Raw genomic sequence first — 57,241 nt, forward strand, 5'->3', positions numbered from 1 at the left:
TTCCGTCTAGTGCCGTCGGCGCCCCACACCGAAGAGACAGAGTCTTTATTTTGGCCTACACCGACAGCCTCGGAGACAACGGCAAGGGAGAACTTGAAATTGACGGATACAGGAAGAAGGGTATGCAAGAACGGAAGCAGTCACAGTGTAGATCTGGCAACAACAGTGAAAATGTGGGCAACGCCGCAAGCGAGGGACTTCAGGAGTGGAGACAATCCGAATGGGAAGAGATCCAAAAGGAAACGGGAACAAGGTTGGAGTCAGAATTTGAACGATCAAGTAAAGATAAAGATGTGGCCTACCCCTCAAGCATCAGACAACAGGGACAGAGGGAATCTTTCCAATCCATCCATACAACGAAGAGTGGAGAAAGGGAAACAAGTAAACCTATCAATGTGCGTATCAGAAACAAGTGGTCAACTCAATCCGAATTGGACAGAGTCCTTGATGGGCTTTCCGCAAAATTGGACGAACATAGATGGCCTGCAGGATTAGGCGCAGAACAATATGATTGGGAACCACCAAGAGTAGCAACGGGAGTTAAGGATCGGGTAGGAAGACTTAAGGCGCTAGGTAACGCTGTGAATCCACATCAAATCTATCCGATCATGGCTGCTATAAAAGTAATAGATGATCAGATTACTTAATGCGCCGTTCGAAGAAACTGCGAAGGAGTGAAAGGGATGGATAAAAATGATGCGCTACATCTCATTAAACAAGAGTTTGAGAAAAACCTTAAGGATGGGTTGTTGAACCTACAGGTTAAATGGCTAATTGATCAGGCTGAAACACTTCAAATAATAGCTAATCGTTGGATTGAAATCGAATCAAACGGAACAAAAGAAGAAGCTGATGATTTCTATACCTTTGTTCAAGATACGCTATCAAGTAACAGTTAAGTAACTTCGCAGTTTGAAGACACTGTAAAAGGAGGTTTGCACTATATGAGTGTCTTATCCCCAATCCATCCACGGGCGGTGCAAATGATAAACATTGCTCTCAGTGAGATAGTACGTAAAGGAGGTAAGGTTGAGCGCATGCAGATGCATGTATGCCCTCAGTCAGAACTAGCTCAGCATCAGGTCATTCAGACAGCTTTCGGTTACTTGCGGATTCATTTAAATGATTTTGTTCCTAAAGGATATTCTTATGTACTGGAAGATCCAGGCAGCGATATGAGGGGATTTGCTTGGGTATCAATACCTAAAGACGCGAAAATAATGGAGAATCGGCAAAAGGAGGCGTAGAAGTGATCATCAAAACAGTCAAAAATATTAATTCGCCAGCAGGAAGTATTGTTTCAGGAGTGTCATTCCGTGCACAGCGTGAAAAGAATGGGTACAGCATAACATTCGGAGAATTCAAAGGTCAGTATATCCCAGCATCATCAGCAATCATAATCAGCGATATTGTTCTAGACGAAGACGGGAAAATGCCGCGTGGATCTAGATATGCATAATGGACAAAGAAAAGACCCCTAAACCTTGGCCGGGCGGGGTCGATAAACGGTAAATAATACCTCAAACCCATTATAACACAAAGGGGAATGAGGGGAATGGCAATGGTATGGGGACAAGGGGAATTGTTTCCTAGTGCAAGTGCGGTAGATGTTGAAATAACAAAAGTATTGCTTCGCAAATATCAAAAAATGGAAATAACCATCAACGGATTGAAGTTAAGGGATTCGCTTACCGCTAAAGAAAAATCCACACTTAAAAAGTGGGACCCGATAATTAATAATATTGAGTTGGCGATTCATGCCATTTTGGATTTAGAAATTAAAGAGATTATGGAATACCGGTTCATTGATCGAAACCCAAGAAAAGCCGCCTTAGTAAAGTGGTCGATTTTTACCGAACGATCATTTGATAGGAAAATCCAAGAAGGGACAGAATCGGTAGCTGGCACCCTTAAGATGCTCGGTATTATCTAAAACTTGTCTGTAATCTGTCTGTAAAACGTCTGTTTCGGGTCAGGTTTACGACGGGCAAAAAATGCTTGTGAAATTCTATAGTAGGGACATAGGGAAGAAGTTATTCCCGGGTGTCCCTGCTGCCCCTTATCGCCGCAGGACTCGTCAGAGCTGAGCGGTGATGATGCCTGTTGCAATAGCAACGATATTAGTGGCGGAACTGATAGCACAAGTAGCAAGTAGATGGTGCGGCGGTCTGTTACGGGGGATGAGAGTTATAGTACCACTCTCAACGCGCTCCACCCGGGCGCGGTATATTGGCATAGGGGATGTTAGTCGGTAATACCGTCCGTCACCATGCAAATACGGGATATTGCAATGCTGATTATGTAAATCTAAGGGGCGCTGAAAAGTGTCCCTTTTTATATTGTACGAAACTAATTTTTGCCTAAAGGAGGTACGGGATGAAAGAACAGATTGAACTTTTCAAGAAACTAAGGGATGTATGCAATGAAATTGTAAAGGCAATGGAAGCCGGGGATGACGAAGGACTCGAATCAGCCGTTGGCCGTTATCTTTTTCTAGCAATGCAAATGGGCGCCTTGAAGTAAAGATAAACCGTTCAATTAATATGGTTATATTGGGGGAAAAGCAATGAACGCGGTAAGGAGGCTAAGAGAACCGCCAGAACCGAAACAGCCCGTTAAATGCAAAGGTTGTGTTTGGGGTAAGTGGGAAGAAGCAGCTCAGTTCTGCTCTAAACCGATCCATTGTGTGAAACTAGACGGTGGTGAGCGTAAATGAATTTTGTCCAACCGATTCGCGACCCGGAAACGATTCAAGATATAAAGGATTATCTCAAAGATAAGAATCCAAGAGATTACATTATGTTCCTGATTGGCATTTACACCGGGCTACGGATCAGCGATATTCTGCGGTTGAGAGTCAAGGACGTTTCAGGTTCTCACATCTCTATCCGCGAGAAGAAGACCAATAAGCAGAAACGCATTTACATGGCACCGGAATTGAAAAAGGCTCTGATTGTTTACATCGAAGGTAAACCAGCAAATGAATTCCTTATTAAAAGCAGGGAAGGTATGAACCGACCTATTACCCGTGAAATGGCTTATAAGATCATGCGGGACATTGGGGATGAGTTCGGGCTTTCGGATATGGGTTGCCATACACTGCGGAAAACATTCGGCTATATCTTCTATAACGAAACAACTGACAAGGACATTGGCATGCTGATGGACTTCTTTAATCATGCTTCACCTAAGATTACGCTGCGCTATATAGGCATGGCGCAAGACAGCATGGACATGGCTCTCAAGCGCCACAAAGTGTAGTCAGTTACACATATTAAGGATAGGAGAAACTCATTTCTAGGACAGGCTGAGAAGCCATATAGGGCAAGGAGTTGTGACAAGTGAATGAGTTTAACACAATGTAAGATATGTGTAATTAGATCGCACAGGATTTACCAGTTATTTAATAGCAGCAGAGGGGTTAATTATGGGGCAATCACCACTTAAACCATGTAGTCGTGTGGGCTGTAGTAACCTCTCTAGAGGGCGTTACTGTGCCGACCATACACAAGAGAAACACCGCTATGATAGATACCGTGGGACAGCCGCACAGCGCGGTTATGACGGTCAGTGGCGCAAGGCTCGGCTCGGGTTCCTACGGAAGCATCCACTGTGTGTATATTGCTTGGAGGTCGATAAGATTGAGGCTGCTACAGTGGTTGACCATATCGAACCGCATAAAGGTGACAAGGAATTGTTCTGGAGGCGCAGCAACTGGCAGTCACTTTGTAAGGTGTGTCATGATGCCAAGACAGCAAAAGAGGATGGAGGGTTTGGAAATGATGTGAGATAATGATAGCAAGGAGTGTGACTGCAAATGATAGTTAGATATACAAACCCTAGTCGAATAAGGGATCAGCTCTTGCATTGTCTAGATGTATTGGGTGAGGAATACAACGAATTAGATTATGTGGTCGATGTCTACAAGAATGAGGATAGATTGAGAAAAGAAATGGTTGAATGTCCTGATATGTCACCTGAGGAATATCAACAGATACTTCATGGGGCGACACGGCCTCCTGCTATTGCAATGATGGAGTCTCGTACAATCAAGATTTTTTATTTTAACTTATCCACGGAGAAACATAAACAAGATTTAGATTTAGCTTTTTTTCTCTTTCATGAAATGCGTCATGCATGGCAGAATCATCACGGATTATATCTTGATGAGGAAGGGGTGGCAAACCTTGATGAAAATATGGAAGAGTACAAGAATAGTGCCGCCGAGAAAGACGCCAATGAATTTGCAATGGTAACGATAATGGAGAACAAAGATAAGATCAGAAAAATTTTCAAAATGCCTGATTTCGAATTGAATTTGAAATGGTAAAGTCGCCATTACGGGATTTTTTTTAATTTCTTAGGCCCCCCACCATCTTAAAAAAAATTTTTGTTCGTAATAGACCGCATCGGACTCTTGTGTGAAAAAAAGTCCCCAGTGAAAGTTTCTAAAGGAGGTGCGGAAAATATGCCAGATATTGTAAAATTTAATCACATGCGGGTGGGACAGAAAGGCGGTGGCAAGCATTGGACGGAGGCTGAGGTAAATGCTCGGGAAGCTGCTTCGAAAAAGTTTGAGCGCAAGAAAAAGCCGACGATGAAAATACCCGGCTGGCTAAACGATGAAGCCCGGAAGGTTTGGCGCAAGACAGTTAAGGATATGGCCGAGTTTGAAGTCCTGGATAAAGTGGATGAAGATGTGCTGGGCGCTTATTGCGATGCAGTAGCGAAGTACCAGGACGCGAACCGTCTGATTGACATTGAAGGGTATACGGAAATAAATGCTCAAGGGAATATGGTTGTCAGTGCCTATGTGAAAATGGCACAGAGCTATTCGCGGATTATTCTTTCTTACTCCAACAAGCTTGGACTAAATGCGGAAGCGCGTGCGCGACTTGCTAAGAAGACGGCGGACCAGGAGGAAGACGAAAATGCTGGACTATTCGATTGATTGGGAGGATGTTCACCCAACTAATCGCTATGCCGCCGAAGTGGTTATGGGATTACGGCAGGCTTGCAAACGAGAACAGCAGGCTTGTCAGCGACATCTATCAGATTTAGAGCGGCAAGCAACGGCTAAATTTCCCTATGTTTTTGATGAATCCAGGGCAGACCGCATTTTCGAATGGTTTGAGCGCTGCTGCCGGCATGTTCGCGGTCCGTTCTCCGGGCAACTTATTGAGCTGCTACCCTTTCAAAAATTTGATTTGGGCTGCGTCTACGGCTGGGTGCATATGGACAGCGGGAAAAGACGATTCACCAAAGCACTGCACCTTCGGGCGCGTGGGAATGTTAAGTCAACTGAAATGTCCGGTCTGTCCCTTTATGGCATGTGCGGGGATTGCGTGTATCCGCCTGGAAAGCCACATCTGAAGCGCTACGAAGAAAGCCCGGAGGTTGAATGTGCGGCAGTCGATAAGCAGCAGGCAAAGCGGGTCTGGCTGGATGCGAAAGCTATGGGAGAAAACAGCCCTGACATTTCCAAGCGCCTGCGGATCAAGCGCACATACATCGAACACGCTCGACGCGGTGGCTGGCTGCGGCCATTGTCCAAGGATACGAAAAATAAGGACTCCGGTGCGCCGTGTCTTGTCATTATTGACGAATACCACGCACACCCGACCAGCGAAATCCTGGACGTATCTTATTCCGGCTTCGGTAAACGGCTGCAATCGTTAATGCAAATCATTTCAACCGCTGGTAAAGATGCCGAAAATAGTCCTTGTAAGAAGGAATATGATTCCCTATGTAAGATGTTGGACGGCGATACCCCGATGATTGATACATATTATGTGATGATTCGGGAGCTGGAAAAGGCAGACGATCCACATAATGAAGAGAATTGGATAAAAGCGAACCCTATTTTGCAGGAGGATAACGAATATGCCCAAGAACTGCGAAAACAAATTCGCATTGAGCATGATGAGGCGTACAATTCGGGAGATTCGCATAAAATCCGAGAATGGTTGACCAAGCGAGTAAATCTTTGGCAGGCAGATAGCGAAAATAAATATATGTCCGGCATTATGGACAAATGGAAAGCACTCGCAGTGTCACGGAGTGCTTTTTTGGATTTGGTTCATGGTTATGCAACGCGTAACGGGCTTGACTTGTCCAAAACAACGGACTTGACTGGCTCCGGTTTTGTGTTCCGCCTGGAAGATGGTCGTTATGCAGTTACTGCCCATGGATTTATGCCAGAAGAAACGGCAAGTAAGCATGAACACAGTGACCGTGTGCCCTATCGACAATGGGCTGAAGAGGGATGGTGTACTCTTACACCTGGATCAGTAGTGGATTACAGCTTTATTAAATCCCACATGCAAGGGTTGGAGCAGGAACAATCGTGGTTTATTGAAGAGGTTTGTTACGATCCATACAATGCCACCCACTTCACCCAGGAACTTGAGGCGGAAGGGTACAACCGGGTAGAGATCCGGCAGGGCGTTCAAACCCTTTCGGAACCAACAAAGTTCTTCCGTGAGCTGATTCTGCGCGGCCTAATTGTTCATGATGGCAGTCCATTACTAACCTGGTGCTTGTCTAATGCCATTGAAGTTTCGGATAACAACGGAAATATCAAACTTTCTAAAAAGCATAAGGATGACAGTCAGCGGATCGACTTACTGGCAGCCATTATAAACGCCATGGTTCGTGCAATGGTCGGTGACTCCACAATAAACCTGAACGACCACATCATGAGCGAGGACTTTTCCTTTTAGTAAGGAGGTGAAATGTGAAACGAAGAAACTTTGTACAGCGCTGGTGGGACCGGAGATCTTCAGAGGAAAGTTTGCTTCATCCTCCGCAGTGGCTGCTTGATCTATTTGGTGTATCCAACACAGCAAGCGGGGAAAGTGTTACTACGGATTCCGCACTGCTAAACAGTAATGTCTATACCTGTGCTTCTGTCCTGGGTGGTGACATCGGCAAGCTGCCAATTCAGGTTTTTAAAAAGCGTGGAGCCGGGATCGAGCGCGATAGCAGCCACCCTGTTTCCAAGCTGCTTGGATCGCGTCCAAATCCTTACATGAGTGCTTATACTTTCAAAGAGCTGATGCAGGTTCATGTGACGGTATGGGGCAATGGATACGCAAATATTGAATGGGAGACAAGCGGACCTAATAATGGTCTTCCAAAGGGGCTATGGCCCCTTGATCCATCCAAGACAGACGTTCAAGTTGATAAAGACACTGGACAGGTTTGGTATGTGACCACACTTCCGAACGGCGAAATGCGGAAACTGAGACACTTTGATGTGCTGCATTTTAAGTCTATCAGTAAAAGCGGTCTGAAGGGGATCACTCCTATTTCCGTGATTCGTGAGGAACTTGGAGTGCAAAAGTCGCAGCGGAAATTCCTTGGAGCCTTTTACGCCAATGGGACGGCTACACGCGGGATACTCAAAATACCGAATGGCACTTTGGATAAACCAGCCAAAGACAAAGCGCGTGACGAATGGCAGAAAGCAAATTCGGGCCTTAATAATGCACACCGGATTGCCATTCTGGATGCGGGGATGGAATATCAGAACCTTGGCATGCCCTTGAATGACGCTCAATTCATTGAAACCAGCAAATTCGGGATTTTGGAGACTGCCAAGATATACAAGGTTCCAGGATACAAGCTGGGATTAACGGATGTAAAGTTCAGTAATATGGAAAACCAATCGTTGGAGTATGTGAAAAGTACGTTACAGCCGATCACCACGAATTGGGAGCAGGAATGTGATTACAAGCTGTTCACAGAGCTGGAGCGGAAAAAATATTACACCAAATTCAACATGTCCAGTGAGTTGAGGGGAGACAGCACCAGTCGTGCAGCCTATTACAAGGAAATGATTGCGATGGGTGTTTATAACATAAATGAAGTGCGCGAGTTGGAGGAACGAGACAACATCGGTGACAAAGGAGATGTTCACTTTGTCAGCCTGAACTATGTCAACCTTGAGAAGATGGACCAGTACCAAATGTTGAAAGCGGGTCTCGGTAAAGAAGCTCCGAATGAAGGGGGGTGACAAAAACTGTGAGTGAAAAGGTTATTCGCTACTTGTCAGTTGATAAAATTGAAGTCCGTAGTGTTCAAGGCGAAGGAGAAAATCAGACCCGTACTGTCGGCGGCTATGTCGTTAAATTTAACCAGCGCAGCCAATTAATTTGGGGTGAGTTTTACGAGCGTGTAGCGAAGGGGGCGTTTACTCGTAGCCTTCAGGAGAACGTAATTAAAGCTTTTTGGAACCATCGAAGCGACTTTGTTCTCGGATCAACAAAATCGGGAACGTTGCGGCTGCTGGAAGATGATGTTGGTCTGTTTTTTGATATTGATCTGCCAAACAACACGTGGGGCAATGATGCTTATGAATCCATACAACGCGGGGATGTAGACGGCGTAAGCTTTGGTTTCTACGTGCGTAATGATGCTTGGCAATATTTTAAGGAAGAGGACGTTTACGAACGAACCTTGCTGGACGTAAATTTGTTTGAAGTATCACCGACACCTTTCCCAGCTTACCAGGACAGTGAAGTGAGCCAGCGCAGCATCGAGCAGCTGGGGATAACATCTAAAGAGCAACGCAAACTTGGAAAAGAAAAGCTTTTACTCGAAATCGACCTATTGGCACTTGCCTAATACGTCGTTTTTTTGTTTTGCCAAAATATCAAATGGAGGTACATTATGGACCCGAAAGAACGCGAATTACGCCAGAAACTGGCGGCAAAGTTGGAAGAAGCTCGGTCACTTATGGAAGGAGGCAAGATGGAAGAAGCTCGGAACGCAAAGGATGCAGCTGCGGAATTGCGTGCACAAATTGATTTGATGGTGGAAATGCGGGGTCTGGATACGCCGGGTGATGTTGCACAGGTTGCAGAGCCAGAACATCGGGATAACAAGCCAAACAAGGAAGAGCAGTACCGTAACGCTTTCCTAAAGGAGCTGCGCAAGCGCAATCTGACAACGGAAGAACGCACTTTGTTGGATGCTTCAGCAGAAGAAACTCGTGCAGGCATGAGCGGCGAAACCGGAGAAGACGGCGGGCTTATTGTTCCACAGGATATTCAAACGATGATCCTGGAAAGAAAGCGTCAGTTTGTGTCACTAGAATCCTATATCACCGTAGAACCTGTATCGACCCGTTCCGGTTCGAGGGTTATCGAGAAAAATGCTGATATTACGGAATTTACTGAGATTACGGAATTGACTGACCTTGACGATATGGACAATCCCAAGTTTACACCAATCTCTTACACCATCAAGGACCGGGGTGGCATCCTTCCTATTTCCAATAGCTTGATCCAGGACACAGATCAAAACCTGATGTCCTATATTGCCAAGTGGATTGCAAAGAAATCCGTAATCACACGTAATAAGCTTGTCTTGAATTTGCTGGAAACGCTGACCAAAGTAGCTGTCTCAGGGCTGGATGCGATTAAAACGATTTTGAATGTAACCCTTGATCCGTCTATCAGTCTGGGAGCAACCATTATTACGAACCAGGATGGATTTAATTTCCTTGATTTGTTAAAAGATTCTGACGGAAAGGCCCTGTTGCAACCCAATCCGACACAACCCACACAGAAATTACTGTATGGTAAGCCGGTTGTGGTCATTGCTAATCGCTGGTTGCCTACTACTGGAACCACCACGAAGAAAGCGCCGATTATCATCGGCGATCTGAAAGAAGCGATTGTACTCTTTGACCGCCAGCAGTATTCCTTGGCTTCGACAAATGTCGGTGGGAAATCCTTTGGACGTAATTCGACCGATGTTCGTGCCATTCAGCGGGAAGATGTTAAATTTTTCGATAACGAAGCGGTTGTCTACGGTCAGTTGACCATTTCCGGTTCTGGTGCCTAATGCTGACTACAATTGATCGTCTACAGAAAGCAATGGGCGTTCAAGGTGATTCCTACGAAGATGAAATGCTGCAAATCCAAATTGCAGCATCTTCCCAGGTCATTGAAAACTACTGCAAACGTTCATTTAAGCTGCAAAGTTATATTGAACGCCATAGTGGGAATTCCCGTTCCTCATATATTAACCTGCGGAATTATCCAGTGGAGAGCATCCAAGAAGTAGTTATTCCCGGAAAGCCAGTAGGAGATTATGAGCTGCTAGAAGAAGGGCGGATCTTCTGCCCTTCCGGCTGGCCTGTGGGTGAACACAATATCAAGGTAACGTACACCGCCGGTTATGTGCTGCCTGGTGATGCGACTACGGAAAAACCGCGCACACTGCCGGAAGTGTTGGAGCTGGCATGTATATTTCATGCCCAATTAATGCTCCGTACACCTGGTGTGACTGCGGAGCGGGTAGGAGATATCTCGGTCAACTACAGCGCAGACGGTGACGGTTTACCACAAACTTTGGTATCTCTTATTTCTCCGTATGTTGGAAGGTGGGTGTAGACATGGCAAGCCAAAGAGCAAGAGCACGGCGGGTCGGTGTGCAAGTCACCGGCGAAGATAACCTGCGGTTGCTAGCCGAGCGACTTCGCCCATTGACCAAGAATAAGATTCGTATTGGTATGCAGGGTGATGCCGAACTGGCTATGATTGCCGGAGTCCATGAATACGGCTCGGTGAAAATGAAGATTCCAGCTCGTTCGTTTATCGGGACCGGAAAAAAGAAAGGACAGGCTCCTATAGGCAAGTTGGTCCGGGTTGGGGTGACAGAGATTGCCCACGGGCGTAAGCGGGTAGACGAATTGTTTTCGGAGATTGGTGAGACGGGACTTGATCGAATGAAGAAGAATTTTGAACGAATTAAGCAGCCGCCCTTATCCGCCCGATATGCCTCAAGAAAGACTGGCTCCCGAAAGTTGCTGCACCGGGAAGACGAGCTGCGCGACTCCCTGATTTATGACATTGTACCGAAGGGAAGATAATCATGCGGCAATTTAGATTTGCTGGCGTCATTCGAAAATATTTCAGACCTTATACCCTGATCCGAGACAGTGGAGGTGCATGGGTCAAGGGAAAATGGGTTCCAAGTCAACCGGAACGACTAACACGGAGCGGCAGCATCCAGCCTGTGAGTGCTCGATTGAAAGCGACAGAGGGCGGTAACTATACCGAGACAGATCGTATGTTATATACGACTTCGACGCACAGTACGGGTGAACGTATTGACTACATGGGCGTACAATACACCGTTAATGAATCACCAGATCGAGAGTATTCCGATATCAATCAATATCTGCTGCGGAAGGTGGTCGCCAATGCTCCCGTTTGAGGATATTAGAGTTGCCATTGTTGAGGGGATGGAATCGGCTTCCGGTGGTCTGGTCATTGAAATGAACGGCGGAGGGGATACTCCTTCCGGTGATTTCATGACTTATAGTTTCGTTGGCGGCTTCGCTTCCACCGGAGGACAACCGATCATTACCCAGCAGTTAGGAAAGCAGTACAGGATGGAGACGGTGACATTTACCGTCTCTTTTAATTGTTATGCGGATGACTCAGACGTAGCTCTAGTTAACGCCATGAGGGCGAGAGATTGGTTTAAGTCAGATGGACATGATCTGTTAAAGGACAAACTTGACGTGATCGTGATTGAGATTGGAGAGATCCAGAACCGGGACATTAACATTGGAGAAGAGTGGGAACGGCGTCAGGGCTTTGATGTTGAGTTTCGGGCCACAGATGTTGTGATAACGGATATGTCAGGCTGGATTGATACTGCACCAATACAAAGGAGTGATAAGTTTTGAGTATTAGCGACGTTACTGTAAACATAGCTGTACTGAAGCCAACACCTATTTTGGGTGGGTTTGGCAAACCCTTAATTCTAGGGTCCAGTACAGCGGGTAAAGAATTTAAAGATTACTTAGATATAGATGCCGTGAAGACTGATTATGCTGCCAGTACCGAGGAATATAAAGCGGCGGCTGCGCTTTTTGCACAGAAGAACCCGCCAGCAGAAATTGCGATTGTATCTAGGAGAACGGGCGCAACACCTGAGACATTGACAGATATTTTACCAAAACTGTTTTTGAAAGATTGGCATTTTCTCGTTACGACGAGCACGGCTGCTTTGGACATTACCACTATAGGTGATGCTATCGAGGCAGATAAATCCAGACAATTTTTCTTCCGTACAAGCGATAAAGCCGATTTGGCTACAATCTTGGCTAAGAAATATACTCGAACATATGGTTTTTATCATATTGCAGCAGAAGTTGCTAAATATCCAGAAGCATGCTGGATCGGTGCAGCTGGAAGTCTTCCACCTGGCTCGATTACTTGGATGGGATGGACACTAACTGGTATTGCACCACTGGATGTTACAGCGACAGAGTTAGCAGCTATCCATGCACTTGGTGCCAACACATACGTGACCAAATCGGGAACTAATGTCACCAGTGAATGCAAGTCTGGTAGCGGTGATTATATCGACTTCATTCACTCCCAGGACTACATTGTTTTTAGCATTCAATACGCCGTACAAGATTTATTCAATCAGGCACAGCACGCATTACAAAAGATCAGTTACAACAATACGGGTATCGCTCAAATTGAGAGTGCCGTTCGGACGGTTCTGCATCGGTCATTTCTAAATGGCATGATTGCTACTGACGATGATAACGTTCCATTGTATAACACGACGTTTCCACCACGTAGTCAAGTTGATCCGGCACAGGTGGCAGCACGCAATTATCCAGATGGAAAGTTTGAATTTGTTCAGGCGGGAGCCATACACAAAACGGCCATTCGTGGCACTATTAAATTTGCATAGGAGGGGTTAGGGTGTCAGAAGCAAAAACATATGATGCAATGGACGTCTCTGTAATTGTTGGAGGCGTCTTTTTAACGGGATTCGGAGAAGACCTAGTAACTGTGGCGAAGGACGAAGAAAACTTTTCAACTAAAGTAGGGGCGCAAGGAGATGTGGTCCGAACGAAGGTTAATAACCCACTTGGCACAATTACTGTTACCCTTCAAAGCACCAGCCCACAAGCCGCATATTTGGATGGACTGGCTAACAGCCAGAAGATTGTACCTGTATCAGTTATGTACTCGGGTACGCCAAAGGAAACGAATACTGCAACACAAGCTTATCTGAAAAAACCAGCTGACCGGGAATATGGCGGAGAAGCTGGCGATCGTTCCTATGAGTTTCAATGTCTTGATTTAAGCATGAACTAAAATCTAAAATTGAGAGGGGCCTATATCAATGGCTAATTTTAAACAGAAAGAGTACAAATCTAAATCAGGAAAAAGTTATACCTTCCAGCATCCAGGCGTACGCGCAATATCTAAAATCAATGATGGCTCAAAAAATAAATTTGGAGTGATTCTGGAAGAACGCTTATCTGAAGAAGTACTCAAACATGTTATCGTGGATCCTAAAATGAAAATTGATGATTTCAACGATTACACGGAATATAGTGAAGTTGTTAATGCAGCATACGCCTTTGTGACAGGAAATGATGAAAATGAGGGCGCCGACGATGGCGATCAGCAAGAAGGAAGCTAAGAAACGAGCACGATCTAATTGGAGTCAATGGCGGCTGCTACTCTCCGATATGGGCATTACGTATAATGATCTAAATAGTATGGATGATGATGACATTGCCGAAGCGAACGCAGCTTTAGACCTTCATATTGAACAGACAAACAAAGCAAATAAGAAGAAATAGGAGACGTCCTTTAGGGCGTCTTCTTTTGTTCGGAAAGGAGGAACTATGGCAGGCGGTATAATCGGTTCACTAATGTATGCAGTTGGGTTCAAGTTCAACTCTAAGGGAATAAACGATGCAGATAAAAAGGTTGGTAAGCTCACAAAAACTGTGGTCGGACTTGGGGCTGCTGGTGTAGCTGCAATGACTGGAATCGGAATTGCTGGGGTACATGCTGCTTCTAAATTTGAAACGGCTATGAAGCAAGTTCAGGGGGCAACTGGAGCAACCGTGAAACAGATGGAAGCAACTAGAGAGGTTGCTAAAAATCTGTACTCTAACAATTTTGGTGAGGATTGGAACGACTTAGGAACAGCGATTTCAAATGTTCAGCAAGTTACTGGCCAAACAGGAGAAGAACTTGAGAACACCACTCGAAACGCAATTCTGCTTCGGGATCAATTCGGCTTTGAAATTCCGGAATCCATCAAATCCGCTGATACTATGATGCGACAGTTTGGGATCACCTCCGAAGAGTCATATAACTTACTGGCGCAAGGCGCACAGCGGGGACTTGATAAATCCGGCGAACTGGTGGATTCAGCCAATGAATATGCTAACCAGTTCAAGAGCTTGGGCTTTACGGCTGACGAGATGTTTGACGTTTTTGCCGCTGGCTCTGCCGAAGGTGTCTTTCAAGTTGATAAAGTTGGAGACGCCGTGAAGGAATTTAATATAAGGTCTAAGGATGCCAGTAAGACATCAATGGATGCCTTTACCGCGCTGGGCCTTAATGCTGATGCAATGATGCAGACCTTTGCCAAAGGCGGACCAGACGCGAAACAGGCATTTAGCGATATCGTCTCTATGATATCGGATATCGAGGACCCCGTTGCCCGTAACAATATTGGTGTTGCTTTGATGGGTTCTCAGTTCGAAGACCTTGAGGTTAATGTCATATCGGCAATGGGGGCTGCAACGAGATCCTTTGATAAAACAAAAAAGACGATGGACGAGCTTAATAAAATCAAATTTGAAAAGCCTGGCGAGGCATTTAAAATGTTCGGAAGGCAGGTCGAGGTTGGAATATTAATTCCAATTGGTCAAAAGCTGCTGCCTTACTTGAATGCCTTTGGGCAATGGCTATCTGACCATAAGCCGCAGATCGAAGCGGTGGGCAATGCAATCGGTGACGGGCTTGGTGCAGCAATCAATATGGTAAGCGGTTGGATTCAGGCGGCAATGCCATATCTACAACAATTTGGAACACAAGCATTGCAGGTGTTTGGGTACCTGATTGATAAGGGGAAAGAATTGTGGACTTCTATCCAGCCAGTGGCCGTCATGATCGGTGAGACATTGTTAAATGCCGCAGTTCAATTATGGCCACATATCCAGCAAATTGGCTCTTCAATTGCTGATGCAGCTAAAGCATTCTACGATTGGGGAGGATTTGCACCGGTGGTGAGCGGAATTGTCGCGGCACTGGTCACATATAAAACAGTCGTAGGCACGATAACAGTCGCAACCAAGATTGCAGCAGCAGCGACCAAAGCATGGACTGCAATTCAGAAAGCTTTCAGTATAGTCATGGCTGCCAATCCTATTGGCATAATTATCGCCGCCCTAGTGGGTTTAGGCGTGGGTCTGGTAGTCGCTTATAAAAAATCAGATAAGTTCCGGGCGTTTATTGACGGGATGTGGTCTGGGATCAAGACGGCTACCATGGCAGTACTGAATTTTTTCAAAATTACAGTTCCCCAGACCTTCATGACAGCCTTTAACGCAGTGACTGGATTTTTGAAGACTTGGGGAGTAACGATCCTGGTTGTAATTGGTGGTCCAATTGCATGGATCGTTGCTTTGGTCGTTAAATATTGGGATGAAATTAAGGCAGTGACATTTGCAGTGTTCAGTGCAATTGGTAGCTGGTTGTCATCCATATGGAGCAGCATCAGTAGCAATATTTCTGGGGCTGTCAGCGCTGTGTGGAATGCAATTACCGGGGCATGGAACAATGTATTTTCGATAACTAACTCTCTGATGACCAAAGTTTGGAACAAGATCACTGCTATATGGGCGCAGATTGTTGGAAGCATCAAGACAGCCGGAGTCAATGTCTGGACTGCCGTTTCGGATATGTGGGGAAAGGTGACAAGTTTTTTCAATGGGATCAACCTCTTTGATACAGGGAAAAAAATTATTAGTGGTCTGATAGATGGAATTTCGAATATGGCATCGACCTTGATGGAGAAGGTCAAAAGCATAGCGGATGGCATTAAAGATTTTTTTGGTTTTAAAACATCTGCAAGCGTGTCTGTTTCTACTGAAACTACTGGCATAAAAGCAGTAGACGGAAGTCACGCGAATGGGCTGCCTTACGTTCCGTGGGACGGTTATATCGGTGAATTGCACAAAGGCGAACGCGTTTTAACGGCTAAAGAAAACCAGGCGTATTCCCAGCCGGAAGCAACATTTCCTAAGTTTGACTTCCCAATTTATCAAATGCCGGCTTTTGAATTGCCTGATTTTCAAATAGCTCAGATAAACATTCCTTTCGCGAAGCAGGAACCCGTAGCAGCAAAGCCTGATTACGAGCCACACACACCTGAATCATCCCCAGCACGAATGACAACAAATAATCATCGTGCAGATTTTAAACCAATCTTTAATATTAAGGTTTCAGGTAATGCCGATGATAAGACCATTTCAAATCTGCGGGAGACTATTCGGCAAGAAATGCAAGATGTATTTGAATCGTATATGCGCAGCGTAGGATTGGAAGGTGCGTAAATGGCACTTATTGATGGCAAATACATTACTGTAGAGAATGAATCACCGTCCTTTCCCGTAACTGTGACAGAGCAACCGGTTGAAAAAGGGATCAACTTAATTGATCATGTGCAGGCACAGGCCCGGACGCTATCATTAACGGGAGTTATTGTTGGTACGGATGCAGCGAAGACACGCGCCTATATCATAGCTGCGAAAGACAAAGGCACAATCATTAATTACGTCGGCAGAAATCAATTCAAAGGTCTCATTACTGATTTTTCGACAGGACATGATTACACCACTGCGGATGGATTTACTTTTACGATGGAGCTGCGAGAGATAAAGATTGCAACGTCTTCTTATGTGGAGACGTTGCCACCTCCAATCAAGGCTCAGGTTACTAAGATCGTAAATTCTGGAACTAAGCAAACCCAGGAGAAAAAAACTGCAAAAACGACTACTAAGAAGAAAAGTAATAATACAAGTAAGAAAAAAGTAAAGGAAAAGGAAAAAGAAAAAGTTCAGAAAGTAAAATTTAAAACCGGAAGTAAATGGGCAACATGAGGCGGTGAATTATGGAATTTATTGAGATAGAGAAGGACAACATCCCTTATCGTTTTGACATATCTATCGCTGGTGAAATGTTTGGGTTTGAAGTCCATTACAATGCTGACTATGATTTTTTTACGGTGGATCTTGAAAAGAATGGAGAAGTGCTGGTATATGGGGAAAAGTTAGTTTATGGGCAAACGCTCTTTTATGACGTCCAAGATAACCGATTTCCTAGATTACCTATTGTTCCTTGGGATGAATCGGAAAAAAGCACAGCAGTAACATGGGAGACGCTTGGTATAAGCGTCTTTTTGTTTGTTATTGATGAGGATGAGGAAGATGACGAGTAAAAATTTTGGCCGTGTCGTGGAGATTATGACTGCTAATATGAAATTCACTCTTGATAAATACACGATGGAAGGGACGGTTCCATTTGACAACGACACTTTACCTAATGAGTCGGAACTGAGGATATGGAACCTGTCACAAACAACGATAAATAACATCAAGCGTAACGCTGTCCTAATGGTGAATGCTGGTTACACCGGAGATGTTGGGCTTATCCTCCATGGTCGAATTTCATCGGTTCGAACCAAATGGGAGGGCGTAGATAAAATAACGACTGTTTATGTCTTGGATAGTGAGGATCTCTCTAAGCGAGAAGTTACAGAGATTGCTTTTGCAAAGGGGACACTAGCCAGTGCGATCATTAAGCAGATGGCGGGGTATATCGGTTTACCTGTAGCGCAAATGGCACTTAACCAGGACTACAGATATCAAGATGGTTACACAGCAAAGGGAAAAGTCACCGACATCATATCGGAGGTTTGTAAGGACTGTGGAACATCTTGTTATATCAATCAAAGCAAACTCTATATTCGTAATATTCGTAATGGTGCTGATTCTGTTTTTGCCTTGTCTCCAGAAACGGGTTTGATAGGATCTCCAGAATATTTCAAGGATAATGGCATTCAGGGATACAATATTTCCGCACAGCTGCAACAACGAATCACAACGGCTTCTGTTATTAATTTGACTTGCAGGGAATGGTCAGGAAAGCTTCATATTCGTAGTGGAACCCATAAGTTTTCCAATACAGGAGACTTTATCACAGAAACGGAGGCGATTATGTGAGTAGAGCAAATCCAGCAGGAGCACTTTCCCGTTTGCTTGGCGCGTATGCGGGTACACAAGGCGACGATATCAGTGTTGCGATGCCTTGCAAGGTTATTTCCTTCGATGATGCTAAGTTGAATGCTGTTGTGCAGCCATTACTTAAACTGACGAGTGGACAACCCGCACAGATAATGTCTGTCCCGGTCATAGGGCAAAAGGTCGAATTTGAAATTAATCTTGGTGTTGGGATGCAGAAATTCGAAACAATTATGCGTCCGCTATTAAAGGCCGGAGACGTTGTTTATGTTGTTTGTGCTGATGCTGAACTTAAAAATACATTATCCGGTCAAGTGGCAGCCCCGGACACCGAAAGGCGACACAGTCGAATGGATGCTGTAATCGTAGGGGTGTTACCATGCAGTCTATAAAACTAGATATTTCCGGAGATTTGGTGTTTTTAGACGGTGAATTGCAACTGATCTCCGGTCCTGAAGAAATTGCTCAATGTTGCACTTTGGCAGCAGGAACCAATAAAGGCGAGTGGATACTTGATCCAGAGATGGGCATTGATTTTAAGCGGATCACTGGAAAAGGGGTTACTGAAGAAGAAATTCGCGACGAGTTGACCAGTGGGGTTTTACAAGAACCGCGTATTCAGAGCGTAGATACGGTGACTGTAACCTTTGACAGAATGAAACGAACAGCTACAGCAGATTTTACGGCTACAGCTGTCAACGGCGATGTAATTACGGTTGAGGGGGTCGAGACCGTTGTTGGATAGCACAGGTTTTAAACGACTACGATTTGATGATCTATTTTCGCAAATGGAGGATAAAGCCAAGGAATCATTTGGAGACACGGTTAACACATCGGTTCGCTCACCGCTTGGAATTATACTTCGTATTTTTGCTTGGTTTTTAGCTATTATTTGGAGCACCGCAGAGGACGTATACAACAGCGGATATATTCCAACGGCCACCGGCAACAACTTGGATAGGCTGGGTCCGCAAGTTGGTATATCCCGAACGCTTGCCCAATGGGCAGCGGGATCATTGGAAATCACGGGAACTATAGGCTTTACTGTTCCGGCGGGTACCCGTGCGGCGACGAAATCCGGTGTAGTGTTTGAGACAATGGCTGATGTTACACTGACCACTGGTACCGCCACCGTTGCAATTGAGGCGTTGGAACCGGGAGTATCAGGCAATGTCGCGGCGGGGGCAATATCTGTGGTAGTTAACCCGGTACCGGACATTACTGGTGTGACCAACGTTGTAGCCGTGACGGGGGGCAGGGAAAAGGAGACAGACGCCGAATTTCGCAGTCGCTTTGATTTGTCCGTGGCGGGTGGCGGTGCGGCTTCAGTGGATGCACTTCGGGGAGCGCTGCTAAGAATGCCCACCGTCCGAGCAGCAGCGATCATCGAGAACACAGGTATGACAAAGGATGCTGCCGGACGGCCACCCAAGTCTTTCGAGGCTTATGTGCTGGGCGGGGATGAGCTGGAAATCTCTACGGCAATCTTTGCAACCAAGTCCGGCGGCGTAGAAGCTCACGGGAGCATCAGTAAGCAAGTTGCCGATTTGGGTGGACAGCTGCACACGGTTAAGTTTTCCCGTGCAAACGAGGTGGGGATCAAAGTATCTGTATCTGTGACCAAAAACGCTCAATACCCGATCGATGGTGATGACCAAATTCGATCAGCCATTATTACGTATATCGGCGGCGAAGATGCCGCAGGGTCCTATTACAACGGCTTAAGCATGGGAGCAACCGTAGTGTATACCCGATTAATCAGTGTTGTATCCAATGTTGAGGGGGTCGAAGATATGATCTTGACAGTGGGCAAGACGAGCGGAGGCCTTGGCAGTTCTAATGTGCCTATTCAGGTTTATGAAGTAGCTCGGGCACGAGCGGCGGATATTATGGTGAACAGTCATGTTTAGTGTTAAGGACATGCTACGACGCTTTGCGGACACTTATAATAAAAATCCGGAAAGCAACTTGGGTAAGATGATAAGCATTTTGCATGGGGAATTGGCAAGAGTCGGTGAGACGCTGGAACGTGTCCGTGAGTGGAAAGACATTGATGCTGCCCAAGGCACGACGCTGGACCGAATAGGCTCCAATGTGGTCCAGCCACGAGGGGCAGCGACTGACGAGGTATACCGAGTACTGCTAAAGTCCAAGATTGCCCGAAATCTATCTAAAACGGACGTTAACACCATTATTCAGGTGCTAGCCCTTGCTTTGGACTGTGATTACTCAGATATCAAAATCCAAGAGAAATTTGCTGATCCACTGGAGCCAGAGCCAGCGGCAATCAACTTGATTCGTGTTCCAGTCCGGCGCTTGAATGAGGTTGGCATGTCCCCATTACAGTTTGCTCGAATCATACAAAAGACGGTTGCAGCAGGCGTCCGAGTGGCTCAAATTGAGCTTGCTGGGACGTTTGCTTTGTCCTCTCAGTATGATGTGCTTGAAACAAGCTCATTAGGACTTTCGGACACGGATATGACTACGGGTGGGGAGTTAGGAACGGTATACGCACCAGGCGATGATTATCCATTACCTATATAGTATTTAGGAGGGAATAAAGTGGCATTTAATGAAAAGCTTCCTGAATGGCAGGAACCAGGTATAGAGCCGCCAGAGAGTAAGCGAAAGACAGGTTGGCAGATCAACGACAAACCTCCAGCCGCATGGCTAAATTGGTATTTTAACAGAGTTTATAAAGTTTTCCAGGAGATCCGCAGCAAGTTTGATACGCATACAGAAGATAACAATATACATGTCACAGTAGCTAAACAAACCGCATGGAATGTCAAAGAAACTCCTGAAGGAGCGCAGACAAAGGCGGACGCAGCTCGTGAAGCAGCAAAGGCAGCTTCGATTCCATTGGCGCAGAAAGGTGCTGCTAGTGGTGTGGCTCTCTTGGAAGCAAACAAACTAATGGTTGCTGATGGAACAGTACTATCTAGTAGAATAACTGAACGTGTTCTTGGATTTTCATTCTCGAACAGCGTAGCTAATCAAAGAATTGACTTATTTACAACTGGTGCTTTGTCAGGCTACATTGAGGTGACTGTGACGGCTAGTTGGAATGCAGTGAACGCAGCTGGTAAAATGACGAAGCGTTTTAATGTGGTTGCTGCTGCTGCTACTACCCTAAATTATCAGAGCACGCAATACCCAGAAGTAACGGGTCTTATCAATCAGCACATATCTATATCTGATATTAGTTGGGACGCCACTAACTCTCGTTGGAAAATAAGTATAGAAGCACGACATGCGCCAGGGGCTGCTATTGCCTTTGCTGTATCTGTAAAGCATGCGAGCCCTACTGCGCCACCGACGTGGAATCTGAGTGCTGTTTACAGCGGAGTAGCACCTACTGCATTACCTGTAGCAGTGCAGACAATCCCCGATGACACTGTTCTCCAATCGGGGCAAGAGTTTCAGAAGTACAAGCTCACTGATAACAGCGGAAAGGTCATCCGTCTCGCCCCTAGTACGGACCTAAACACGGTTAACCGCAACGGGCAGTATGATGGTTACCCTCTTATAAACGCACCAGGTAACAACACAGGTGCTTGGTTCTTTATCGAAGTGTTTGCACACTCACAAAACCCTGACACTATCTTTTTCCAACGAGCAACCACGTTCTCCACTGTCCCACGCACTTACATTCGAGAGTGCTATAACAGCGTTTGGGGTGAGTGGATAGAAGATGAAAACGCTAGCCGCAGGAACGTGGCGAGCGGGTATGCTGGGCTGGATGCTACTGCCAAGGTACCTCGTGCCAACACCTACAGCTCTTTAGGTGGTGCAGGTGGAATCTCCGATCTAAACACAGCATATACGGCAGGTGTATACAGCATACTTTCTGGTGCTACAGGTAGCCCAGCACCTTCAGAGTACGGTCAGCTTATGGTGCATGTCAGTCAAGGAGACCTGCATAACAACAGTACCAATTGGATATGGCAAATATTCTACAGCACATTAGGCGGTGTGTGGGCTCGTCGGAAAGTAAATGAGGGTGCTTGGGCGGCTTGGGTACCTATGTGGAACGGCTATAACGACTCCCCTATAGTTATGACTAGAGCCGCAATAGCAAACAATACCGATTTTAACAACCTAACAACTAACGGAATTTGGTCACTGTATCAAGCAGGGGGGACGATAACTTATATCAATTCTCCAAACATATCTTTTGGTATCTTATTTGTGTACAAAGCGGACACTAGCACTAACTACATTAAGCAAGAAGTTATTGATGTTACTAACGGAAACATATATACCCGAACAAAGAGCACTATATGGTCTGCTTGGAGGATATCAGAAACAACCGACAAAAAGAACGTAGCTAACGGGTATGCGGGACTAGACAATAACGGATTTGTAAGTGCGAATAATTTGCCTTACGGGGGAGTTATAAATTTACTTGGGGACTCAGGTAGATTTATGGGTATTGATGGTGACCCTAGATCTTTACAAATCACCACCTCATTCGCCAATAACTCTTTTTTATCTCCTTGGAATGGGACTACTGTATTTAGTGGGGGCAAGTTCATCCATGACAACACAACTAACGGAGGTACTGCAGGAGCGCTCACGGAAGACGTAACTAGCTTATTAACCGCGATGAGTCTTGGTGGATCAAGGTACGGCACAGAATTTTATATAGCGTCCTATACGATGGGTTCAGGTACAGCGAATTCGGGAAATGTTGCCGGGACATATCTAATGACGGTAAATAGTAACTTCCCTGCAACTGGAGTTGGCAAGGCGTATACTGTATCTTTCTGGGTTAGGGTTAAGACGGGAACAACCATTTCAATACCTAGAGATGGCAGACTATCTAAAAACGGTGTATCAACATCTGCCAACTATATTTCTTTGACTCCTGCTGATGGATGGGTGCATATCGAAAAAACAGTCCACGCAAGCAATGGATACTATAACGCAGCTCCAGGTATAGCTGCGACGGCGGGGTCTGTAGTTCAAATTGCTATGCCTGTAGTCGTAGCGGGTGCAATAGGAGTAGGCGTCCACACCTCGCCTGTTATGGGTTCTTCGTTAGGTTTCGTCCCTTTGCCAGCGACTTCATACACTGCTGCTGATATTTTATTTAAGTTGCTTACAGTAGATGGAGTAGGTAGTGGGCTGGATGCGGATTTACATGCTGGAAAAAACATGGGGGAAATCGCAAACGGTACCTTGACCTATGCTGGGTTAACAAAAGGTACAGCTCCAGCGTTAACAGCAAGTATCGCGGGTGGTGTCATAACATCTCTTATAGCAGGAGATAGAATATCTTTTAAAGCACATGCAGCTACAACAGGTCCGGTTACACTCAATGTAAATGGTCTAGGCGCTAAATCTATCAAAAAGCCAAATGGCAATAACCCGCCTTTGGCTCTTGGTGGTGTCTATACGGTTGTATACGATGGAACGGCTTTTATCTTACAGGGTGAAGGGGGTGAATATGGAACAGCTACAGCAGCGGAAGTCTTGGCGGGAAAAACGATAGGCACAGAAAACGGACTGGTGAACGGGACGATGCCAGACAATCGTTCCGTCGCTAAGGATGCGTCGGGCGCAACATTAAGCGGGTATGATTTGTACCTAAATACACCGGAGGGGTACTACAATACCACTTCTTCTATTCGTGTGAGAGAAGATAACTTAGCGGACCCTAGCAATTGGAGAAGTGACAGGACGATGTTCGGGAAACAGGGGACCATGCCCGTTATCACATCTGGCGAAGATCCAGCTCTTAGTGTAGGGAAATGGGGTGATGGTAGCTTAGCGGTGTACCCAAGAGAGGGCTACCGCAAAGGTGGCTCTGGGGCGGGTGAAATAAAAGTAACAACAGCACAACTACGATCTGTAGAGGGAGACTTAGCCCCTGCTAACATTCGTAGCGGCGTTGAAGTATTTGGAGTTACAGGAACACTGGTGGAGCGAATGTACGCAGAAGGCTATGCAGGTTCGGTAGGTGGAGGAGATGGTATATTCCGAGTTAGTGGGTTAGCATTTAGCCCTCGTATTGTGCGATTCACTTATTTTAGAGCATCTACACAAAGTACATTCGTATTCTTTGCTTCTGACATCACTATGTGGTCTTATACCGAGTTTTCGGGGACTAACCCTTATGGGAATGTAGTTTCGTCAGGTGCGATGCTAAGTCCTAACTTATGGGGTAGTAATGCCTTTTGTTCATCCCTTCCGTACAATCCGGATTTAGTTAACATTAGTTGGTCAGCTTGGAGATAAAAAAGGAGGTTTTATGATGGAAATCGGAATGAAAATATACTTTGATAAAGCAACAGGAAACGTGGTAGTAAATACAGGTGAACAGGTAGGTAGGTTGGTAGTGGAGACAACCGAGGATCAGGACTTTGCAACATATAAGGCACTGGCTGAACGGGTCCGCGATACCATTGGTGTAGTAAAGCTCAAATACGGTCAGTTTCGTCGAGAATTTGCGGAGTGTAATGGCTACCGTGTTAATCCAGATACCGAAGATTTAGAGTTTACCTATCCGGGCGAGGTTCCAGCAGAGGTGCTAATTAAACGTATCGAAATGGTAGAGGGAGAAAGTGCTAAGACTGCACAGGAGCTAGAGCAGACCAACATGAAACTCAAGCGGACAGAAACACAACTTGCTGAGTCGTTGGAGAGACTGGGGCAAACTGAAACCCAATTGCAAGAAGCGCAGCTTGCTCTTACAGAAAATTATGAAGAGTTACAGACTGCCAAACAAGAGGCGGTAGAGGCACAATTGGCACTAACTGAGTTGTATGAGCTGGTGCTTGCAGGACAAACCGGAGGTAAACCGGAAACGCCAGAGGATTCGGCAGTACCTTCAGAAACCGTAGAGGGAGGTGAAGAAGATAATGGCTAAAGTATATGCAAGTTTGATACGCAAGGATTTGAAGACACTGGAGCAGGTGCCCGAAACAAAACGTGAGGAAGTAGCAGCACTGCTAAAAGAATAGATAGAAAAAGCTGGCGCCTATAGAGGCGTTTTTATTTTGCCCTCGGATCACCGGGGGCTTTCATTTTGGGGAGATAGATGGGGGGAGGGGCAATCGTGACAGAAATGGATGTACTTAAATATTTTTTAACGCAAGGTCCATTCGCGGTGTTATTCGTTTGGCTGCTGATCTACGTAATGCGCGCGAATAAAGAGAGGGAAGGACGATTGCAGGATCTACTAGGTAAGTTTTCTGAAAAATACGATGTAATCATTGTGGAGCTGCGTGAAATGAAAGAACGATTTCCACACAGAAATTAATAATATTGAGAGGATGAATTTATATGGAATGGAATGCAGTTATGGAGTTTATTAATCCCGAATTAATGGTTGTTGTTGTAGCTTGTTGGATCATCGGTTATATCCTAAAGAAAACGCCGAAAGTACCAGACTGGAGTATCGTGTACATCGTTACGTTGGTCGCCATCGTATTTGCTGTATGGATGTTAGGGTTTGTTATTACAAGCTTTATACAGGGTATCTTATGTGGTGCTGTGGCTGTGTACGGTAATCAACTGTTTAAGCAAGCAAAGAAAAGCGGTGATATTTAATGTCTTTGACATTAGAACAAGTAAAGAGCAAGTCCTCAGCACGATTAAAAGGGTTACATCCCGTTGTTTTAGCTGCTACTACAGCTTTGATTGAGCGCTGTTACGCTCGGGAAGTACCGATCATAATTACTCAAGGGCTTCGCACAATTGCCGAGCAGGAGGCTTTGTATGCTCAAGGACGTACTAAGCCAGGTAGCATAGTCACGAATGCTAAGGGAGGCACCAGTTACCATAACTATGGACTAGCTATCGACTTCGCATTGTTACTACCGGATGTGAAACAGGTATCTTGGGATTTAAAACGTGACGGTGACGGTGACAAAGTAGCTGATTGGACGGAGGTAGTTCAGGAGGCTAAAGCTCTTGGTTTCGAATGGGGCGGTGATTTTGTCTCGATTAAGGATGCACCGCATTTTCAAATGACTTTTGGGCTGACAACCTCACAACTTCGTGCAGGTGCTAAGCCGTCAGATATTGCTATGGCAAAAGCATCGGCTATTATAGATCGACTAAAAGAGGAGGTAAAGGAAGACATGAGTAAAATTGAGGAGTTAGAGGCAATCGTAGCGAAGCAGGATGAGCGCCTAATGGACGTAGAAAAGCGATTAAACATCTCGGGCAAGGAAATATATGCCATCAATTATAGTGAAGCTATTACGGCAGCCAAGGCGGTTGGAGCGATTAAGACATCGGCTGATAAATCTAAGCTGGAGCTTAATGTTATCCAGATGTTTTATAATCTTGGCTTGTTCAAAAAAAAGGGTGATGATAAGGGTATATGAAATCCGAGTTTGCACTCATAGGTGAACATGAAGTAAGGAAGGATAGGTATAAAATGACCCTGCAAGTAGACAGCAGGGTCATTGCATTTATAATTCAAATCAGTTATATTTTACATAGGGATCGGGATTACCCGGTCGACCGCCCAGCTCGCTGTGGCGGATTTATTTTTTTTATGGTCTCCAAATTTTCAAACCCCGGCCTAAATGATAAGGATACTTGAATAATTTTTTCTCAACTACTTTATAAGCGGGATCACAAGGAGTATTCAATTCTATTTTCCTATGTTGCTTGTGAATGGGATAGCACACTAAATCAGCGTATTCCAAAATTACAAATGAACTTTTGTCTTCATCTTGAGCCCACCTAATATGTTTTTAAAGTGCGAGGAAGGATAAAAGTTAGTGCCGTTATCAATGATTTCCACTATATAATCCAACACAAATTTATCTTCTTTTTTACCTCTTGATTCTAACATCACAATACCTTTTTTATTCCCCTCATTTAGACCTTTACAATACCTTTCTAAAATAAATTGCACGGCTATATGATAGGGATGAATTGCCCAATCTGTGTATTTTTTATAATGAGCAAGTTTATCAACATGACATGAAATAATCTTGGCATTTATTGATTGAATCATTTCTGTCAGTGAAGTAGTTAACTCAGAGGGTTCAACGCTATTAAAGGGAAAATTTTTTTTCCGAATATCTCTTGAGTGGAAACAAACTCGTTTTTGTCTATTTTTATATAAGCTCATTCCATCTGTCCAATACTTATATTTAACGGTATTCACCGCTTCTTTTAATTTATCGTATCTATTCTGATCAACAACTACTCCAGTAAGTGTGAAATCCTTCATAGAGAAGTCAATTTCATCTTCCTTACCACTGCTTAGCTTACGTTTTATTGTTACAAGGTCTGAAGTTCCACTTTCATCCATTCCCATAACATAATCTGCGCCATCGGGCCAATATTCTATTATCCGAGGTCTTTTCTTCCAATCATCGTCCATATCTATTCCCCCCTAGTTGGCTACATTCATTCCTATCATATTTTGTCAGACAATGTTTTACAAAGGTTTTTTAAAGACATTTCCCTTATGTTCACAAATTATAAATTATTAATTTAAATAAACTGCTTTGTATTTACAAATTGTCCCAATCATGATACCTTAGATTACACGAACCGGAGGCACCGAGCGTGCAGACCGAAAGCATCGGCAAAAGCCCCGCCAACCTTTAGTGGTCGGCGAGGCTTTTTTTTGTGTTCCTAACGTTTAGCGCAGCGCAAGCACCAAGGAAATTGTGCTTATTGCCAGCGCAAGAACACTTATGATCATTGATACCGTCAGAGTTTTAGAGGTCTTCATAATCCCAACTCCTTTGTGATATACTATATTAAATAAGAAAGAAACAGCAGTCCTTATATTTCAGCACCCCTTGAGGGAGGTCCGCCGAAGCGGACCCTTGAGTTAGCGTCTCAGGTTGATGATGAGGGTGACTATCGAGTTAATCAAGCTGATGATTGCAGTCATCAGTGTGATTTTTACAACTCGATTGTCGTTCGGCTGTTTCTTTCTTTTTTTCTTCATTTTGTTCACCTCCTTTATATTTTTATTATATACTGGTACCAGTATATAGTCAAGAGTTTTATATACTGGTAACAGTATATTTTTTGTGGTATCCTATAGCAAAGGGGTGATAACCTATGGAACAGCAAGGTAAGGCATCAACACGCGCAAAGGATAAGTACAACGCCGCAAATTATGATCAAGTAAAGCTTTGGGTAAAAAAAGGCGACAGGGAAAGGATTGACGCTGTTGCTAAGCAACTTGATAAGAGTCGCAACGCCTTCATTTTGGAAGCGATAGAAGAAAAGATAGCAAGAGAATATACAGAGCCGCCACAGGAGTAGTCCTGTACGGCTCTTTTTTGTCATTAAAAACCATTGATTAAAAAACCAATAAGCACATATAATACAAACAAGTGTTCTTATTTTGGGGGCGTTAATTATGTTAAGCGATACACCGCGTAAGCTTTTATTGATCATTACTCATTACTCACGACATTTTGGTCGTCTCCCTTCATTGCCTGAGTTAGAACGATTGAGTGGACGAATGCCAGTTGATATCCGAAATGGGTTGAAAGAGTTGACGGAGGAAAACTACATCGAATGGAATCCAAATACGCCACCTGAAATGGCCTGCATTATCTCTGGTTGGGAAAGAGATAATCCATCACACCGAGATCCAGAAGAGGCACAAAAGGTTAAAAATGTACCTAGCAGCGCTGACTATTGGCTGTATTATTAGGGGGGATATCTATGCAGAGAAAGAAACTCGAAGGTAATGGATTGTGGGAAAGTAGCAGGATGATTATGCCTGAGCATAAAATCAGGATTCTGGACGATGTGCTCAATGAAGAGACACGTAAAAAACCTGATTTAGATCCTCAGGCGATGGTTGAGATTTCTCAGGTGTTAGCTCAATCATTAGAAGATTGTAGCCCGATCACGTTAACGGTGTTTAAAGAGTATGAGGATATGCAGATACATGGAATAGTTATGAGAGTAGATCAGCAGCTTAAACAGATTAAATTCCGTTATGATGATGATTGGGATTGGATTAAAATAGAGGATGTTGTAGGTGCTAATACATAGTAAATTCCCAAGCGCTTACGAATTTAAAAACCCCGCCATTCAAAAGGCGGGGTTTAGCTATGTTCTATGTAAAGATGATAAGAATCACAATCAATACGGCAAAGGCAATACCTATAAACTTAAATATAGTAAGATTCTTTTTTCGATTTTCAATTTGTTTTGGTGTCATTTCATCCACATTTAGTGTCGGGTTACTACGACTAGAATGTGACGATTTCCCTCCGCCAATTTTTTTAGAGTATGAAAGCCCGGTTCCAGGAAGGGATACTGTAGCCCTTTTCCCACTAGGACCGGCACTAACTCGCGCACCTTTTACACCGGCGCTAATTCCAACGCCCTTTTTACCTACGTTCAACTTTACACCGCCACCAAGATTTATAGACTTTCTAAATCTGAACGATCCCATATTAATCACTCCAACAAGGAAATTTATTCCTATTGTATAATACATTAATGAATGATGATATATAAGTTATCATTGTTAGTGTTTGCACTCGAAATGTGGGTTGGTTTATTTTTAACGTAGCTCATGAAAGAAATAACTAAAAAATCACAATATTAATGAAAGTACGCGAAACTAAACGGCAGATTATTAATAGTTAAGATAATAAAGAACCATATATAGTGTATTAATGAAAGGTTGCGCAGGTAAGCGAAAGTATATAATATATAGGTACAGTATAGTACAGATCGGAGCATGGGGGTGTAACAGTTGGAAGGTCAAGGCGATGCGATTACTAAACACGAGCAACTGCTGCAGCATATTGAAGGTCTTAAGGTAGGCACCAAAATATCTGTTCGCAAGCTCGCCAAAGAAATGTTAGTCAGCGAAGGGACTGCTTACCGTGCAGTGAAGGAAGCTGAGAATCTCGGGATAGTCATCACGAAGGAACGGATTGGTACAGTTCGTGTAGAAAAGAAACCTCGGAACATTTCAGAGCAGCTGACGTTTGGCGATGTAGTTGATATTGTTGAAGGGCATGTGCTCGGCGGAGCAAGTGGACTAAATAAACATCTGCATAAATACGTGATCGGGGCGATGAAGGTCGATGCGATGATCCGTTATATAGACGCTGACAGTCTGTTGATTGTAGGTAACCGCGATGATGTTCACTCTCTAGCGCTGGAGCAGGGTGCGGGGGTTCTGGTGACAGGGGGCTTTGGGACGAGCCGTGAAGTGAAGGCATTGGCAGACGAGCTGGATCTTCCCATTATTTCTTCGAGACATGACACGTTTACCGTCGCTTCAATGATTAACCGTGCCATTTTTGATAGATTGATAAAGAAAAAAATTATGCTGGTAGAGGATATTATCGACAGCAAACCGCGCCTGAATACGTTGAAAATCTCTAGTACCGTCGGCGAGCTACGACAGGTTTCTGAGGAAACTGGAGAGCAGCGCTTTCCCGTTACGGATGAATGGAATCGAGTCATCGGCATTATCGGTCGCCGCGATGTAGAGGAATTGACGGAAGGCCAGATCATTGAAAAAGCGATGATTCGCAGTCCGGTTACGGCTGCACTGCAAACCTCACTAGCCTCCGCGGCCCAGATCATGATGTGGGAAGGCGTGGATTTTCTGCCCATAGTGGACCGTAACCGTAAACTGGTAGGCTCCCTAACCCGTAAAGAAGTGCTGCAAAGCTTACGCGATGTCCGGAATCAACCTCAGCTGGGAGAGACTTTTGATCATCTCATTTGGAATGGTTTTGCGGATGAGCGGGACGAAGAGGGACGATTGTTCTTCCATGGCTTTATTACGCCGCAGATGGCCACGGATCTTGGGACGATTTCTGAAGGAATATTGTCTACGCTTATGACGCTCTCGGCTTTTAAAGCAGCTAAGGACATCACAGGAAATGATTATGTACTAGATAATATGTCCACTTATTTTATCCGACCGGTACAGATCGAACATGCGATCATTGTAATGCCGAGACTGCTCGAAATCAGCCGCCGTACCTGTAAGCTTGAAATTGAGATCAGCCACTCGGATACTCTGGTAGCCAAAGCTGTTCTGATGCTGCAATCCATTGATCATGGCTAAAAATGGTTTGCTAGCTGAATAGCATACGGTAAATAGGATCGTATACATGCTAAATAGACTGCCCTCATCATTGAAAGAGAGGGGAGTCTATTTTATTCTTTCTATTCCGTCAGAACAGCAGCTAAGCTTTCGACTAGTGTTGTTCCTGGCTGCGGCTGCGACTACGGCTGTAAAAACTATAGCTGCGTAGCCCCGAGAAGATGTTGAACGCACCAATCAGCAGAAAGGCAGCTTCAACAATGATATTAACGGTAGAGCCGCGAAACAAAAACATGGATATCAAGGACAGCGTTACGAGCATAGCACCGAGCATCACATTCATGACGGAGCGTTTCAGCCCTTTATCTTGGGGATTTAAGGCACGGCGGGAGGATATGCTGAACACAGCGGCACCGATTACAAAGATCACCAGCAGGATAAACAATAAATACTTGATAAATAAAACCATGGACAGCCAGCTCCTTTATCGTGTCTTGCAGTAGCCAAGAAGTAATTTCCACGTCTGTCCATTATTGTATCACACGATGGCTGTCAGCTGCGCTTAAAAGGACTGATTTCTACCCAGATTTGCAGGACGCCTTCCATGACGAGCATGGTTCGGATTTTGACAGAGTATTCCTTGTCACGCACAATGTATAGCTTACCATCCAACAGCAGTCTAACCAGTTTGCTGTCTGTATCAATATCGAACATGCTGCGGCCGCGCATCGGTTCCAGATCTGAACCCATTTGGCTTATGATTAATTTTACAGTTACGGGGTCAAGTGGGGTATCTTCTTTGGATTTGCTTTCCTCCGATCGAATTTTGATTTCTCTGATCACGGTTGAGGTATTATTGTATTTTTTGAGTGTCTGAATATCTTTTTGATATTGCTCGATCTGTACACGCAGATCTTGATTATGCAGCCATAATACGTTATATCCTACATGGTAAATAGCATTGTATATGACAGCTCCTACGACGATCCCTAGCATGAATATAGCGGAGATCTGGGTGAATCTGCGAAAACGACTGAATGGTGGAACTCTCACTGGCGTTACCCCCTGCCGCACACCCATTTTACTAGCTCACTGCCCATATGGGCTCCTAGAAAAGCGAAGGCAAGATACATGATTTGTTTGATGGCGGGGGAGAGGTTGCCTCCAATCATGTTGCTTTCAATGACCCGTAAGGGGTCCATAGTACCTCCTACAGCGGCTGCTAGTGCCCATATTTTAATCCGATCTGCCACATCCAGCATCGTTTGCGTCGGCGGTTGCAGGGATACAACGGCGCCGATTCCGCCGAGCATAGCTCCGCCAAGCACGATGCCGAAGGCGATAAAGAAGTCGAGGATAGCTTTGCTCATAAAAATGCTCATACAGGCCCCTTCCCGGACGAGGCATTTACAAGCTTTGCCTGTCCTTATGCTCTTAATCCATTCTATGGGCGGGTCCCCCTTTAATATGATAAAATAGTTTCATCTTATGTTTGATTTTTGCAGTAGAGAGGAAGTGGGGTTATGAGCCCTTTCGTGCATTTGCATGTGCACAGCGAATACAGTTTACTGGACGGGGCGGCGCGCATTACCGATCTCGTGCGCCGGGCCGGCGAATACGGCATGAAGTCGCTGGCGCTTACGGATCATGGAGTGATGTACGGGGCCATCCCCTTTTATAAAGCGTGTAAAGAGAATGGAATCAAGCCGATTATTGGCTGTGAAGCTTATTTAACCGCGGGTTCACGCCGTGAGCGGGGCAGTCGAAAAGATCAACCGATCTACCACTTGATTCTGCTCGTCAAGAATGAAACCGGCTACAAGAACTTGATGAAGCTGATCTCTATCGGCCAACTGGAAGGCCATCATTATAAACCCCGGATCGATATGGAAGTGCTGGCAGCTCATTCAGAGGGGATTATTTGTCTTAGTGCTTGTCTTGGCGGAGAAGTGCCGCAGCATCTGCTGCATGGACGTGATGAGGAGGCGCGCAAGGCTGCGCTGCGATATAAGGCGATTTTTGGCGAAGATTTCTATCTGGAGCTGCAAGACCACGGGATCTCCGAGCAAAAGAGAGTCAATCCCAAGCTGATCGCCCTTGCCGAGGACTGTGAAATTCCACTTGTGGTGACGAATGATGTCCATTATTTAGCGAAGGAAGATGCTGAGGTCCAGGATGTGCTGATCTGCATCGGAACAGGCAAAACGGTGGATGATGAGGAACGTCTCAAGATCGGAACAGATCAGCTGTTTCTAAAAAGCAGCGAGCAAATGGCGGCATTGTTTCCGCATGTGCCGCAGGCTATCGCCAATACCTTATTGATCGCAGAAAAATGTAACTTGGAGCTGACCTTCGGCAATCATATTCTGCCTGCCTATTCTCCGCTCCCTGAAGGCATGGATTCCGCTGCTTATTTGCGTGAGCTGTGCTGGAAGGGGATGGAGGAACGATATATAGATACACCGCAATGGACTACACCTGAGCAAAGAGAGACGGCTGAGAAGCGTCTCACCTATGAGCTGGGTGTTATCGAGAGTATGGGCTTCAGCGATTATTTTCTAATTGTGTGGGATTTTATTGCTTATTGTCATCGTCAGGGAATTGCTACGGGACCCGGACGGGGATCCTCCGCGGGTAGTCTCACCGCATACTCTTTGCGAATAACTGACGTGGACCCATTGAAATATAACTTGCTCTTTGAACGTTTTCTAAATCCAGAACGGATCACCATGCCGGATATTGATATCGATTTTAGTGATGAACGGCGTGATGAGGTTATTGGTTATGTAGTGGAGAAATACGGCAAAGAACATGTGGCGCAAATTATTACTTTCGGAACTATGGCTGCACGGGCTGCCGTTCGTGATGTAGGCAGGGTGCTGAACTTGCCTTATAACGAGGTAGACAAAGCTGCCAAGCTTATACCTGGTCAACTAGGGATCAGCCTTGCCAGGGCGCTGGAGAGTACACCAGATCTTAAAGCACTGTATGATAGCAATCCAAAGATTAAAGGGTTGCTGGATATGGCTATGAAGGTGGAGGGCATGCCCCGCCATGCTTCGACACATGCCGCTGGGGTTGTTATCTCGAAGGGTCCGTTGACCGATGCAGTCCCACTTCAGGAAGGTAACGAAAGTACGGCGTTAACCCAATACTCTATGGAGCATTTGGAGAGCGTCGGGCTGTTGAAAATGGATTTTCTGGGTTTGCGCACGTTGTCGATTATCGAACGCTGCATGAATTCGATTAGAGAAATGAGCGGAAGTGTTCCGGATTTCCGTGTCATCCCAGATCATGATCCAGCTACGTATGAAATGCTTGGGGCTGGTGAGACAACAGGGGTCTTCCAGCTGGAGTCGGCGGGCGTTAGACGAGTACTTAAAGATCTGAAGCCTAACGGCTTTGAAGATATTGTATCGGTTCTAGCGCTGTATCGTCCGGGTCCGATGGAATTTATCCCGAAATATATAGCAGGCAAACACGGTGAGATTGAAGTAGAGTATCCACATTCTGATTTGAAGGCTATTTTAGCGGACACCTATGGGATCATTGTGTATCAGGAACAGATCATGCAGATTGCTTCTCTGATGGCGGGCTTCTCGTTAGGAGAAGCGGATCTGCTCCGTCGAGCGGTCTCAAAGAAAAAACGTGAGACGCTGGATAAGGAACGGAGCCATTTTGTTCAAGGCAGCTTGCAGCAGGGGTATAATGAAACGGATGCAAATGCTGTTTATGACATGATCGTGCGCTTTGCTGATTACGGCTTCCCGCGTGCTCATGCCGCGGCTTATGGAGTATTGGCTTTCCAGACAGCCTATCTCAAGGCGCATTATCCGGTGCAGTTTATGGCGTCTATGTTGACCGCTGTAATGGGCACTCACCGCAAGGTAGCGGAGTATGTGCTGGACTGCCGCCGCACAGGCATCGGCGTGTTGCCGCCGGATGTGAACGAGAGCGGCGTATTGTTTACTCCGGTTCCTGGCGAAGGAACCGGAACCGGGCATATCCGCTTTGGGCTCGCAGCCATTAAGAACGTCGGAACACTGGCAGTGGAGAACATTATGGCAGTCCGCAAGGAGCGGCCGTTCGACAGTCTGCTAGATTTCTGTCGACGTGTGGACCTACGGGTCTGTAATAAGCGGGTAGTGGAATCTTTGCTGCAGGCGGGAGCTTTTGACTGTCTGCCGGGTCACCGCGCCCAGCTGCTGGCTATGCTGGACGAGACGGTTGACGCTGCGCTGAAATGGCGCAAGGAGCGGGATGAGCTGCAAATCCAGCTGTTCGACGATTTGGTGGAGACACCGAACTGGGAAATCCGCTATCCGGATATCCCTAAGTTCACCATTGGCCAGCAGCTGGAGATGGAACGTGAGCTGCTGGGGTTATATCTTTCGGGCCATCCGCTTGATGATAGCGCGGAACTGCTTGAGGAGCCCGGCATGCAGCGGCTGATGGATCTTGGTGAAGCCGCGGATGAGAGCCAGACGGTTACGGCCGGAATGGTAGTATCCGTTAAGGAAATTACGACGAAGCAAGGAAAATCGATGGCCTTCGTCGAATGGGAAGATCAGATCGAGCGCTGCGAGGTCGTGCTCTTCCCTGAGGTGTGGAAGCGAAGCCGCAGCTTGATTGCCAAGGGCGCGCTGCTGGCCTTGCGCGCTAAGGTGCAGCAGGAAGACGAAGGCTTCAAGCTGCTGGCCGAGGAAGTGGCGCTGCTGTCTGCGGAGGCTCTCCGCGGGCTGTTGCAGCGCCGCAGTGCCGCCGTGTCCCGCTCGTACAGCGCGGGACGCTCGGCCTCGGCAGGAGCGCCGCCACGCGGCGCAGCTCCTGCTTCCCGGACCAGCGGTGCCGCCACTGGTCCGGCTGCCAGGCCAGCAGGCGGCACAACGCCGCCTGCAACACCTGCACAGGCCGCGCCAACAACAGCGGCGACCTCAGGCCAGCGTGTCTTTATCAAGATCACGCCGGCCTCAGAGAATGCAGCGTTGCTGTCGCGCCTGAAAGAGCTGCTGCAGAATCATCCCGGTCCAGCTGCGACGCTTCTGTTCTATGAACAGGATCAGAAGCTCCTAGCTCTTAGCGATAATTATCGAATTAAGCCGTCCGAGGAACTTTTCGCGGCGATCGAGGTTATGCTGGGTGCAGGTACGGTAAGAATAAAATAAGAACAATTCTCCCCTTTTCCGCATACATTAGGAAACCACAGGGCACATCCCTGTACGGAAAGGGGAGTCGCAGCATGTCCTATCAAATGGCAGTAGATCTGTTGGAACGCAGAGGTGTATCACTTTCCTCCATTGCTGAAATCGTATATATTTTACAATCGGTTTATTATCCTGGTTTAACCAAGGATGAATGTCTGTCCAGCGTCAAGTCTGTTTTGGGCAAAAGAGAAGTGCAGTATACTTTAATGACAGGTGTTGCTCTTGATGAATTAGCCGAGAAAAAACTGCTTCCACAGCCGCTGCAGGCGGTAATGGAGGCTGATGAATCCCTCTACGGAGCGGACGAGACTCTGGCGCTTGGTATTACAGGGGTATATGGGATGATCGGACTGACAGGTTTTGGGTATTTGGACAAAATAAAGCTTGGAATCATTGGTGAACTGAACGATGATAAAGGTAGGATTCATGTATTCTTGGATGACCTTGTTGCCGGCATTGCTGCCGCCGCTTCCGCCAGAATTGCTCATCGGCATGAAGGGGCAAAAGTATATCCTTTAGGCACGGACAAGGAATAATTGAGCCCCTTTATTTCGTTTGAACAAGTTCCTCAGTCTTGCTTCCTATGCCCTACTCCTGTTGCGGGAAAAAAGAAAACTGTGTTATCATAATTCCATTATACGGGATACGGCTGGGAATTAAGATTGGGGAGGCCTTGCAGGGCATGTGGACGGTAATATATATCGCGCCGACCGCCAGAGTGGCGGATATGATTAAGAGTAAGCTGACAGAAGAAGGTTTTTTGGTAGAATGCCGTCCAATCAATATGTCCAAGCAGCAGTTTGAGATATTGGTTCCTTCAGGTGAGCTGGAGGAAGTACAGGAAGTCCTTAATCTTATTCTGCATCCCTGAGTTTCTTACAAGACAAAAGTCATGACAGCGGCAAGCTGCATAACGCAAATAAACGGCTGAAGAGGTGCGGGTGTGTTCAAAGATTTATTTCAGAAGAAACGGAAGTACGCGACTATTCCTTCAGAACGTCTGGAGCGGAGCGGCGGGCCTGCGGAAGGCGAACGCCCCAAACGTGAAATCCCTGAAGGATTAATGAGCAAATGTAATAAATGCGGAACGATCCAGTATAGTAAGGAATTAGAGAAGAACCTAAAGGTATGTCCTAATTGTGGTCACCACTTGCGCCTAAATGCTGTGGAGCGCATTGCAATGACATTAGACCCTGAGGGCTTTATTGAGTTTGACAGTGAAATGTATTCTATCGACCCGCTGAAATTTCCGGGTTACGCTTCCAAAGTGGAGCAACAGCAGCTGAAATCTGGACAAACTGAAGCCGTAATTACGGGTCAGGGTTCCATTGGTGGCCATCCAGTCATCGTAGCTGTGATGAATTTTGAATTTTTCTCAGGCAGCATGGGCTCTGTAGTAGGGGAGAAGATCACCCGTGCGATAGAAGAGGCCACAGAGCAACAGCTTCCACTCCTTATTTTCTCTACTTCAGGTGGAGCGAGAATGCAGGAGAGTATTCTTAGTCTAATGCAAATGGCGAAGACCAGCGCTGCGCTGGCTCGTTTTAACGAGGTTGGAGGTCTTTACATCTCGATAATTACGGATCCTACTACCGGTGGAGTATCTGCGAGTTTTGCCAGCCTTGGTGATATAATTATTGCAGAGCCTGGAGCGGTATTTGGTTTCGCAGGACGTATAGTCATTGAGCAGACCATTCGCCAGAAGCTTCCGGATGATTTCCAGACCGCTGAATTTAATCTTCAGCATGGGTTGCTTGATATGGTCGTGCACCGCAAAGAAATGCGCGCTACATTGACTAAAATTTTGGAGCTGCATGACGTGAAAGGGGGATTTTAGGTTGGCAGGAGAGTTGCCTTTTGAAATGCCTCTGGTAGAAATGCGCAAGAAGATTGCTGAACTGAAGCAGTTTGGCGAAGAGAAGGGTATTGATTTTACGGACGAGGTAGCTAGGCTGGAAGAACGATACCGTGTGCTGGAGGAAGAGATATATTCTAATATTTCTCCTTCGCAAAAAATGCATTTGGCTAGACATCAAGGACGTCCGACTTCCCTTGATCTTATGGGGCAGATCTTCACAGATTTTATTGAGCTCCACGGTGATCGGATGTTTGGGGATGATCTTGCTATTGTAGGCGGCATCGGTAAACTAAATGGGTTGCCGGTTACAGTTATTGGCCAGCAGCGCGGTAAAGACACCAAAGAGAATATTTTACGATTCTTCGGCAGTGCACACCCTGAGGGCTTCCGTAAAGCGCTGCGTCTGATGCAGCAAGCGGACAAGTTCAATCGTCCCATTATTACCTTCGTGGATACGAAAGGTGCATACCCAGGCAACACAGCCGAGGAAAGAGGTCAATCCGAAGCGATTGCCCGTAATTTACGTGAGATGTCTCAGTTTGGTGTCCCTGTAATCTGTGTGGTCATCGGTGAAGGCGGAAGCGGTGGCGCCCTGGCATTGGCGGTTGGAAATAGAGTGCTCATGCTGGAACATGCCATTTATTCGGCGATATCTCCTAACGGAGCGGCCTCTATTCTGTGGAAGGATGCTTCGAAGGCTGATCAAGCGGCAGAAGCCATGAAGATAACGGCTGCTGATCTGCTTGAGATGGAAGTTATAGAAGAGATCGTACCAGAGCCTAAAGGCGGCGCTCATCGGGATTACGAAGCAACGGCAGCGGCGATTAAGGATGCATTATGGCGGCATCTGCAGGAGCTAACCCAGATGAACTCAGTGGAATTGAAGGATGATCGATACCGTAAATTCCGTAAAATTGGTGAGTTTGCAGAGGCTCAGCAGGAACAAATTTTTATTGAAGAAGAAGTGAAGTCAGAAGTGTAAAAGTGCAAAATCATTTGCACTTTAAGACATATAGCTATACTTAGTGGGTCTTTTGGATATAGTGTAAAATATACAATTTATTGGAATTAAAATAATCTCGATCCACTAACGGGATTATTTTAATTTTTTTTATGTTTACAGAAAATTCGACTTAAAGTTACACCCAAAAGTGCCTACAACATTGATTTTGTGTCTGGTTTGCAGTAATATTCATAAGGGCGTACTTAAAGGCACATGTGACAAAGTTCCTATTTTATTAGTTAGCCTTGTAGTAGATTTTGTAGTTGGAAAAAGTGAGACAGAGAGAACGAAAAAACGGAGGAAAACCTAATGCGGAAAAGTAAAATTGTATGTACGATCGGACCTGCGAGTGAATCGTTGGAGAATATCAAAAAATTGATTTTGGCTGGTATGAATGTGGCCCGTCTGAATTTCTCCCACGGCGATTTCGAAGAGCACGGTGCTCGGATCAATACGATCCGTCAAGCATCTAAGGAACTGAACAAAACAGTTGCTATCCTGCTCGATACTAAAGGACCGGAGATTCGCACAGGCAAGCTGGAAGTAGAACCGATTGAACTTGTTCAGGACGAGTACCTGACACTGACTACGGAAGAGATCCTTGGTAATCAAGATCGTATTTCCATCACGTACAGCGAACTTCCTAACGATGTTCAAGTAGGATCCACCATCCTTATTGATGACGGTCTGATTGGTTTGACAGTTGTCGACATTCAAGGTACAGAAATCAAGACCCGTATTGTAAACGGTGGTACGATTAAGAGCAAGAAAGGCGTTAACGTACCAGGAGTAAACATCTCCTTGCCGGGTATTACGGAAAAAGACACCAACGATATTCTTTTTGGTATCGAACAGGACATCGATTTTATCGCCGCTTCCTTCGTTCGCAAAGCTAGCGACGTTCAGGAAATTCGTGAGCTGCTTGAGAAAAACAACGCTTCTCACATCCAAATCATTTCCAAAATCGAAAACCAACAAGGTGTTGACAACCTTGATGAAATTTTAGAAGCTTCTGACGGCCTGATGGTTGCTCGTGGTGACCTTGGTGTTGAAATCCCAGCTGAAGATGTACCTTTGGCTCAAAAATTGATGATTCAAAAATGTAACGTTGCTGGTAAACCAGTAATCACAGCTACACAAATGTTGGATTCCATGCAACGCAACCCACGTCCTACTCGCGCTGAAGCAAGTGACGTAGCAAACGCTATTTTAGATGGTACAGATGCAATCATGCTTTCCGGAGAAACTGCTGCTGGTAAATATCCAGTAGAATCCGTACTTACAATGTCCCGCATTGCTGAGAAAGCGGAATCCGCTCTGAACCACCATGAAATCTTCATGAAACAACAAACTGCACAAGAAACTACAGTTACAGAAGCAATCAGCCAATCCGTTGCAATTTCTGCTTTGGATCTGAACGCTAAGGCTATCATTTCTTCGACTGTAACAGGTCATACTGCACGCGTTGTTTCCAAATACCGTCCTAAAGCACCAATCATTGCCGTTACAACACAAGAAAGAACTATGCGTCAATTGTCCCTCGTTTGGGGCGTAACGCCAGTGTTCGGACAAGTTGCATCTTCCACAGATGAGCTGCTGGAAACAGCAATCAAAGGTGGTAAGGATTCCGGTCTGGTTCAAACTGGTGACCTAGTTGTGATTACTGCAGGAATTCCACTTGGACGTTCTGGTTCCACTAACTTGGTAAAAGTAAGCACAATCGAGTAGTTCTCGATTGGCTTCACCTGTTTAACAGGTTCCATAAAGCTTAATTAAAGGGTTGTCTCAACTGTAGTGAAAATCTACAAGCGAGGCAGCCCTTTTTTTCGTGTTTATCAACATATTCGATTGAAGATTATGTTAAATCCATTTATGCTGTTAGTAACAAATCTTGAATGATAGGTTCGAGTATTTTTATTTGGGGTATGTTCGTTTGACAGTAAAAGAATCCCCACGATGGTTTGGACAAGAAGGAACGGCGATAGTAGCGTTATTTTGCACCATGATTCCTCCCATATTGAGAGTGAGCCTTGGACTTTTGCCATTAATTCGACAGCAATAGAAGCAAGTAGGGGAGACACGCGCCAGCTTTGCGATCGAGCCGTCTACCTCGGGAGCCTCCATAATCCATTCACCAGAGGTTTGTGGTCCGGTATATCGCTGTAATGTTCGAAAAATCCAATTTCGGCTCAAATTGCGGAGCGTAATCGTCCATTTGTTGCGGCCTACCTTCGTGATGTTCGCTTTTATATGGTCTCCAGGGCTCACTGGAAGGGGAATTACCGTTTCGACATCAGGAAGGATTTCCCACCAAGCGTAATACCGGGCACGGCCATTTACGAATTCATGGCCTGTACCCGTTTGGATCAGGCTGCTGTTCTTGAAACCGTCTATACCAATCCAAGCAGAGGAATAGGAAGGTTTAGAGGTTGGTTTTACATATGGAACGATCCATTCACCGGCAATGCGGTTAAAAGCCCCCTTTTTTCCAGTGATCGTATATCCGCTCCAGTTTGTTGAAGACCAGCCGAAGCCGGAGCTTTGAAATTTGTTCGAATTAGATTTGTCTTTTAGACATGGATGATTGACCCGATTAGAATTTTGCTTATTATTCAACTTGTCCACCGCCTTTATAGTACTGCTATATTAAATGCGGTGATTACATAGGAAGTACGGGTGTTCTGCTAAAATATAAGAGAGTACAATGCTTGATTAAGAAGCTGGAGAGGATTTGTAGCTTAAAATGGAAAAATTATCAAAGCTGCGTGGCTTTTATCTGTTTTTAGGATTGGCCGGCGGTTCATTTGGCTCATATCTAACGCTGCTGCTTGTCCACAATGGACTTGATAGCGGGCAGATAGGTATACTAATGGCAACAGGCACGCTAATTGCGATCACGATTCAGCCAATATGGGGAATTGTCTCGGATCGGTATAATCAGACGCGTTTGGTACTAATCCTAAGTGTGGCGATACCGGCTTTATTAGCCGTCTTTTACCGTTCGGAATATTTTATAGTGTTACTGCTGGTGTATACCCTCTCTACAATCTTTTCCTCGACACAGGCGCCTATAGCCGATTCTTACGCGATTTCAGCGGCGAAGAGGGCTGGGGCTACTTATGGCAGTATAAGGCTTATGATGAGCATTGGAGCGGCTGTGGGAGCCTATTTAGGCGGATTGTATGTATCGTCCTTCTCTGTATCCACGATATGGCTGCCCTTTCTTATGTTTAATCTGATTGCGGTTCTTATTGCATTGACGCTGCCGAAGCAGGCAGAAGAGAATCATATGATGCGGCAATCGTTTTCTCAGGGGGTTAAAAAGCTGCTGGGGAATCGGGTGTTCCTAGCGTTTTTGGGTGGCAGTTTTCTTGTGAACCAGACGATGACTGCTTTTGGAACCTACTTCGTCATTGCGTTTCAGTCGGTTGGAGGTTCAACTCGTTATGCAGGAATTGCGCTTTTCCTCGCATCTGTAACGAACGTGCCCTCCATGCTGTTTGCTTCCAAGGTAATCAAAAAGCTGGGGCGCGAGCGGACGCTGCTCCTTGGCGCACTTATTTATGTCTTGCGGTGGGGTATTCAGGTGGCTTTCCCTTATCCATCCGTAATGATTGGAGTGCAGGTACTGCATGGCCTGTCATTCGGGTTCTTTTATATTGCTGCCGTTGAATATGTATCTCAGATCACCTCTAACGAGATGCAGGCGACTGGGCAAAGTGTTTTTAATATGGTGTTCTCGGGTTTTGCCGGTGTTGTTGGCAATTTATTAAATGGATTCTTGCTCAATCAAGGCGGCGTAGAAGTGATGAACCTGTCTTGTATGTTGAGTTCAATTGCAGGAGCGATGCTGCTATTTTATGTCGCCAGAAGCTCCCGAAGCAAACTATCGACGACAAAGCTATCTTCAGACGGGGCCCGGGCCTAAAGCTCTCCCTGCTGCCTATGCCGAAAGGAGTATTTATAAATGGAATTACAGCAAGACGGCTTGCAAAGCCGGTGGTATGAGTCTACCCTGCGTGTTCGATACCAGGAAAGTGATCAGATGGGCGTAGTGTATCATGCGAATTATTTGAACTGGTTTGAGTCTGGCCGTACGGAGTTGTTACGTCAGCTTGGCTTTACTTATCGTGAGCTTGAGAATCAGGGAGTGCTGCTGCCTGTTACCTCAGCCGATTTGCAATTTAAAAGTCCGGCGCGATATGATGATCTTATCTCCGTGTATGCGCGAATGACTACCTTTTCGGCGTTAAGAGTCGCATTTGAGTATCAGGTGCGGAGGCTCTCGGAAGCAGAAGGTAGGAATTTAGAGGGTTCAGCGGCTACTTTGGGACAATTGCGGTCGATGGACCTCCCCGGGGAACTGCTGGTTACCGGCTCGACAAATCATGTTTGGGTGAATCGAGAATGGAAGCCTGCCAGGCTGGATAGAGCCCTTCCGGAGCTGTTTCACGCGATTAAAGGAGCGCTGCGGGAAGAAAGGGGTTCTGTATGATTAGAAGCAAATGGTTGTGGGCTGCATTATTTATCATTCCTGCCGTGGAATTATTCGGCTTTATCTTTGTAGCAGATCAACTTGGAGCATTCAAAACGCTGCTGCTTATGTTGACGACCTCGGTTATCGGACTATTGATGATGCGTTTCGAAGGGAATAAAGTGCTGCAAGACAGCAGAACACATATGCAGGAGGGACGCGTTCCTGGCCGGACGATGCTGGATGGCCTATGCATTTTTTTCGGTGGCTTACTGCTGATCTTACCTGGCTTCATAACGGATATTGTAGGTTTCTCCTTGGTGTTTCCGTTGACTCGGCCTTTGTATCGTATATTTTTGCTGAAGTGGATTGAGAAAAAGATGAAAAACGGCACCTTCACCTTTTACCGCCGCTAGTCATCATCAAAACAAAAACAGAGCGGGCCCCTGTCATTGATAGGAGCCCGCTCTGTTTTGCTATTCCAAGTATTGTAGGGTATTGTTTATTATCTTAGTCTTCCGCTGACAATATAGCTGTGTAATGCGTGAAATACACCTGCTCGGTTAAAGGCTACAAGAATAACTAGAATAACGGGACCGATGATCAGCCCAAGCATACCGAACAGCTGCAAACCTGCAAACATGCCGACCAGCATAGCAAGGGGATCAAGCCCAATGCTGCTGGCGAGCACTTTCGGCTCAAGCACTTGGCGGGTTACAAGGATAACGGCATATAGGATAGTAAGTCCGATCCCCAGTGCCAGATTGTCTGTCATGTAAGAGTATAACGCCCACGGAATCATTACGATTCCAACCCCTAAATAAGGCAACAGATCCACAAAACCAATCATTAAGCCAATAGCGAAAGCAGATTTTACACCCAAGAGCAGCAACCCGATCACGACAATGACCGCTGTAATGGAGATCAGGATTAGCTGAGCCCGGAGATAGCCGAAGAGAGCTTTTCGCAGATCCCGCCAGATACCCGATACCGGCTTTAAGAATGGGGCTGGCAGCCAGCCTGTGAGTTTGGCATTATGTCTTTCCCAGCTAGTACTAATAAAAAAGGCAGCGAGAACGACCACGATAAGAATTGTACCCATACTGGGTAGAGCGGAGATCAGCTTTAAGATCACATTAAAAAATCCGGTCACCACTTGCGTAACTGCGTAACCAACGGTTTCCGTTGTTCTGCTGATATTGCTGTCAATGGTGGCGTGATAGTCAGGATTGTCGCGGTAGAACTGATTTATCTGGTTAATGATATTCTGTATGCTTGCATTCTGGCTCAAGGACAGCAGAAGCTCTCTCCATTGGTCCGTATGAAGATTAAAGGTCTGCAGCAGCACGATCAATTCTTTCACTAGCCTTGTAATCATCGCGGTCAGTACTAGTGCGGTTCCGCCTATGTAAAATAGCAGCGAGAGCGACACCGCCAGCCACGCTGGGAGCTTAAGGCCTTTAAGAATCAACACTAGTGGATGCATGATATAAGCGAGCAACCAAGCGAGCAGGAGGGGGTATAACAGCGGAAGCAATAAATAGATTGCCAGCAGGAGGATAGAGGTAGCCAGAACGACCCACAGGCCGCGCAGCAGTCTTTTTAATGCTAATCGGTCCATACGAAGATCTACACCTCCTTCATTCCTGCGGATGCAGGGGAATAAAAGCTCGTCTTCATATATATTCATAGAACCTATTTAAAGACTAGGAAACGGGATAAATATTGGGCTGAACCGGATGCTATAAACTAAAATCTCAACTGTGAATCAAGGGTTTAGAAGTTTTTTTCTATCTCTGTGATAAAATCATTTGATGCGCTGCAAAGCTTCCACATTGTTCACATAACCGACAAAATCCAGTATGATGAATAAAGATTCGATTACGAAAGTCAGACAACATCCTCGCCGGATATGTCCTTGAACTGCACTCCTTAGATTTTTCAATGCTTTAAATTGGAAATGTTTACATGAAACCGAGAATGCTTTTTATACCTTGTTGGCAAAGGAGAGATATGCTATGACAGCTACCAAAGGCTTGGAAGGTATCGTTGCAACAACTTCATCCATTAGCTCTATTGTGGATGGGGTACTCACTTACCGTGGTTATGATATTGATGATCTCGCAGAAAATGCTACCTTCGAAGAAACCGCTTATTTATTGTGGTTTGGCAGTCTACCAACAACACCAGAGCTGGAAGCGCTCAAACGGGATTTCAGTGCTTTCGCACGGATTCCTGAGCCAGTCATCGAGCAAATGAAGCTCTATCCAAAAGACACCAACACCATGGCAGCATTGCGGACTGCTGTATCAAGCCTTGCTCTCTATGATGAAGCGGCTGACGATATGAGCAGAGAAGCTAACGAGATTAAAGCAGTAAAACTACAGGCACAGCTCCCGACGGTTGTGGCGGCCCTATCGCGTATTCGCAAAGGTCTGGAACCTGTGGCTCCTAAAGAAGGCGTCTCGATTGCCGAGAACTTCCTGTATATGTTATGGGGAAAAGAACCTGACAGTGTATCTGTTAAAGCGCTTGATACCGCACTTGTGCTTCATGCGGACCATGAGCTGAATGCTTCAACTTTTGCAGGCAGAGTTACGGTTGCAACCTTGTCCGATATTTATTCCGGCGTGACCTCCGCTATCGGCGCACTAAAGGGTCCACTTCACGGTGGGGCGAATGAAGCCGTTATGAAGATGCTTGAAGAGATCGGAAGTTTGGAAGCGGTTGAACCTTATATTCGTAAGAAGCTGGATAACCGCGAGAAGATCATGGGCTTCGGCCATAGAGTATACAAAAATGGTGATCCACGTGCTAAACACCTGATGAAAATGTCACTTGAACTTGGCACAATGAAAAATGATACTACGCTGTATGATATGTCCGTAAATATCGAGGAATTGATTACCGGACAAAAGGGACTTAAACCGAATGTTGATTTCTATTCGGCATCAGTTTATACACAGCTGGGTATTGAACGTGAGCTGTTCACTCCTATCTTTGCAATTAGCCGGACTTCAGGCTGGACTGCACATATTCTGGAGCAATATACAGATAACCGTATTATCCGGCCACGTGCAGAATACACAGGTATGATTGAACAGAAATACGTTCCAGTAGACGAAAGATAGAAGGGCAGCCTTGCGGGCTGCTCCTAAAGTTTAGTAGAATGAACCCTAGAATATATGCAATAATGCATATTCATACGTAGAGAGTTTTGTTCGAGGCTTGTCCATGAGAAATTAAATCCCACAAAACTTTAGGAGGAATACACTCAAATGTTGAAACTAGAAAAATTCGATCTGCCAACAGAAGGCGAACAAATCACAATTAAAGATGGTAAACTGCAGGTTCCTAATCATCCAATTATTCCTTTTATCGAGGGTGACGGCACAGGCCGTGATATTTGGAAGGCTTCCAAACGCGTACTTGATGCAGCAGTAACTAAAGCTTATGGCGGCACAAAGCAAATCGCTTGGTACGAAGTTTTTGCTGGCGAAAAAGCCTTCAATACATATGGCGAATGGCTGCCAAATGATACTTTGGAGGCAATCCGTGAATATTTTGTAGCTATTAAAGGTCCACTTACGACTCCAATCGGAGGCGGTATTCGTTCATTGAACGTAGCTTTGCGTCAAGAGTTGGATTTGTACGTATGTCTGCGTCCAGTTCGTTATTTCGAAGGGGTTCCTTCTCCTGTTAAACGTCCTGAGCTGGTGGATATGGTTATTTTCCGTGAGAATACGGAGGATATTTATGCAGGGATTGAATATCAAGAAGGTTCTGCTGAAGTGAAAAAAGTCATCGAATTCCTGCAAAAAGAGATGGGAGTTAACAAAATCCGTTTCCCTGAAACTTCTGGTATTGGTATCAAACCAGTATCCTCCGAAGGTTCAAAACGTTTGGTACGCGCTGCTATTGAATATGCGATCAAACACGGACGCAAGAGCGTAACGCTTGTGCACAAAGGAAACATCATGAAGTTCACTGAAGGTGCCTTCAAAAACTGGGGTTATGAAGTTGCTGAGCAAGAGTTCGGAGATAAGGTCTTCACTTGGAATCAATACGATGTGATTAAAGAACGTGAAGGTGAAGCTGCTGCCAATGCTGCTCAGAAGGATGCTGAAGCTGCGGGCAAAATTATCATCAAGGATGCCATTGCCGATATCGCATTGCAACAAGTTCTGACTCGTCCGACTGATTTTGATGTTATTGCTACCTTGAACCTGAACGGGGATTACCTGTCTGACGCGCTTGCTGCGCAAATCGGCGGTATCGGTATCGCTCCTGGAGCGAACATTAACTATATTTCTGGACATGCGATTTTTGAAGCCACTCATGGCACCGCACCTAAATATGCAGACAAAGATGTTGTGAACCCTGGTTCCGTGATTCTGTCCGGCGTAATGTTGCTGGAGCATCTGGGTTGGCAGGAAGCAGCAGATCTGATTTATAAAGGTATGGAAACAGCTATTAATAACAAAACCGTGACTTATGACTTTGCCCGCCTGATGGAAGGCGCAACTGAACTGAAATGCTCTGCATTTGCCGACGAGATTATTAATCACCTCTAAGATAGGCTGGCTCAACCAACTGAATATATTGAAGTTTAGCTAATACAAGCTATACCGACACCGTTCTAGGAGGAGAATCCTTGGCAATCAAACGTTATAAAATTACAGTTGTAGGTGCCGGTTTTACTGGGGCTACTACAGCTCTTATGCTTGCTCAAAAGGAGCTTGGTGACGTTGTGCTGCTTGATATCCCACAAATGGAGAACACAACCAAGGGGAAGGCACTAGATATGCTGGAAGCAGGTCCTGTACAGAAATTTGACAGTCAAATTACAGGAACCTCAAGCTATGAAGATGCTGCGGATTCAGATATTGTAATCATCACTGCAGGGATTGCCCGTAAACCTGGAATGAGTCGCGATGATCTCGTGAACACCAATGCAGGTATTGTGAAGTCGGTATGCGAGAACATAAAACGTGTAGCACCAGATTCCATCGTAATCATTCTGAGTAATCCAGTTGACGCTATGACCTATGCGGCATTTAAAGCGCTGGGTTTTCCGAAGAGTCGCGTAATTGGACAATCCGGAGTACTGGATACAGCCCGTTATAACACGTTTATTGCACAAGAGCTGAAGGTATCTGTTGAAGATGTACGTGGTTTCGTATTAGGCGGACACGGCGATGATATGGTACCGCTCGTAAGGTATTCCAGTGTCGGTGGCATTCCAATTGATACATTGATATCTGCGGAGCGTATTGATGAGATTGTGCAACGTACACGTGTAGGTGGCGGAGAGATTGTTAACCTCTTAGGAAATGGTAGTGCTTATTATGCACCAGCGGCTTCTTTAGTTCAGATGGCGGAAGCTATCTTGAAGGACAAAAAACGGATCATTCCGGTTATCGCTTTGCTCGAAGGAGAATATGGCTACGATAACCTGTTCATGGGTGTTCCGGCGTTACTTGGTGCCAATGGTATTGAGAAAATTTTTGAACTCGAGCTTACAGCTGAGGAAAAAGCGGCTTTAGATAAGTCTGCTGAATCCGTGCGTAGTGTAACAGCTGTGCTAACTGTATAGATTGTGACAGAGGTATGAAGAAACCCCCATTTTGTTCACTTAAAATGGGGGTTTCCTTTTCTTCTCAAGCAATAATGGGTATAATTAAATGTAACTATTATCACAGTTAAAACGGAGGAGATATGTTATGGATTGGAACGTGTTGTTTTTCTTACATATGATCGGAACCTTGGCACTTGGCTTCTACCTTGTGCTACCCTTCATCCTAGGACGTGCAGAGAAACTGTCGTCTGGGGCTAAAGAAGGAACGTTAAGTGCAGTAACCGGATTTAATCGTTTTGCGCAGTATGGATTGGTGATCCAACTCCTTACAGGCGGTTATATGATGACCAAAGGTGATTATTCAGTAGCGTGGATGATTATTGTTGTTGTGTTATTGCTAGCGATGTTTGCACTTGGCGGTATTATGAGTAAGCCTTTGCGTCTTGCAGCAGCTGGAATTCGTGAGAACCGCGACGTTAGCGCAGAGACTGGAAAATTGCGCACACTTAGTGCACTGCTTACGGTGTCATTGCTACTAATGGTATTCTTCATGGTGTTTAACGATATAGTTTAATCTATAGCGAATTATACCCGCCTCCGTAATGGAGAGCGGGTTTTTCGTATGTTCCGGTAATTTATCTTCATAAAACGTTAATCCCTGATAGGATTCGTATAAGATTTCGGCCGGTAATTTAACGGAGAAACACCCGTCCATCGTTTGAATTGTCGGCTGAAGTGGCTCTGGGAAGCAAACCCGAGTTGTTCAGAAATCCTCTGTATTTTTAAATCGGTATGAAGCAGCAAATGTTTTGACTTCTTTAATCTTAGGTTAGTTATGTACTGCCTAGGAGATATCTTATATATCTTTGTAAACAACTTATGGCACTGCACCCGACTTAAGCAAAGCTGCTCAGCAATCAAATTAACCGTGAGCTCCGGCAAATGAATATTGGCTGCAATATATTTTTCGATCTGATGAGCAGTTTCCACCTCGTACAAAGAGTTTGCTTGTCGCGCTGTGTTGGAATTCTCCGAATTCGAGAGCTGTACATCAATGAGTTCAGTCAAAATCATCAGGATGATCGCTTGCAAACGAAGCCTTTCTTTTACAAGAATCATTTCTTCAATTTCCTCGGGAAATCCAGTGGAGGCCGTCGTGGCGAGAATATTGTTCTTAATAAATTCATCCAAATGTTCCAGTTGGTGATTTAATCCCGAATGCTGCATTTGCTGGTTATTCCATTTCTGTACAGCTTGAGACTGAAACCAATCACGAAACTTTAAATCGTCAATATCGAAATGAAAGGAGAGGTAGATATAGTTGCTCAGGCCAGAATTAACTACATAATGACGTAAGCCAGGTGGAATAATTAACCAATCTCCTTTACCAAAGGCAATGGAACTTCCTTCTACATATTGATGGGAGTTGCCGTCGTAGCAATACAATAGTTCGAAGATTTTGTGATGATGATCAGGGTATGCCCACCCAGGTTCTGCTACACGATAATGAACACCGATCAGCTGCAGTGTACTCATAATGTTCGGAAAGCTGACTTTGTAAGCGATAGGAGTTCTCCTCCTTAGGATCAATAGGGATGTTCTTAATTATATCAAGGATACCTATACATATGACCGTTTTGCAGTGCGAGCCGTTGATCATTCCATAGTTTTCTTTACAAAAGGTCAAAAAAAAGAATGAAATCATCATTTGAATCACTTTAGAGAACAGGGATAATGGAGGAACCTAGGGAAGTATTTCGAGAAACGGAAGGAAGTGTAATGAAGTGGGAAAGTTGTGTAGGAATATACTAATCTTATCTTCTTTACTAATGGCTTCATTGACTCTTACTCACGGTACAACAGAGGCAGCCTTTATAAAAGATGGGGCAGAGAGGCAACCTCCAACCCAAATTGCACGCGTATACAAGTTCAATTTTACAAACCAAGTTAAAACAGGGTATCAATCCGTCAGGTATGATCCTAATCACGGTGTACAATTGTATGACTCATCTTTAGGTTATGGTTTTGTTGAAGAGACCAACGCTTTACCCGCCAGAGAAGTGCACACCGACTCAATTACATCCGATGGAACAGGTTTTTTCATCACAGAGCCTAATTTTTTTGCTGAACCTAAATCTGAGAAAGATAATTATAACAACTACGGTATGGCGTTTCGAATGGATGCGCCCCCTGGAACCTACAACATATATGTAAAAACGACTTCTGACGCAGAGGATGGGATCGTGTCAGTATCCGGAATGCAGACCAGCCGCTTGTTGAAAAGTGGACATTGGGACGCTGCAAAGCTTGTACCCGTCAAGCATACGGCTGTAGCCAAAGGGAAAGAGTGGACTTATACGTATGTAAACGGCCGTGACCATATAGATATTGAGATCGAACCGAACAAAGTGAACACAGCTGTGGGGATTGAGGAGATCATACTGGAACCGATTTTGACTCAGCATAGAGCGGCTGGAGCTCTTCCGAATTTATTTATACTTGGAGATTCCACGGTCAAGTCCTACACCTTCGACGAAGCACCAATGAGTGGTTGGGGCCAGATTATTGGCAGTATGTTTAATCAACATAAATTGAGTGTAACTAACTATTCCATGGGGGGACGCTCGTTTAAAAATGCCTATACAGAAGGTCGACTGAACGACATTTTACTGAATGGCAGCATTGGGGATTATGTGTTTATTCAATTCGGACACAATGATGAGAGCGCAGATGAGTTCAGACGTTACGGCAGAGGTTCGACAGAAGCAATGTATGAAAATTACCTTAAAGAAGTCTATCTCCCTGCGATTCAAGCCCGGGGTATGATACCAGTACTGGTAACCCCAATGTCCAGAATTAAAGGGAATGCAAGTCCGGGATATATCTATGAAAATTCTTTTAAATCAAGAAAGTTTGTAGATATTCTTAAACGGGTCGCAGATGAATCTGGAGTTACACTTATTGACCTTAACTCGGAAAGTCTGAAATATTATAACGAGATCGGTGTAGAAGCAATAACAGCCCTCTTCATGTCTATTGAAGCCGGAGAAACGCCAGGCAAAACAAATGACGGAAGTTACGCTAACGGGCATCCTTCAAAGAAAGTCGATGGGACTCATTTTAAAGAAGCGCTCGCCAAACAATTTTCACGGATGATTGTCACGGAGCTTGTAGAGAAAGGTGCTACTGGCGATTCTACTGCTGCCTCCATTACTCCTTACCTTAAAGGGAACGTTAAGCATGCGGCACTAACAGGGAACTGGGGTAAGATTTTTCCGGAAATAACGAATGATACGACGACTGGGGAAGCTGCTTATTACCGTAATCAAATTGAAAAATTAATCCAGCTGGGAGTAGTGGGCAAAGACCGTCAAGGGAATTTTAATCCGGATACGGAGATGACAGTTGCTGAATTCACACGCAGTATTTCTAAGTTAATGAAAGTGGAAAGATCTGATGTTGCCTATTATCCGAAAGGTAAGCTGTCACGTGAATCGATGGGTGCTATTCTCTATGATGTTTACCAAGTAAAGTTTGCTAATAAACCTAAGTACATGACTGATTATAACGGCACAGCAGTAGTGCCAGGAGATCCTGGCTATGATTCGAATTTGGAGCCAGGAGCTAGAGGTGCGATGTACTATCCTCTTGTATCCTGGACGCAGCTTGTTGATACAGCGGACATTTCTCCTTATTTAATTTCAAAAGTGAAAAGTGCATATGAATTAGGACTCATTAGATCTGAAGTGGGGATTGCCAGAGGCGAAATGGTCAATGGGACAGAACTAGAACCTAAAGCTATAGTGACCCGGGAGAAAGCGGCCAAAGCTCTGTACTTTATGTGGGTGCTGGAACATGAAGTGAATGCAGAAAATCATGTTTCTTCTCTAAAATAGTTAGGGTGAACAATTCAAGGCACAGCAGCGATGCTGTGTCTATTTGTATGCAGTGAATTCCTCTCCACTTACAGCAGTATATCTCTCACGGTTGTTTATATCTACTTTCATTGTGGTAAGTAAGATTCGTAAAGCGATTTAAGAAAATGACAAACCCAGCGTATAAACGTGCATAGTTGTGCCATCCTAAGACGATCAGTTAACTATCAATTTGCTTAACGAGAGGAGATAGGGAAGATGTCAGGCAACAATAAACAAGCTACAAAAACCTTACCCCCACAGGAGCAGCATCATCAGCCAGGGATTGAGAGTGAAATGACGCCGCTGCCCAAATACGAGCCGGCAAATTATAAAGCAGCAGGTAAACTGCAAGACAAGGCGGCGTTAATTACCGGTGGAGACAGCGGAATTGGGCGTGCAGTTGCTGTGCTTTTTGCTAAAGAAGGCGCTGATGTGGTCATTTCATATCTTAATGAACACTCAGATGCAGAGGAAACTAAACGTCAGGTCGAGCAGGAAGGCCGCAAATGTATCCTAATTCCAGGTGATATCGGTGACGAGAAATTCTGTAAGGATCTTATTAAACAGACGGTGGAGGGCTTAGGAAAGCTTGATATTCTCATCAATAACGCGGCAGAGCAACATCCGCAAGCTAAGATCGAGGATATTACTTCCGAGCAGCTTGAGCGTACTTTCCGTACGAATATATTTGCGATGTTCTATTTAACAAAAGCAGCTATGCCTCATTTAAAAGCAGGATCTACAATTATAAATACAACTTCAATTACCGCTTATCGCGGAAGCCCGCAGCTGCTGGACTATTCATCAACTAAAGGAGCTATTCTTAGCTTCACACGATCCTTGTCCACGAATCTGGCAGAGAAGGGCATACGGGTAAACGGTGTTGCACCAGGTCCAATCTGGACACCGCTGATTCCCTCTACCTTTGATGCAAAACAGGTTAGCGAGTTTGGAGGTACACAGCCTATGAAACGGCCTGGACAACCAGAAGAGCTGGCACCAGCCTATGTATATCTGGCCTCTGACGATTCCAGTTATGTGACTGGACAGGTTATTCATGTAAATGGTGGCGAGGTAGTAAACGGTTAGATCAGTACAGCTAATGTGAATAAATGGGTGTATTTCAATAAAAAAATATGTTACTATAAACCACGTTAGCATTTTAAAATTGTATATTTATGTCACTAGGGGTGCCGATTGGCTGAGACGGAATGGATTTCCGGACCCTTTGAACCTGATCTGGTTAAGACCAGCGTAGGGAAGTGGAGAACGAATTTCTGTTGTCGGGCTATTTGTAGTGCCGTCTATATACAGATTCTGACTGCCTTCCTTACGGGGGGCAGTTTTTTTGTTTTTTACTGACCTACAGGGAAGTGAGAGAGGAGATCGTGATGTTGCAAGCTGAGATCCATCTAATATCAGACGGCAAGCTACAGCTGAGACATTTTGTTGAACTAGCTGTCACGGTGCAGACATGGGTCGATTATATTCACCTGAGAGATAAGCAATGTCCTGCATGCGAACTGCTCGCTGCGGCACAGCAGCTGTTGGCTGCCGGTATGCCCGCTACCAAACTGATAATCAACGACCGGATCGATGTAGCATTGGCAGCTGGTGCCGCGGGGGTTCAGTTGGCTTGGCACAGTCTGAGTCCGGTTACAGCCCGGCGAATTGCACCTCAGCTTCGGCTGGGGAGATCGGTTCATTCTCCGGAAGAAGCGGCGAATGCCTCAGAGCAGGGAGCTGATTATTGCTTGTTTGGTCATGTATTTCCCTCGGATAGCAAGTTAGGGCTGCCCGCACGTGGGTTAGAGCTGCTTGCAGAAACGGTGGAGACCAGCTCTATTCCTGTAATTGCGATTGGAGGAATTAGCCCCGCTAATGCGGCGCAGATCATTAGACAAGGTGCGGCAGGAGTTGCTGTGATGTCCGGTATTTGCGGAGCGGATGATCCTTATGAGGCCGCCAAAGCTATTCATAAGGCGGTTCATTCATAGCCTGGAGGTAACAGCATGGGCGAAGGGGGTGATTCAGAATGAAGCTGTTGATTAACGGGAAATCCGCAGAGTGTTCTGGTGGTATTCAAACTATAGCTGATTTGATCAGTCTTCCTGAGTGGTCGGGTCGTCTGATGATCATTGAGCTGAATGGAGAAATTGTCAGTAAGGAGAATTATGAAAGTACTGCTCTGAGCGAGGATGATCGTTTGGAACTGGTGCACTTTGTTGGTGGGGGTTGAGATGGAGCGGTATAGAATTTTGAGAAATTTATACGAACCAAAGGGAGGTAATTTCATGCATGACCCGTTACATATTGGCGGCATCGAATTAACCAGTAGATTATTTATCGGAACCGGAAAATATAGCCGGAATACGTTGATCCCCGAAGTGATCGCAAGCTCTGGTTCTCAGGTGATTACTGTAGCGCTTCGCCGAGTGGACCCGCAAGGTGGAGCAGAAAATATCATGAACCACATTCCCGGTCACATGACTCTTCTGCCTAATACCTCAGGAGCGCGTACAGCGGAAGAGGCAGTCCGTATTGCAAGATTAGCAAGAGCTGCGGGACTGGGGAACTGGGTCAAGATCGAAGTGATCAATGATCAGAAATACCTGCTTCCAGATAATCTGGAGACCATACGAGCTACAGAGATTTTAGCAGCGGAGGGTTTTGTAGTACTGCCTTATATGAGTCCGGACCTTTCGGCTGCTTTACGTCTGAGAGATGCCGGTGCTGCTGCTGTGATGCCGCTTGGTGCGCCGATCGGGACGAATCGCGGCCTGCGCACTAAGGAGCTTGTGCGTATTCTTATTGAAGAAGTGAATTTGCCGATTATTGTAGACGCCGGAATTGGCAAGCCCTCGGAAGCGGCGGAAGCAATGGAGATGGGGGCCGCTGCTGTTCTGCTTAATACGGCTATTGCAACGGCACGTAATCCGCTCGTCATGGCGGAAGCGTTCCGCGAGGCGATAGCCGCTGGCCGCAAAGCTTATTTGGCAGGACTCGGTCCTGTAGAAGAAGTTGCTTTTGCTTCGTCACCGTTGACTGGATTTTTGAACTGAATTTGATAGGTCACGAAAGGAGGGAAGATTAGCATGAGCTTTTTTGACACACTGGCCCGCTTGGAGCAGTATCCTTATGAGCAGCTGTGGAAGGAGTTCCGGGAGGATGACGTTAGGCGGGCGCTTGGAAAAGACAAGCTGAACGAAAATGATTTGCTGGCATTGCTCTCTCCGGCAGCAACGCCGCTGCTAGAGGAGATGGCGTTGGCTGCACAGCGACTGACCCGTGCACATTTTGGTTATTCGATGCAGCTGTTCACACCGATGTATCTTGCGGATTTTTGTGTGAATCATTGTACCTACTGCAGCTTCAGCTCCATTTATGATTTTCCGCGTAAAAAGCTGTCCTTGGAGGAGGTTCGCAGGGAGGCTGAGAAGATTGCAGCTACAGGTCTGCGGCATATCCTCATTTTGACTGGTGAATCGCGCCGGGAGAATCCTGTCTCATATATTAAGGATTGTGTAGATGTACTCAGGGAATTTTTTTCCTCTGTCAGTATTGAGATAAATCCTCTATCAACTGCAGAATATAAAGAGCTTCTTCAAGCAGGGGTGGATGGATTAACACTATACCAAGAGGTGTACCACCAGGAGACTTACAGAAAGCTGCATGTTAAAGGGCCTAAAAGAAACTACCGGAATCGCCTGGATGCACCTGAACGCGGCTGTCAGGCAGGTTTTCGTTCTGTGAATATTGGTACGTTGCTCGGGATGTATGATTGGCGGCAAGAGGCATTCCAAAGTGCCATGCATGCCCGCTATTTGCAGGATCGGTATCCAGATTGCGAGATCAGTCTGTCACCTCCACGGTTTCGGCCTTATTTAGGGGAATTTAACCCGGAGTGTGATGTTACCGACCGATCGCTAGTGCAGATTATTTTGGCATACCGGTTATTTTTACCCCGTTCGGGCATTACTTTATCTACACGAGAGCCTGCCTCTCTACGCGATCATTTAATTCATCTAGGAATAACAAAGATGTCAGCCGGGGTCACTACTGAGGTGGGCGGTCACACTAATGCAGGGG

The 57,241-nt window shown here is 45.4% G+C and carries 67 protein-coding genes and 1 riboswitch (2 of these 68 cut by a window edge); of the genes, 59 read left to right on the forward strand and 8 right to left on the reverse strand.

Annotated features, from left to right (window positions below; all coding sequences use genetic code 11):
* The 36 genes from MHH89_RS00585 to MHH89_RS00760 form a co-directional block, all read left to right on the forward strand.
* Window positions 1–647, forward strand: partial view of a DNA cytosine methyltransferase gene (locus tag MHH89_RS00585; protein WP_341086020.1) — the 3' portion only. The gene continues 436 nt to the left of window position 1, outside the view; 647 of the gene's 1,083 nt are visible here — the last part of the coding sequence; the start codon falls outside the window, past its left edge; the stop codon is at window positions 645–647.
* 36 nt (window positions 648–683) lie between these two features.
* Entirely contained in the window at window positions 684–899 is a 216-nt protein-coding gene (locus tag MHH89_RS00590; protein ID WP_341086021.1) for a hypothetical protein, read from the forward strand.
* A gap of 45 nt (window positions 900–944) precedes the next feature.
* A complete protein-coding gene (locus tag MHH89_RS00595; protein ID WP_341086022.1) occupies window positions 945–1,247 on the forward strand; it encodes a hypothetical protein in 303 nt (100 codons plus the stop codon).
* 2 nt (window positions 1,248–1,249) lie between these two features.
* Window positions 1,250–1,459 carry a hypothetical protein gene (locus MHH89_RS00600; RefSeq protein WP_036681171.1) on the forward strand — a complete coding sequence of 70 codons (210 nt, stop codon included), beginning with the start codon at window positions 1,250–1,252 and terminating at the stop codon, window positions 1,457–1,459.
* A 96-nt stretch (window positions 1,460–1,555) separates the two neighbouring features.
* On the forward strand, window positions 1,556–1,933 hold the full coding sequence (locus MHH89_RS00605) for a hypothetical protein (protein ID WP_341086025.1): 378 nt from the start codon (window positions 1,556–1,558) through the stop codon (window positions 1,931–1,933).
* Between the two features lie 443 nt (window positions 1,934–2,376).
* Window positions 2,377–2,523, forward strand: a complete 147-nt coding sequence (locus MHH89_RS00610) for a hypothetical protein (RefSeq protein WP_341086026.1) — start codon at window positions 2,377–2,379, stop codon at window positions 2,521–2,523.
* Between the two features lie 189 nt (window positions 2,524–2,712).
* Window positions 2,713–3,261, forward strand: coding sequence for a site-specific integrase (locus MHH89_RS00615; RefSeq protein WP_076098445.1), 549 nt, complete (start codon window positions 2,713–2,715; stop codon window positions 3,259–3,261).
* Between the two features lie 166 nt (window positions 3,262–3,427).
* Window positions 3,428–3,793, forward strand: a complete 366-nt coding sequence (locus MHH89_RS00620) for an HNH endonuclease signature motif containing protein (protein WP_341086028.1) — start codon at window positions 3,428–3,430, stop codon at window positions 3,791–3,793.
* A 24-nt stretch (window positions 3,794–3,817) separates the two neighbouring features.
* The gene (locus MHH89_RS00625; protein WP_341086030.1) at window positions 3,818–4,330 is read left to right on the forward strand and encodes a hypothetical protein; all 513 of its coding nucleotides are present in this window, start codon (window positions 3,818–3,820) and stop codon (window positions 4,328–4,330) included.
* 138 nt (window positions 4,331–4,468) lie between these two features.
* Window positions 4,469–4,951, forward strand: coding sequence for a phage terminase small subunit P27 family (locus tag MHH89_RS00630; RefSeq protein WP_280787013.1), 483 nt, complete (start codon window positions 4,469–4,471; stop codon window positions 4,949–4,951).
* Complete coding sequence (locus MHH89_RS00635; protein WP_341086032.1) at window positions 4,932–6,722, forward strand: terminase large subunit; 1,791 nt, start codon at window positions 4,932–4,934, stop codon at window positions 6,720–6,722. Before MHH89_RS00630 ends, MHH89_RS00635 begins: the two co-directional genes overlap by 20 nt.
* 14 nt (window positions 6,723–6,736) lie before the next feature.
* Window positions 6,737–8,017, forward strand: a complete 1,281-nt coding sequence (locus MHH89_RS00640) for a phage portal protein (protein ID WP_341086033.1) — start codon at window positions 6,737–6,739, stop codon at window positions 8,015–8,017.
* Window positions 8,018–8,025: 8 nt separating this feature from the next.
* Window positions 8,026–8,628, forward strand: coding sequence for an HK97 family phage prohead protease (locus MHH89_RS00645; protein ID WP_341086034.1), 603 nt, complete (start codon window positions 8,026–8,028; stop codon window positions 8,626–8,628).
* 45 nt (window positions 8,629–8,673) lie between these two features.
* A complete protein-coding gene (locus MHH89_RS00650; protein ID WP_341086035.1) occupies window positions 8,674–9,852 on the forward strand; it encodes a phage major capsid protein in 1,179 nt (392 codons plus the stop codon).
* A complete protein-coding gene (locus MHH89_RS00655; protein ID WP_341086037.1) occupies window positions 9,852–10,403 on the forward strand; it encodes a phage head-tail connector protein in 552 nt (183 codons plus the stop codon). Before MHH89_RS00650 ends, MHH89_RS00655 begins: the two co-directional genes overlap by 1 nt.
* A gap of 2 nt (window positions 10,404–10,405) precedes the next feature.
* Window positions 10,406–10,882 (forward strand): hypothetical protein, encoded by a 477-nt coding sequence (locus MHH89_RS00660; RefSeq protein ID WP_341086038.1) that lies wholly within the window; start codon window positions 10,406–10,408, stop codon window positions 10,880–10,882.
* Window positions 10,883–10,884: 2 nt separating this feature from the next.
* The gene (locus tag MHH89_RS00665) at window positions 10,885–11,229 is read left to right on the forward strand and encodes a hypothetical protein (protein ID WP_341086039.1); all 345 of its coding nucleotides are present in this window, start codon (window positions 10,885–10,887) and stop codon (window positions 11,227–11,229) included.
* Window positions 11,216–11,707 (forward strand): phage neck terminator protein, encoded by a 492-nt coding sequence (locus MHH89_RS00670; RefSeq protein WP_341086041.1) that lies wholly within the window; start codon window positions 11,216–11,218, stop codon window positions 11,705–11,707. Before MHH89_RS00665 ends, MHH89_RS00670 begins: the two co-directional genes overlap by 14 nt.
* Window positions 11,704–12,732 (forward strand): DUF3383 family protein, encoded by a 1,029-nt coding sequence (locus MHH89_RS00675; RefSeq protein WP_340395295.1) that lies wholly within the window; start codon window positions 11,704–11,706, stop codon window positions 12,730–12,732. The genes MHH89_RS00670 and MHH89_RS00675 overlap by 4 nt, the downstream gene beginning before the upstream one ends.
* Window positions 12,733–12,743: 11 nt before the next feature.
* Window positions 12,744–13,142, forward strand: coding sequence for a phage structural protein (locus MHH89_RS00680; protein WP_340395296.1), 399 nt, complete (start codon window positions 12,744–12,746; stop codon window positions 13,140–13,142).
* Between the two features lie 28 nt (window positions 13,143–13,170).
* Complete coding sequence (locus tag MHH89_RS00685) at window positions 13,171–13,473, forward strand: hypothetical protein (RefSeq protein WP_340395297.1); 303 nt, start codon at window positions 13,171–13,173, stop codon at window positions 13,471–13,473.
* Entirely contained in the window at window positions 13,448–13,636 is a 189-nt protein-coding gene (locus tag MHH89_RS00690; RefSeq protein ID WP_280787001.1) for a hypothetical protein, read from the forward strand. The genes MHH89_RS00685 and MHH89_RS00690 overlap by 26 nt, the downstream gene beginning before the upstream one ends.
* 45 nt (window positions 13,637–13,681) lie before the next feature.
* Complete coding sequence (locus MHH89_RS00695; RefSeq protein ID WP_341086044.1) at window positions 13,682–16,408, forward strand: phage tail tape measure protein; 2,727 nt, start codon at window positions 13,682–13,684, stop codon at window positions 16,406–16,408.
* Complete coding sequence (locus MHH89_RS00700) at window positions 16,409–16,954, forward strand: phage baseplate protein (protein ID WP_341086045.1); 546 nt, start codon at window positions 16,409–16,411, stop codon at window positions 16,952–16,954.
* An 11-nt stretch (window positions 16,955–16,965) separates the two neighbouring features.
* Window positions 16,966–17,292 carry a phage baseplate plug family protein gene (locus tag MHH89_RS00705; protein ID WP_076316781.1) on the forward strand — a complete coding sequence of 109 codons (327 nt, stop codon included), beginning with the start codon at window positions 16,966–16,968 and terminating at the stop codon, window positions 17,290–17,292.
* Window positions 17,282–18,076, forward strand: coding sequence for a phage protein (locus tag MHH89_RS00710; RefSeq protein ID WP_341086046.1), 795 nt, complete (start codon window positions 17,282–17,284; stop codon window positions 18,074–18,076). Before MHH89_RS00705 ends, MHH89_RS00710 begins: the two co-directional genes overlap by 11 nt.
* Window positions 18,073–18,486 (forward strand): Gp138 family membrane-puncturing spike protein, encoded by a 414-nt coding sequence (locus tag MHH89_RS00715; protein ID WP_076316783.1) that lies wholly within the window; start codon window positions 18,073–18,075, stop codon window positions 18,484–18,486. Before MHH89_RS00710 ends, MHH89_RS00715 begins: the two co-directional genes overlap by 4 nt.
* A complete protein-coding gene (locus MHH89_RS00720) occupies window positions 18,474–18,839 on the forward strand; it encodes a DUF2634 domain-containing protein (protein ID WP_341086047.1) in 366 nt (121 codons plus the stop codon). Before MHH89_RS00715 ends, MHH89_RS00720 begins: the two co-directional genes overlap by 13 nt.
* Window positions 18,829–20,004 (forward strand): baseplate J/gp47 family protein, encoded by a 1,176-nt coding sequence (locus MHH89_RS00725; protein ID WP_341086048.1) that lies wholly within the window; start codon window positions 18,829–18,831, stop codon window positions 20,002–20,004. Before MHH89_RS00720 ends, MHH89_RS00725 begins: the two co-directional genes overlap by 11 nt.
* Window positions 19,997–20,638: a hypothetical protein gene (locus tag MHH89_RS00730; protein ID WP_076316786.1), complete on the forward strand. Its 642-nt coding sequence runs from the start codon at window positions 19,997–19,999 to the stop codon at window positions 20,636–20,638. Before MHH89_RS00725 ends, MHH89_RS00730 begins: the two co-directional genes overlap by 8 nt.
* Window positions 20,639–20,656: 18 nt before the next feature.
* The gene (locus tag MHH89_RS00735; protein WP_341086049.1) at window positions 20,657–24,337 is read left to right on the forward strand and encodes a pyocin knob domain-containing protein; all 3,681 of its coding nucleotides are present in this window, start codon (window positions 20,657–20,659) and stop codon (window positions 24,335–24,337) included.
* 13 nt (window positions 24,338–24,350) lie between these two features.
* Window positions 24,351–24,968, forward strand: coding sequence for a hypothetical protein (locus MHH89_RS00740; protein WP_341086052.1), 618 nt, complete (start codon window positions 24,351–24,353; stop codon window positions 24,966–24,968).
* Window positions 24,961–25,062 (forward strand): CD1375 family protein, encoded by a 102-nt coding sequence (locus tag MHH89_RS00745; protein WP_340395306.1) that lies wholly within the window; start codon window positions 24,961–24,963, stop codon window positions 25,060–25,062. The genes MHH89_RS00740 and MHH89_RS00745 overlap by 8 nt, the downstream gene beginning before the upstream one ends.
* Before the next feature lie 77 nt (window positions 25,063–25,139).
* Complete coding sequence (locus MHH89_RS00750) at window positions 25,140–25,361, forward strand: BhlA/UviB family holin-like peptide (protein ID WP_051491604.1); 222 nt, start codon at window positions 25,140–25,142, stop codon at window positions 25,359–25,361.
* A gap of 23 nt (window positions 25,362–25,384) precedes the next feature.
* Window positions 25,385–25,651 (forward strand): phage holin family protein, encoded by a 267-nt coding sequence (locus MHH89_RS00755; protein ID WP_341086056.1) that lies wholly within the window; start codon window positions 25,385–25,387, stop codon window positions 25,649–25,651.
* Window positions 25,651–26,433, forward strand: coding sequence for a M15 family metallopeptidase (locus tag MHH89_RS00760; RefSeq protein ID WP_341086057.1), 783 nt, complete (start codon window positions 25,651–25,653; stop codon window positions 26,431–26,433). The genes MHH89_RS00755 and MHH89_RS00760 overlap by 1 nt, the downstream gene beginning before the upstream one ends.
* Window positions 26,434–26,762: 329 nt before the next feature.
* Here the strand turns inward: MHH89_RS00760 and MHH89_RS00765 are convergent, their stop codons facing one another.
* Complete coding sequence (locus MHH89_RS00765; RefSeq protein ID WP_341086059.1) at window positions 26,763–27,446, reverse strand: DUF3800 domain-containing protein; 684 nt, start codon at window positions 27,444–27,446, stop codon at window positions 26,763–26,765.
* A 695-nt stretch (window positions 27,447–28,141) separates the two neighbouring features.
* Between MHH89_RS00765 and MHH89_RS00770 the strand changes: the two genes are divergently transcribed.
* From MHH89_RS00770 to MHH89_RS00780, 3 genes are all read left to right on the forward strand, one after another.
* Complete coding sequence (locus MHH89_RS00770; RefSeq protein WP_076208693.1) at window positions 28,142–28,348, forward strand: transcriptional regulator; 207 nt, start codon at window positions 28,142–28,144, stop codon at window positions 28,346–28,348.
* 97 nt (window positions 28,349–28,445) lie between these two features.
* The gene (locus tag MHH89_RS00775; protein WP_340395309.1) at window positions 28,446–28,745 is read left to right on the forward strand and encodes a hypothetical protein; all 300 of its coding nucleotides are present in this window, start codon (window positions 28,446–28,448) and stop codon (window positions 28,743–28,745) included.
* Between the two features lie 11 nt (window positions 28,746–28,756).
* Window positions 28,757–29,092, forward strand: coding sequence for a YolD-like family protein (locus MHH89_RS00780; protein WP_341086061.1), 336 nt, complete (start codon window positions 28,757–28,759; stop codon window positions 29,090–29,092).
* A gap of 64 nt (window positions 29,093–29,156) precedes the next feature.
* Here the strand turns inward: MHH89_RS00780 and MHH89_RS31260 are convergent, their stop codons facing one another.
* Window positions 29,157–29,498: a DUF4236 domain-containing protein gene (locus MHH89_RS31260; protein ID WP_076274345.1), complete on the reverse strand. Its 342-nt coding sequence runs from the start codon at window positions 29,496–29,498 to the stop codon at window positions 29,157–29,159.
* Between the two features lie 306 nt (window positions 29,499–29,804).
* Here MHH89_RS31260 and MHH89_RS00790 point away from each other — a divergent pair, with 306 nt between their 5' ends.
* Window positions 29,805–31,139 carry a DRTGG domain-containing protein gene (locus MHH89_RS00790; protein WP_076124897.1) on the forward strand — a complete coding sequence of 445 codons (1,335 nt, stop codon included), beginning with the start codon at window positions 29,805–29,807 and terminating at the stop codon, window positions 31,137–31,139.
* Between the two features lie 133 nt (window positions 31,140–31,272).
* Here the strand turns inward: MHH89_RS00790 and MHH89_RS00795 are convergent, their stop codons facing one another.
* From MHH89_RS00795 to MHH89_RS00805, 3 genes are all read right to left on the reverse strand, one after another.
* Window positions 31,273–31,587: a YtpI family protein gene (locus MHH89_RS00795; RefSeq protein WP_076124899.1), complete on the reverse strand. Its 315-nt coding sequence runs from the start codon at window positions 31,585–31,587 to the stop codon at window positions 31,273–31,275.
* 83 nt (window positions 31,588–31,670) lie between these two features.
* Window positions 31,671–32,171: a DUF4044 domain-containing protein gene (locus MHH89_RS00800; protein WP_038569663.1), complete on the reverse strand. Its 501-nt coding sequence runs from the start codon at window positions 32,169–32,171 to the stop codon at window positions 31,671–31,673.
* A 5-nt stretch (window positions 32,172–32,176) separates the two neighbouring features.
* A complete protein-coding gene (locus MHH89_RS00805) occupies window positions 32,177–32,500 on the reverse strand; it encodes a YtrH family sporulation protein (protein WP_036678886.1) in 324 nt (107 codons plus the stop codon).
* A gap of 141 nt (window positions 32,501–32,641) precedes the next feature.
* Between MHH89_RS00805 and MHH89_RS00810 the strand changes: the two genes are divergently transcribed.
* The 6 genes from MHH89_RS00810 (at window position 32,642) to pyk (ending at window position 40,911) form a co-directional block, all read left to right on the forward strand.
* Window positions 32,642–36,283: a DNA polymerase III subunit alpha gene (locus MHH89_RS00810; protein WP_341086063.1), complete on the forward strand. Its 3,642-nt coding sequence runs from the start codon at window positions 32,642–32,644 to the stop codon at window positions 36,281–36,283.
* A 74-nt stretch (window positions 36,284–36,357) separates the two neighbouring features.
* Entirely contained in the window at window positions 36,358–36,858 is a 501-nt protein-coding gene (locus MHH89_RS00815) for a phosphatidylglycerophosphatase A family protein (protein WP_036678892.1), read from the forward strand.
* Between the two features lie 146 nt (window positions 36,859–37,004).
* On the forward strand, window positions 37,005–37,193 hold the full coding sequence (locus MHH89_RS00820) for a hypothetical protein (protein ID WP_036678895.1): 189 nt from the start codon (window positions 37,005–37,007) through the stop codon (window positions 37,191–37,193).
* Window positions 37,194–37,265: 72 nt separating this feature from the next.
* The gene (accD, locus tag MHH89_RS00825) at window positions 37,266–38,159 is read left to right on the forward strand and encodes an acetyl-CoA carboxylase, carboxyltransferase subunit beta (protein WP_076124903.1); all 894 of its coding nucleotides are present in this window, start codon (window positions 37,266–37,268) and stop codon (window positions 38,157–38,159) included.
* Between the two features lies 1 nt (window position 38,160).
* A complete protein-coding gene (locus MHH89_RS00830; protein WP_341086066.1) occupies window positions 38,161–39,162 on the forward strand; it encodes an acetyl-CoA carboxylase carboxyltransferase subunit alpha in 1,002 nt (333 codons plus the stop codon).
* Between the two features lie 330 nt (window positions 39,163–39,492).
* Entirely contained in the window at window positions 39,493–40,911 is a 1,419-nt protein-coding gene (gene pyk / locus MHH89_RS00835) for a pyruvate kinase (RefSeq protein WP_038569666.1), read from the forward strand.
* Window positions 40,912–41,097: 186 nt separating this feature from the next.
* Here pyk and MHH89_RS00840 read toward each other — a convergent pair whose 3' ends face one another.
* Complete coding sequence (locus tag MHH89_RS00840; protein WP_076301303.1) at window positions 41,098–41,799, reverse strand: G1 family glutamic endopeptidase; 702 nt, start codon at window positions 41,797–41,799, stop codon at window positions 41,098–41,100.
* Between the two features lie 127 nt (window positions 41,800–41,926).
* Between MHH89_RS00840 and MHH89_RS00845 the strand changes: the two genes are divergently transcribed.
* The 3 genes from MHH89_RS00845 to MHH89_RS00855 are packed head-to-tail and all read left to right on the forward strand — an operon-like array spanning window position 41,927 to window position 44,073.
* Window positions 41,927–43,111, forward strand: coding sequence for an MFS transporter (locus MHH89_RS00845; RefSeq protein WP_036678905.1), 1,185 nt, complete (start codon window positions 41,927–41,929; stop codon window positions 43,109–43,111).
* A gap of 39 nt (window positions 43,112–43,150) precedes the next feature.
* Complete coding sequence (locus MHH89_RS00850) at window positions 43,151–43,678, forward strand: acyl-CoA thioesterase (RefSeq protein WP_340393849.1); 528 nt, start codon at window positions 43,151–43,153, stop codon at window positions 43,676–43,678.
* On the forward strand, window positions 43,675–44,073 hold the full coding sequence (locus MHH89_RS00855) for an FxsA family protein (protein ID WP_076124906.1): 399 nt from the start codon (window positions 43,675–43,677) through the stop codon (window positions 44,071–44,073). The genes MHH89_RS00850 and MHH89_RS00855 overlap by 4 nt, the downstream gene beginning before the upstream one ends.
* Window positions 44,074–44,162: 89 nt before the next feature.
* On the opposite strand, the gene ytvI is transcribed toward MHH89_RS00855, so the two are convergent.
* Window positions 44,163–45,278, reverse strand: a complete 1,116-nt coding sequence (gene ytvI / locus MHH89_RS00860) for a sporulation integral membrane protein YtvI (RefSeq protein WP_076124908.1) — start codon at window positions 45,276–45,278, stop codon at window positions 44,163–44,165.
* A gap of 397 nt (window positions 45,279–45,675) precedes the next feature.
* Between ytvI and citZ the strand changes: the two genes are divergently transcribed.
* The 4 genes from citZ to MHH89_RS00880 all read left to right on the forward strand — a co-directional run bounded on the left by citZ (window position 45,676) and on the right by MHH89_RS00880 (window position 49,809).
* Entirely contained in the window at window positions 45,676–46,788 is a 1,113-nt protein-coding gene (gene citZ / locus MHH89_RS00865) for a citrate synthase (RefSeq protein WP_036678915.1), read from the forward strand.
* Between the two features lie 147 nt (window positions 46,789–46,935).
* The gene (icd, locus tag MHH89_RS00870; RefSeq protein ID WP_036678918.1) at window positions 46,936–48,231 is read left to right on the forward strand and encodes an NADP-dependent isocitrate dehydrogenase; all 1,296 of its coding nucleotides are present in this window, start codon (window positions 46,936–46,938) and stop codon (window positions 48,229–48,231) included.
* A gap of 80 nt (window positions 48,232–48,311) precedes the next feature.
* Complete coding sequence (mdh, locus tag MHH89_RS00875) at window positions 48,312–49,253, forward strand: malate dehydrogenase (RefSeq protein ID WP_076124910.1); 942 nt, start codon at window positions 48,312–48,314, stop codon at window positions 49,251–49,253.
* A 127-nt stretch (window positions 49,254–49,380) separates the two neighbouring features.
* The gene (locus MHH89_RS00880; RefSeq protein WP_036678923.1) at window positions 49,381–49,809 is read left to right on the forward strand and encodes a hypothetical protein; all 429 of its coding nucleotides are present in this window, start codon (window positions 49,381–49,383) and stop codon (window positions 49,807–49,809) included.
* A 77-nt stretch (window positions 49,810–49,886) separates the two neighbouring features.
* Here the strand turns inward: MHH89_RS00880 and MHH89_RS00885 are convergent, their stop codons facing one another.
* The gene (locus MHH89_RS00885; RefSeq protein WP_341086071.1) at window positions 49,887–50,771 is read right to left on the reverse strand and encodes an AraC family transcriptional regulator; all 885 of its coding nucleotides are present in this window, start codon (window positions 50,769–50,771) and stop codon (window positions 49,887–49,889) included.
* A gap of 248 nt (window positions 50,772–51,019) precedes the next feature.
* Between MHH89_RS00885 and MHH89_RS00890 the strand changes: the two genes are divergently transcribed.
* The 6 genes from MHH89_RS00890 to thiH all read left to right on the forward strand — a co-directional run.
* On the forward strand, window positions 51,020–53,131 hold the full coding sequence (locus tag MHH89_RS00890; protein ID WP_341086072.1) for a GDSL-type esterase/lipase family protein: 2,112 nt from the start codon (window positions 51,020–51,022) through the stop codon (window positions 53,129–53,131).
* 237 nt (window positions 53,132–53,368) lie between these two features.
* Entirely contained in the window at window positions 53,369–54,241 is an 873-nt protein-coding gene (locus tag MHH89_RS00895; RefSeq protein ID WP_038569678.1) for an SDR family oxidoreductase, read from the forward strand.
* Between the two features lie 87 nt (window positions 54,242–54,328).
* A riboswitch (TPP riboswitch) is annotated at window positions 54,329–54,430 on the forward strand.
* Between the two features lie 113 nt (window positions 54,431–54,543).
* Window positions 54,544–55,149, forward strand: a complete 606-nt coding sequence (locus MHH89_RS00900; RefSeq protein WP_340975467.1) for a thiamine phosphate synthase — start codon at window positions 54,544–54,546, stop codon at window positions 55,147–55,149.
* Between the two features lie 38 nt (window positions 55,150–55,187).
* Window positions 55,188–55,391, forward strand: a complete 204-nt coding sequence (thiS, locus tag MHH89_RS00905; protein ID WP_038569682.1) for a sulfur carrier protein ThiS — start codon at window positions 55,188–55,190, stop codon at window positions 55,389–55,391.
* 55 nt (window positions 55,392–55,446) lie between these two features.
* Window positions 55,447–56,214, forward strand: a complete 768-nt coding sequence (locus tag MHH89_RS00910; RefSeq protein ID WP_340975469.1) for a thiazole synthase — start codon at window positions 55,447–55,449, stop codon at window positions 56,212–56,214.
* A 33-nt stretch (window positions 56,215–56,247) separates the two neighbouring features.
* On the forward strand, window positions 56,248–57,241 hold the 5' portion of the coding sequence (gene thiH / locus MHH89_RS00915) for a 2-iminoacetate synthase ThiH (RefSeq protein ID WP_339190338.1). Its footprint extends 122 nt past the window's final position; only the first 994 of its 1,116 coding nucleotides appear in the window; its start codon is at window positions 56,248–56,250; the stop codon falls past the right edge of the window.

The sequence above is a fragment of the Paenibacillus sp. FSL H7-0323 genome, assembly GCF_038002725.1.
In the GTDB taxonomy this organism is placed as follows: Bacteria; Bacillota; Bacilli; order Paenibacillales; family Paenibacillaceae; genus Paenibacillus_AQ; species Paenibacillus_AQ odorifer.

Coding starts and splice junctions, on each gene's coding strand:
- MHH89_RS00590 (WP_341086021.1), top strand. CDS start 684: ATGGATAAAAATGATGCGCTACATCTCATTAAACAAGAGTTTGAGAAA.
- MHH89_RS00595 (WP_341086022.1), top strand. CDS start 945: ATGAGTGTCTTATCCCCAATCCATCCACGGGCGGTGCAAATGATAAAC.
- MHH89_RS00605 (WP_341086025.1), top strand. CDS start 1,556: ATGGCAATGGTATGGGGACAAGGGGAATTGTTTCCTAGTGCAAGTGCG.
- MHH89_RS00610 (WP_341086026.1), top strand. CDS start 2,377: ATGAAAGAACAGATTGAACTTTTCAAGAAACTAAGGGATGTATGCAAT.
- MHH89_RS00615 (WP_076098445.1), top strand. CDS start 2,713: ATGAATTTTGTCCAACCGATTCGCGACCCGGAAACGATTCAAGATATA.
- MHH89_RS00620 (WP_341086028.1), top strand. CDS start 3,428: ATGGGGCAATCACCACTTAAACCATGTAGTCGTGTGGGCTGTAGTAAC.
- MHH89_RS00625 (WP_341086030.1), top strand. CDS start 3,818: ATGATAGTTAGATATACAAACCCTAGTCGAATAAGGGATCAGCTCTTG.
- MHH89_RS00630 (WP_280787013.1), top strand. CDS start 4,469: ATGCCAGATATTGTAAAATTTAATCACATGCGGGTGGGACAGAAAGGC.
- MHH89_RS00635 (WP_341086032.1), top strand. CDS start 4,932: ATGCTGGACTATTCGATTGATTGGGAGGATGTTCACCCAACTAATCGC.
- MHH89_RS00650 (WP_341086035.1), top strand. CDS start 8,674: ATGGACCCGAAAGAACGCGAATTACGCCAGAAACTGGCGGCAAAGTTG.
- MHH89_RS00655 (WP_341086037.1), top strand. CDS start 9,852: ATGCTGACTACAATTGATCGTCTACAGAAAGCAATGGGCGTTCAAGGT.
- MHH89_RS00660 (WP_341086038.1), top strand. CDS start 10,406: ATGGCAAGCCAAAGAGCAAGAGCACGGCGGGTCGGTGTGCAAGTCACC.
- MHH89_RS00665 (WP_341086039.1), top strand. CDS start 10,885: ATGCGGCAATTTAGATTTGCTGGCGTCATTCGAAAATATTTCAGACCT.
- MHH89_RS00670 (WP_341086041.1), top strand. CDS start 11,216: ATGCTCCCGTTTGAGGATATTAGAGTTGCCATTGTTGAGGGGATGGAA.
- MHH89_RS00685 (WP_340395297.1), top strand. CDS start 13,171: ATGGCTAATTTTAAACAGAAAGAGTACAAATCTAAATCAGGAAAAAGT.
- MHH89_RS00690 (WP_280787001.1), top strand. CDS start 13,448: ATGGCGATCAGCAAGAAGGAAGCTAAGAAACGAGCACGATCTAATTGG.
- MHH89_RS00695 (WP_341086044.1), top strand. CDS start 13,682: ATGGCAGGCGGTATAATCGGTTCACTAATGTATGCAGTTGGGTTCAAG.
- MHH89_RS00700 (WP_341086045.1), top strand. CDS start 16,409: ATGGCACTTATTGATGGCAAATACATTACTGTAGAGAATGAATCACCG.
- MHH89_RS00705 (WP_076316781.1), top strand. CDS start 16,966: ATGGAATTTATTGAGATAGAGAAGGACAACATCCCTTATCGTTTTGAC.
- MHH89_RS00710 (WP_341086046.1), top strand. CDS start 17,282: ATGACGAGTAAAAATTTTGGCCGTGTCGTGGAGATTATGACTGCTAAT.
- MHH89_RS00720 (WP_341086047.1), top strand. CDS start 18,474: ATGCAGTCTATAAAACTAGATATTTCCGGAGATTTGGTGTTTTTAGAC.
- MHH89_RS00730 (WP_076316786.1), top strand. CDS start 19,997: ATGTTTAGTGTTAAGGACATGCTACGACGCTTTGCGGACACTTATAAT.
- MHH89_RS00740 (WP_341086052.1), top strand. CDS start 24,351: ATGATGGAAATCGGAATGAAAATATACTTTGATAAAGCAACAGGAAAC.
- MHH89_RS00745 (WP_340395306.1), top strand. CDS start 24,961: ATGGCTAAAGTATATGCAAGTTTGATACGCAAGGATTTGAAGACACTG.
- MHH89_RS00750 (WP_051491604.1), top strand. CDS start 25,140: ATGGGGGGAGGGGCAATCGTGACAGAAATGGATGTACTTAAATATTTT.
- MHH89_RS00755 (WP_341086056.1), top strand. CDS start 25,385: ATGGAATGGAATGCAGTTATGGAGTTTATTAATCCCGAATTAATGGTT.
- MHH89_RS00760 (WP_341086057.1), top strand. CDS start 25,651: ATGTCTTTGACATTAGAACAAGTAAAGAGCAAGTCCTCAGCACGATTA.
- MHH89_RS00765 (WP_341086059.1), bottom strand. CDS start 27,446: ATGGACGATGATTGGAAGAAAAGACCTCGGATAATAGAATATTGGCCC.
- MHH89_RS00770 (WP_076208693.1), top strand. CDS start 28,142: ATGGAACAGCAAGGTAAGGCATCAACACGCGCAAAGGATAAGTACAAC.
- MHH89_RS00775 (WP_340395309.1), top strand. CDS start 28,446: ATGTTAAGCGATACACCGCGTAAGCTTTTATTGATCATTACTCATTAC.
- MHH89_RS00780 (WP_341086061.1), top strand. CDS start 28,757: ATGCAGAGAAAGAAACTCGAAGGTAATGGATTGTGGGAAAGTAGCAGG.
- MHH89_RS31260 (WP_076274345.1), bottom strand. CDS start 29,498: ATGGGATCGTTCAGATTTAGAAAGTCTATAAATCTTGGTGGCGGTGTA.
- MHH89_RS00795 (WP_076124899.1), bottom strand. CDS start 31,587: ATGGTTTTATTTATCAAGTATTTATTGTTTATCCTGCTGGTGATCTTT.
- MHH89_RS00805 (WP_036678886.1), bottom strand. CDS start 32,500: ATGAGCATTTTTATGAGCAAAGCTATCCTCGACTTCTTTATCGCCTTC.
- MHH89_RS00810 (WP_341086063.1), top strand. CDS start 32,642: ATGAGCCCTTTCGTGCATTTGCATGTGCACAGCGAATACAGTTTACTG.
- MHH89_RS00815 (WP_036678892.1), top strand. CDS start 36,358: ATGTCCTATCAAATGGCAGTAGATCTGTTGGAACGCAGAGGTGTATCA.
- MHH89_RS00820 (WP_036678895.1), top strand. CDS start 37,005: ATGTGGACGGTAATATATATCGCGCCGACCGCCAGAGTGGCGGATATG.
- pyk (WP_038569666.1), top strand. CDS start 39,493: ATGCGGAAAAGTAAAATTGTATGTACGATCGGACCTGCGAGTGAATCG.
- MHH89_RS00845 (WP_036678905.1), top strand. CDS start 41,927: ATGGAAAAATTATCAAAGCTGCGTGGCTTTTATCTGTTTTTAGGATTG.
- MHH89_RS00850 (WP_340393849.1), top strand. CDS start 43,151: ATGGAATTACAGCAAGACGGCTTGCAAAGCCGGTGGTATGAGTCTACC.
- MHH89_RS00855 (WP_076124906.1), top strand. CDS start 43,675: ATGATTAGAAGCAAATGGTTGTGGGCTGCATTATTTATCATTCCTGCC.
- ytvI (WP_076124908.1), bottom strand. CDS start 45,278: ATGGACCGATTAGCATTAAAAAGACTGCTGCGCGGCCTGTGGGTCGTT.
- citZ (WP_036678915.1), top strand. CDS start 45,676: ATGACAGCTACCAAAGGCTTGGAAGGTATCGTTGCAACAACTTCATCC.
- icd (WP_036678918.1), top strand. CDS start 46,936: ATGTTGAAACTAGAAAAATTCGATCTGCCAACAGAAGGCGAACAAATC.
- MHH89_RS00880 (WP_036678923.1), top strand. CDS start 49,381: ATGGATTGGAACGTGTTGTTTTTCTTACATATGATCGGAACCTTGGCA.
- MHH89_RS00885 (WP_341086071.1), bottom strand. CDS start 50,771: ATGAGTACACTGCAGCTGATCGGTGTTCATTATCGTGTAGCAGAACCT.
- MHH89_RS00895 (WP_038569678.1), top strand. CDS start 53,369: ATGTCAGGCAACAATAAACAAGCTACAAAAACCTTACCCCCACAGGAG.
- MHH89_RS00900 (WP_340975467.1), top strand. CDS start 54,544: ATGTTGCAAGCTGAGATCCATCTAATATCAGACGGCAAGCTACAGCTG.
- thiS (WP_038569682.1), top strand. CDS start 55,188: ATGAAGCTGTTGATTAACGGGAAATCCGCAGAGTGTTCTGGTGGTATT.
- MHH89_RS00910 (WP_340975469.1), top strand. CDS start 55,447: ATGCATGACCCGTTACATATTGGCGGCATCGAATTAACCAGTAGATTA.